This window comes from uncultured Draconibacterium sp., from assembly GCF_913060805.1.
Taxonomy (GTDB): domain Bacteria; phylum Bacteroidota; class Bacteroidia; order Bacteroidales; family Prolixibacteraceae; genus Draconibacterium.
The window spans coordinates 1-57,671 of record NZ_CAJXTC010000032.1 but is presented as its reverse complement, the minus strand read 5'-3'; the positions used below and the strand labels follow the sequence as shown (position 1 = coordinate 57,671).

Sequence of the window (57,671 nt, the reverse complement as noted above, 5' to 3'; positions counted from 1 at the left end):
GTTATTAAGCGAGGAGAATTCGAATATCAGATTTCTGCTGATTTTGAGCAAAGATATTATTTCCCAACACCTATTGACAATTTAAACAAAATAAGGATTGAATTAGAAGAACTGACTAATTCATTACAAGCGATGTTTGACAATTTTATAAAAAAAGAATAAAACGCCAGTGCCTAATCGAGTAGGTAGCCGATAGGCTGTAAAGCCTACCGGAGAACCTCTCACACCACCGTACGTACGGGTCTCGTATATGGCGGTTCGCTAAGTCATAGGAAACAACAGTGATTTTGGTTTCACCTCGTTGTAAAGATCCAGCAAAGGAACGTAACCCCGCATTTTCAACCGATCAACAGTAATTGTAGTACCAAGAATTGGGCTTTGGGCAATAGCCCAGCCACCCATTCGCGATCGGCTCCATTGATAGGCTTTTTCCGGATCAACGCCTAAACGAATCAGGTTTTTCCTTTTCCGTTCTGGCTTCTTCCAGTGATGCCAAATACAGTAACGGAGACGGTTGCGAAGCCACCCGTCAAGGGCAGCGAGTTTGATCTGTATGCTTGCCATACGGAAAGCATTGATCCAGCCGCGCTGAACCTCGACCAGTTTTTCGATACGCTCGTCGAAACTCATCGGGGTGGTTTTGCGGGTGATGGATTTAAGTTTGTACTTTAAACTGCTCCAGCTCTTTTCTGATACTACCAGTTGATACTTTCCGCGTTCACCTTTCCGGTAGGTTGGCACAAAGCCAAAACCGAGAATGGTAAAATGTACAGGGCGACGGATGCCGCTTTTCTCCCGGTTGATGGGCAACTTCAGTTTTCGTTTCAGAAAACGATAGATATTGTTGCCTACTTTTCGTGCAGATGTTTTAGTTTTTAGGTAAATACTAAAGTCATCAGCATAACGAACAAATCGAAAGCCTTGCCGTTCCAGTTCCCGGTCGAGTTCATGTAGCATGATGTTTGACAGTAGCGGACTTATTGGGCTTCCCTGTGGCACTCCTTTTCTGCGTTTGACCAGTTTCCCTTTAATTTGTATCGGGGAACGCAGCCATTTGCGGATCAGGAGCATCGTTTCGCGGCACTTGATTTTGCGGTAAAGCAGTTGCAGAAGGTAGCAGTGGTTTACTTCGTCGAAGAAAGTTTTCAGATCGATATCCACGATATGCTGAAACCCTTCGTTGATGTATCCCTGTGCTTTTTGCACTGCCTGTTGCACGCTCCGGTTGGGACGAAATCCAAAGCTGGAATCAGAAAACTCATACTCGAATCGTGCTGTGATCACTTGTAAGACTGCCTGTTGTAACAGGCGATCGGTAACAGTGGGAATCCCCAGTAAGCGGGTTTTCCCTTTTCCTTTCGGAATCTCTACTCCTAAAATGGCTTGTGGCAAATACTTCCCGCTTCGAACCCTGGCTGTCAGTTCTTCCTTGTCGATGGCAAGTAGCTCTGATAGCCGAGTTACCGGCATGTGGTCAACTCCTGCCGAACCGTGGTTCTGCTGGACTTTGTACATAGCCTGTAACAGGTTTTTCCGCGATAGAATTTGTTCAATCATTTTAATTCTCATTTGTTTCCCTGTCCCGCTTATTGTAAGGCTAGAATCTTTCGAAAAGCTTCCTTACAGCATTTGGGCCAACTCATGCGTTCAGCCCTTCAGTTCATCGGTGAGACCTCCGCCGTTTTCTGACGGCTCGTTTCCTGACCCTACTATGGCTTCTGCTGACTTCCTGACGGCCAGCCAGCTGGCGGACATCAGGATCTCCCCAGGTAAGAGCATCTTCCTTCCTCCAATTCCTGCGACATCTACTACCGAACATAACCGAAGTTTATAGGACGTTACAATGATGTGCTTGCTTGTCCATGTTTCAGTAGCCTCGTATGCCGTTCCTGTTCGTCAGTACCGGAGTTTGCCGGTTGGCTTCCTTCACTGCTGCAGTTACCCGCAACCAACTTGCCACTTGCTAATGCTTCCGGCCGCCAGCTGGCGGATGGCGCATAAGGGACTTACACCCTCTGGAATAATCTCATGCACACTTTAACGTTTAACAATAAAAATTTGTATTTTAAACATTTTTTCAGAGCTTACAGTAAAGTGTGCACATGCTCATGCTGGGCACACACAAAGTACATATTGCAGGGCGGGTTCGGTGGTACGCCAACTGCGGATTCTCGTTTCGCAATTCCGTGTCCTTCGGACAGGAACGCTCTCCGAAATCCGCCCCGACAACATGTACAAACCGTTAGCGTTCATTGTAAAAGAGACAAGTAATTAACCTTTTGACTAAAAAGATTGTTGATAAAACATAGAAAAATGAATAATCCAGCCCACAAAAGCAAGAGTATGGCTGCCCTTCCCTGCAATCGTACCTTCGCAGCCACACACATGCTTTCATGCCAACGCACCTGATTTTATCTGTGAATCATTTTTATACTTAATCCTTTTTGAGTTGACCAGCCTTCTTTATCCGTAAGACTGATGTAAAAATGATAATCGCCATCATCAAATTTGCCATTACCATTTCCGGTCGGAACAGAAATCGAATTGTTCGTTGTGTATTCTTTTAATTCGGATGGAATCGGATAATCGTCGATAAAAACAAAGGGATTAACAGGGTCTTTCTTCGGATTAAGGTTGCATTCTGTAACCTCAGTGCTGTGCGAATGATGGTCGAAATTATTATGGATATCAATACTAAATGACCCCAGTTCAATATTGTCTGAAAATTGTAGTTTTAACTCAAAAGTTTCACCAAAATAAATGGTGTCGCAATTTGTTGGAAATGCACCGACAAAACTTATGTCGATAGTTGGTTTTTCAGTATCAATACCGCTTTCATCGCTACAGGCAGTAGAAACCAAAATGAAAAAAGCGAATAATTGCAATAGATTAATTTTATTCATATTCACTGTGTTATAAAAGTCTGGCAGAATCAAACACCTGCCAGACTTTTGTTAATTAATGATACTACTCTTCGATAATTTTCAAATCAGCTTCCGCATCCGACTGGTTACCTTCCATATCGGTAACAATAAAATCAAAATGATAATCGCCCGGCTCGGCAGAGAGGTCAATTTCCAGGTGTTCATGAAAAGTTGTGTTTTTTAATCCTGAAAACTTTGTATAAGTAGTATCGATTTCCCATTCTTCATGTTCACCCTCCTCTTGATGTTCGCCCTCGGGGTGAACCCGTACCTGTATTTTATCGATTTTTCCCTCTGCAACAACCTCAACTTCCATGTGAAGGTCACCGCCAATTTTTGCAGTATGGTCATTGCCATGAGTATCGCCGTCACCAAGTTCTAATATGGTAATTACGGGTGGTGAAGGGTCTTTTTGACATGCTGCAAAGAAAATAACTGTAATTACTAAAAATGTAAAAAATGCTTTTGTTTTCATAACGATAATTTTTATTTTTTATGCATAATTATTGATGTTCAAATTTTCCTGAGAACGGGATGGAAATATTCACAATAAAATTCCTTCCCGGTTCAGGTACGTTTATCAGCCGGTAATAGCTGGTGTGATTAAAATACTTTGTGTTTAACAGGTTTTGCACCTGCATTGAAATGTTTACGTTTTGTTTTCCCATTGAAAAATCGCCACCAAAGCCAATATTTATTAATTGAAAACCATCTGTTGGTTCTTCGGGTGGGACAATATTGTTTTGAGAAGCTGTAATTCTGTAGTCGAAAGAAAAGTATGCGTTTTTAATAAACTCAAGTTTTCTTTTCTGGTATTTTACATTGAAAATGGCTGAAGCCGGTGGCGAAAAAGGTAAGGTGAAACCTTTTTTCTCGCCAGATAATTGTTCGGAATAAACATATTCGCCAATTATCCCAAGCTGAACATTTTTCAATAGTTCGTAGTGGGCGTGAATTTCGCCTCCATATCGAATAACCTCGCTTTCGGTGTAATAAAAAACCTGGTTCCCGTTACCGTAAAGCCTATCGTGCTCAGCAGTTGGATTTAAATAAGTGTAATTCGAAAAGTAGTTTACAAAAGGGGTTGCTCCAATTGCCAATTTCTTCGAATGGTATTCCAAACCCGCATCAAACTGATAGGATATTTCAGGCGAAAGTTCAGAATCGCCAACTTCGTAGCTAAAACTGTGATAATTAACACCATTTGCAGCCAACTCTTTGGCAATGGGCATTCTGAAACTTTTTCCGACATTGGCTTTAATCGACCAGTTTTCAGGGTTAAAATTGTAACCCACCGACCATGAAATATTTGAAAAATTACGGTTGATACTTTCTGCCCGTTGCAGGTATTCTTCTGGTTTATTACCATTTTCTTTTACTGGTGATGGAAACCAGTCATAATAATCAACAATTTTTATATTGCCATAGTCGTAACGCAAACCCAACTGAATCCCGCTTTTTAACGAAAAATTGTGCCGGGCAAAAACAAAACCACCCACTGTATACTGTTTGTAAGCCGGGATAATAAATCCTCGCCCATCAATCCGGTTGTTCTGGAATTCGCTGTTCATTCCAAAAACCAGTTTGGTTTTTTCGCTAAACTGATGATACAATTTTAAATTTCCTGAGTACACAAACTTATCAAACTCACGTTCGAGGTCGGAATCGAAATCAAGGGTATCGGGGAAAACTGGTGGCATATAACCATGGCTTACATATTGACTTCTCTCCTGACGGAAATTGCGTTGAAAACCCAAATCGAATTCCAGCTTCGATTTTTCCCACTGGTATTGTGTTGTATTGATTACCTTAAAATGATTCACCTTATGATACGGATAGTTAACATCGCGACTCGATTTATCGTGCAATTCGGTATCCACGTTCCGAGGCTCTAATCCATGTGCATTGGCAAAAAATCCACTTTTGCTGTTTACCGAGCTTACATAAAATCTACTTTGAAAACCGTTTTGAATTATTCCAAAATTTAAATGCACGTTTTTTTCGTATCCGGCAGTATTGCGCAAATGGTTTTTATATAAAGCCGCACGATAGGAGTAAATATCCACGCTATCGGTTGGCACTTTGTAATCGCCATAATCGATAAAGGTTGTCCTGAGATTGACAAAAAACCAATCCTTCCTACCGTACAATGAAAGCGAGGTTCCTAACAGGTCATTGTTTGATTTTCCTGTTAAATTAACAGCCCCACCAAACGAATTTTTTGTTGGCAAAATCCTGTTTTTCATGTCAATTACACCACCAATAGCATCGGAACCATACATCAAAGAAGACGGACCTTTAATAATTTCAACATTATCAACTGCATACTGGTCAATTTCAAGTCCGTGGTCAGAGCCCCATTGCTGTGCTTCGTGTTTTATGTTGTTTTCAACCACAACCACACGGTTAAAACCAAGCCCGCGAATTACTGGCTTAGACTGCCCTGAGCCAATGTCTAAAGTTGAAACACCGGGCAACCTCTCCAGCGAGTTCATCAAGCTACCACCAAGATTTTGTTTCAGGTAATTGTCGTTTACAATCTCAATGTTCAGCGATTCCTCCTTTTTTCTCTTTTCAACATAATTATCGGTAATTATCACCTCATGCAAGTTAAGATTTGCAACCTGAAGTTGGGCATTAAAAGTTTGATTACTAATTATTTCAAGTGAGTCGGTATAAGTATTGTAACCGATAAAAGATATTTCAATTACATAATTGTCAGCTTGTAATTCTGAAATGGTGAATTTGCCCAATTCATCAGTTACAGCACCTTTTTTTGAGGGATGCAATACCACTAAAGCACCAGCTAAAGCTTCGTTGTTTTCATCGACAACTACACCATTAAGCACATAGTAGTTTTGTCCGAACGTCAAATTATAAAAAATGCTAAAGCATAAAAAGAGCATGAAAAATTTGCTCATATAAAACTATTGAGATTAAACTTCCAAAAACTAAAATCTGATTGGTTTTAAGCAAGGACAGGTGGTGCTCTGGGGGATTTTATTGAAACAATCTGTCGAGAAGGAGGTCTAATTTTCAGTTCTACTAATGAGTTCTCAATATCTGCTTGGTTGCATTTGTAAAAGAAAACCTCCGGTACAACATTTAAAGGGAAATGATATTCGCAAATGGGGCAAGGTTCTTCCTTCTCCGGTGTAACATTTATGCCTTGGTTATTTTTGCAAACCTCTAATTCCGATGAATGCTCGTGATTTGAATAAGAGCAACCGTGGTTACAATGTGACTTTTGTGATTGATGTACAAACACATGCCATGGCTGGTATGCAATCGGAAAAAAGAAAATTCCAAACAAAAGTATTGCGATATGTTTTTTTAATCCAGGCATTTCTCATTCCTGATTTTCACAGCTTGGGCACGTTCCTTTTATTATTACTTCAGTTTCTTTGTTCGAATAGCCTTTCGGTAGCTGATAATTTTGTACAGGAACATCATCCAAGCACCTAACTGTATTGCATTTCCCACAATAAAAATGTGCATGCTCGTATTTGTTGGTAACCGAATTATCAAGTGCATATTTTACCAATTGGTTGTCCACTACAATTTTGTGAATAATGTGGTGCTCTTCAAGTGTTTTAAACGACCGGTAGAAAGTTGTTCTGTCATAGTTGCCAGCTAACCTTTCCCTTATTTCGTTTTCCGAGAGAGCTTGCCCGGCATTCATGACAATTTCAATAATTCCCTCGCGACAACTGGTTCTTTTTAATTTATTTGTAGTTAATATATCAATTGCTTTCATCGGTGCAAATATATTTCAAATGCAACAATGTTGCAAATGTAAAATGATTTATTAAAAAATAAGAAGAAAAGATTTATTAAAAGCGTCTCATACCCCCGCTAAAAGGCACATTGGTAAAACTCACAAAAGCCAACTCTGCATCCTAATTTTACCAAAGAGCCTTTCCACCCCTCCCACCAGGAGATGATAGTTAAAGATTTAATTTCAAAGCAAGTTGACTGAAAATAAACAACGAAACGCTAACAATTTGTATATTTAACTGTGGTTTTCGTGTAAATTCTCAAAGTCTCGGCTCGCATCAACGTTATGCTTAACTTGACAAGATAATAGCCCGTCCTCCACAGTATAAACATACAAGTGACCGTTATGCACAAAAATAAACTGACTCAAATACTGTAGAATAAATAAAGAATTATGAAACAAACTTTATCCATATTATTGGTAATTCTATCACTAAATGTTTTTGCATTAAAACCCCAAAAAGAATACAATGTTCGCCCTGAAAATTATGCATTAATTTACAAAGACTTAAATGTTATAACTAATGATGGATTAAAGTGCAGTTAAATGTATGCAAAGTATTGATTATCCAAAATTATTAACAACGGAGAAAGACGATGTTCGAGAAATATATTATCTCTAACGGACAATTAAAACTCCCACCAAAAGTCCCACCAAAAAGATTGAAATATTTTATATATTTGTCCTGAAAAACAGCGTATAACAAGCTTTGAATATCAGATAGGCGGGTTCGATTCCCGCCCCGGGTACTAACGAGGAGAAATCAGAATTTTTATCTGTTTTCTCCTTTTTTATTTTCCATAACTTATTAGAATACAGCCTGTATGATTTTTGAAGAAGTGGTTCGATGTTTTTAATCACTTTCTTTTATCCACTCCCTCCAGGCTTCAAAAATCATCACCATTGCAAGAGTGTCCAGTTCACAGTAGCGAAGTAATCCGTGTATTAATGCTTCGCGTTCTTCCTTTGTCATATTCGAGAACTGCATTTTCATATAGGCAGTCATTGCAGCACCGCCATCGGCTAAATAGGCACTATCAGTTAAAAAGTCCTCGGTACGCTCAACACCTTCGAAAAGTGCGGGTAGCAGCTTGTATGGATTTATTGTTTTTCCATTAGCATCTTTTTGAATCCAAATCCAATCGTCTTCAAAATTTAGACTTTTTATTGCTGAATTTTTACCATAAATCGCCTGGCTGTATTTGTCGTGAATGTAGTCTGAAGTTTGCAAAATGGTAGGCAGGACAACCTTTATGGAATTTGACCCTTTCATTAATGGGTCGTAGTAATATTCTTTAACCAATTGAAGCATATCCACCATTTTTCGGGGACCCTCCCATTGTTCTGCCAGTTGATTTGAAGAAGTGGTAATTTCCCGAATAAAAGATTTAAGTTCTTCCTTCTCAGTCGCAGATATAGAATCATCGTTTATGAGCTGGATATAAATCTGGTTAAGCACGGTGTTTTCATGAGCAGCATAGCGAAAAATAGTGCCTTCATCCTGTTCCAGTTCTTTTTTTAATGACCTTAAAAAATCGTAGTTGGGAAATTTGCCCTTTTCGGTAAAAAGAAACTGTCCGGCATGTTTTACATTTCCATCTGCATCCATTGTATGATGTGAAAACTGAAACGCGGTTTGTTCATAAGGTTTTCTGCCTGCATTAAAAGGAATGGCCACCATCGAGGTTTCAAAATCGATAAAATGCAACGGATAAGCAAACGAGTCCATTAAGTCTTTTAAACCAACTTTATCCAGGTAGGCAGTATTGTCTTTATTCACTGTTCTATTCACCTGTAACCACTGCCGTTCGGTGCGTGAAAGAGTTGTACCACCCGCACTATCTTTTAGGTCGTTTTCGCTGAGCTGGTGCATAAAAATTTTGCCATTCTCGAAAAGCTTCTTTTTACTGCGATTATCCCAAACTTCAATTACTGTAGGAAGCATAAATTGTGCATCGTTCCACCCCAATCTATTTTGCAAACACTCTTTAAAACCCGATTTTAAACCGCTGGCCTCTTCTTCCGGTGTACAAGTAAACTGGCATTTCCAGCAATCTGGTGTTATGGGTGAATCAATTTTAGTATCAGTTTCGTAGTTGGTGGCAAAATGAAGAATTGATTTTTCGAAAGAAATTGCCGGTGGAGTTTTAGAAGCGCTTCCGCTCCATATTTTCGAAACCAAATTATCGACGTTAATCGAAATCAGTAATTTTTCGCCAAGTGCCTGTAAACTCGTATCTCCTGTTACGTTTATCTCGGTTCTGCCTGTGTCGTTTTTAGTTAGCTGAAATTTCTGATTTAAACCGTTAGCAGTTGCCGTTTTGGTTTTATCGACCAACATGAGGTAAGAAAAAACCTGCATTTGCGGAAATGCCCGTGTTAAAACGTATTTCTGAAAAGCTACATCGTGTACATAAGGTTTCCACGCCGGTGCCAGAAATCCTTTTGTACTTAAAAAACCGGTTTCATCATCAAAGTCGCACGATTTGGCTTTTACTTCGTGCAGGTAAAATTTGTTCCCCTGTTTCACTAAAACATCGGCCCGGATAAACAGGTTTTTGTATCGAATTGCTGCCTCGTAAATAATAGCGTTTTCGTTGGTTAACAAGGCATTTGTTTGTTCCAAAACTTCGTTGTAATCCAATGATTTTATATCGATTCCTCCGGGAAAATAACATTTGGCCAGTTCTCCTACCTGGAAACCTCCTTCTGCAAGAGCTGCTAAAAAGGGGTCTTCGACACTTTTATCGGGATATTCCTTTTTGCGTGTATAGTAAAGTTTGGTGGGGCACTCTTCAGCCAACTTAAATCTCGATTTGGTAAGGTAGCGCATGATGTGTAAACGGTTTTTAAAGTTTTAAATGTAGCAAATACTTTACTTTGATTGAGAATGCAACCAATTATTTCAGCAAAATACGGAACGCAGCATATTGGAGACACTCCGTGTCGTACTAAAGCCTCATTTTTACACAACAAAAGCAATTTTAAAGATTATGAAAGAAAAAGAATTAAATGAAATTATTCAGGAGGTTGTAAAAGAACGCGAAATTACGACAGAACAAGTTGAAAGCGAACTGAAAATTTACCTCCAGGAAAAATACCTTATAACCCCACAGAAAATGCTAAAAGATGCGATAATCCAGCAAGCCAAGGAATTAATTGTATCGCAACTTTATAACAGCACCAATTGCGAAATAAGCGAAGGCTGGAACAATTACACCACCGTTCCTTCGTATAAATCGTTATTACATTCCATGCTTGCACCGGCACACCGCTTGTATTTCGACCAGATAATTGACGAATTATTGGAAGAAGAACTGATTTATACCAAAACCTACACAGGCGATAAAGAGCCTAAAGTTGTTGGGTTGACTGAAAAGGGGATATTGTTTAAGGCTGAGATGGATTTGAATCAACCGGTTAATTTTAGGGGAACAAATTTGTCTCTATAATTTCTTCCATTTGTCATTAACCAATGTATATTCGCTGAGGTTTAAACTTGAATATCCTTTTTGATTATTAAGGATTGAAGCAACGGTTCTTATAGTATGGTCTTCTATTCGTTCCAGAATATTTGCAAATTCTATTCGAATAATATCATATTTAAATAGGTCCCAATCTCCCGGCATATTTTGATGTTTTCTGCCAGGTTTCACTCTCGTACCTAAGTTTTTAGCTTTACCTATATACAATAACTTCTTTTCTGTATTAGCCAAATAATATATAACATTTACTGCATTTTGATGACTTGGAAAGTGTCTAACATCCATCCAATCTGTACTCCTCTGAATTAGATACTCTTTGTCATTTTTTTCAAATATCCAACCAAATACATTTTCGGTAATGAGTCGTTTAAACAACTCATTCCATTCGTTTTCAATTACAATAAACTCGTCCACTTTAACTATGTTGACACCTATTGGCGTAAAAACAATAACTTCTTGCTGACCACCTGCTAATTTTGTTCGAAAATGCTTCCCCTCTTTAGATGAATTTTTATCAAATAATTCTTTTTGAGATTTTAATACAATATAGCTTTGAACGAAAGTTGTTCTAAGTTTGCTAAGAAGCTCATTGTTTGAACTCCATTGAACGAGGTATTGTGGATTTTTTCCTTTTTTATGACGAATTTTAGCTGAATATTTTTTTCTATTCCATAACAATTCGATATCGCGGCTATCTCCAACGGCTAAAATTTGACCATTCAAAAAATCATTCACAAATTCCTTTGGAATAACAAAACCCCACTCCATTATTGAGCGGTCAATTTTTTTAAAATATCCCTTCATTTTAATTTGTTTTATAATAATGTTAATGAATACCTTATTAGATGTTATATGAATCTCGGTCTTTTATTATTTCTATATCCTTGTTATCTTTAATTGAATTGTATGATATATCACCCAAGCTGGAAAGTATCTCAATCATGTTATTTTGATTTTCTTCCTTTAAGGTATAAAGTGAAAATAAAAATTTTATTGTTTCATTCCCTGGGGAGTAAAATGTTATCTCCGATGGATAAGAAGACCAAAGTTCTCTAACTATTTCATAGAAATGTTCTTTAAACATTATTTTAAAATCAACAAATGATTTGTAAATATCAGGTTGATTCTTGGAAAGATTAAATAAAATTTCAGTAGCCGTTTTATATTTGGACAAACAAAACATAGTGAACATTTGAGCAATCCATTCACTAAACTCTTCATCACATATAGAACCTTCATAATTGCTTTTATTCATGCATGTGTAATGCCAATAATGACCTAACTCGTGGATAATAACAATTTTTAATAAGTTTTGATAAAGCTTCGAACTTTGAGGATTAGAACCTAACTTGGTGTGAACAAAGTTTATTCCCTGTAAATAAATTATTATTTTCTTTGTTCTAAGGCAATATTCTCCCAATAGTCCACATACAGGAAATTTTTCAATTTCATTATTTTTCCCTGCTAATAGTGGTGGTATTTCATCTGAAAAAACAATGGTGGGGCAATTTGATTCAAATTCAGAAAAAGTTGTAGAGACTTCATCTATTATTTCCAAGCTACGATTAAAACTAAAGTTTATTTCCATAAGTTAATTTGTTCAGTATTGTAGACATAAATATAGCCTTTTCATCTTGTTTTGGAATCAATGTTTCATCTGTTAAAAATTTTTTGTTTCTGAATGTTCAAAAAATTTGAAGACATTCAGGAACTCACATAAATTTTAATCATTCTTTTTTGTGAATTTAGAATGAAGAAAATTCATGTTCGTTTCATACTAAAAGAATCTTTTATTCTATCCTCTAAATAAAATCTCAAAAAAGCTCGTAGTTCATACCCGGTTTTGTCCAATCCTGTTTTCGTTTTATAGTAGTTGGTATATTTCCGGTAATGCTAAAAAAAAGCGAATCGGGAACCATGCTGGTGTAAGCTGCTGTAATAAAATGAATGGCTACAAATGAATACTCGCGGCAAATGCGGTAATAAAGAGCTGCACTAAAGGCATATTCTTTTATCGGCCAACCTGGCATTGGTTCTTCGTTATAATGGTTTACTTCAATACCGTTTTTTCTATAAAAATAGTCGGGCGAAAAGTTGCTAAAAAGTAAAACCTTCTTGTTTTTGTGTTTTTCCAGAGCTTCTAAAAACTTAGGAACGGTGAAAACAACCTCGTATTTTTCAACTCCCATAGTCTTTATCTTTTTAATAAACTTCTCGGTTTCGGCAATATTCATTCCACTGCTTTGGTTTATGCATACGTTAATTACTATCATATTTCTGTGTTTAATTGTATCGGTTTGGCAATGGTAAAAAAGTATGCAGGTTATCAAGCAGCAATGTGGTATTAATATTGGCAATGTCAACTTCGGCCAACTGCTGTTTGTAACTGTTTGTAACTTTACCTTTGGTCTCTTTCTTCAAAATGGTTTCTAAATTACTGAGTGTTTGTTCAACATATTCGCCGTTAATAATAAGTTCAATTTTTCGTAAGCCCGACAAAGTCCAATAATCTGCAATATCGGTGAGTGAGCTAATCATTAAACAATTTAAAGTTCGTATAAAGTGGAGAGGATTTAAGTTGTTAATCGGTGTGTTTTCCAGCATAAGCGTTTTTAATGGCAAACCAACCAGGTAACGCAGATATAAAGGGAATTGGTTATTAGGAATGGCCAGCGTTTGTAGTTTCTTCAGATTCTGAATACCTTTTAATGATTTTATGTTGCAGGCTTTTAAATGCAGCGATTCAATATTATAAAACCGGGAAAGAACAGAACAATCCTCGCCAATAGTAATGTCTTCGAAAAACACGGAATTTACCTTGACCGATAAATGATGAGGAATCATCTTTAACAGGCCTTTTATTTCTGGATAATCGTTTCCTTTAGCTTCAATATGAAGGTGTTTTAGCTTACTTAATTTGTTTAGTGGCGATAAATCGTATAAAACCCGGCTTGTAATATGGATTTCTGATAGAGTCTGGATTGCAGCAATATTTCTGTCCGAAAGTTTATCTGTTTGAAATATTGTTATCAGCTCAGGAAAAAAGCAACCATTGTCATTGTTAATCAACAGGTTACTCATCAACTCATTTTTCCAGTCATCGTTTAAACTCTTCCACCAACTTCTGTTCATAGGCAAAACATGTTAATATTATCTTGTGTACAAAGAAACTTCAGAAGAACGACACGAACTGTCTTTCTAAGTGAAGTCTGTGTCAGTTTTTATTGAAAGAAGAATTTTTTATAAGCTTATGGGGCACAACATCAGGATTCAGGTTGATAATATTGTTGTTCTGCAATTTCTCTGATATTTCGTGATGTAGTTGACGTTTGATACTTGTTCGCGTTGTTTTAATTACTTCGTAGGAAATGGCTAGCTTTAGAAACGGCAAATAAAATATGGCTGAATAATTAATCAGTCCGATTATCGATTTTACATTCAGAAATTCGAGACTTGTCATTTTTTCGATGACACTTAAATCTTTTACTGGTGTGTCTTGTAAATCTAAAAGTTCTAAGGATAAAGATGCTAAAGGTTGTAAATCGGAAAAATAGTTACCGGAAGCAGCTAAATGTTTCAGGTGTTTCAACTTCTCTAATCCGGTTAAGGAAGTAAAACCACAATTTCCGATGTATAGTTTTTCAAGATTCTCAAATTTTGATAAAAGCGTAAAATTAGCAGAGAAAGGAACTTTGTTTAAGTTTATAACTTTCACTTTCGGGCGAAGGTGACAGGGACATTTTGCTAACATTTTGTGCGCGTTTTGCTTACTTTTTTCATCAAAATCAATTTCAATTCTTTTAAGCTTTTTCAGGTTGTCTAATGGCGCTAAATCGTTCAGCCATTCTGAATTGATTCTTACTGTTTCGAGGCTTGCAATAAACGGCAAGTATTTGTTTGAATTTTCAACTAAGTGATATAAGCCCTCAATGTCAATTCCAAAGTCTTTGTACTCATCGGTGTCTAGTAGATTTGAAATAAGTCTAATTTTCCATTCTGTCGATAGTTCTTTCCACCATTCCCGATTCGGATCAGGAGCGTTGTTTTTAATCAGAATTTCGTCGAAGAATAGTGCTTCATTGTACTCTGTATATACAATAAGTTCTAGTTTGGGGATACTAAAAAAATTACGGTTATCGGGAATATCGAGGTCGAGGCCTTCTACATTAATCCATTCAATAGATGGGTGGCATATTAGCGGACTGGTATCTCTTACGTTTGTTCTGCTAATATTTAATTTCTGAATTTGGAGTCTTTTTAAAGGAGTTAAATCAGTAAAAGGGTTTTGTGATAGGTCAACACGTTTGAGTTTTGTTAATTTCTGAATTCCTTCTAGAGATTGGAGTTCGCAATTGACAAATACCAGATGTTCAAGGTTTACGAAATCATGTAAAATGGTTAAATCGTCACCCAGGTATGTGTCTTTTACTTCTAAAAAAAGTACTTTCTCACGCAGGTGTTTAGGATAGTGTTTAATGTCGTAGTCAAGCAACTCATCGTTATAGAAGAGTGGTTTGATTCGAAAATCATTAATGTTATTAAGGAAGTTTAGTGGTTTCAGGTTATCTACAACCTCTTCAGATACATGCACACAGGTTAAGTTTTCAATGTCCTCAATTATGGCATCCGATTCTTCGGCAAAATGTAGAATATCGTCTTTGTTTATGTTCTGACGCTGATATTTTTGGTTTTCCAGCAAATTTTCAATCAGTTCTCTTTTCCAGGAATTATTCAGGTTGTTCCACCAAATTCTGTTTTTATTCATAGGCATTTTCCTTTATAAATTATTATTGTGCAAAGGAAAAGGAACAGGCAGACAAACACTGTCTCTCTTTTTGGAAGCGTAAATTTTATTTTGAAAGGTGTAGTTTTATCCCAATCGTTTTACTGATTCTTTTCGACGGTTTTTTGTAGAAGCGTAATAAAATAACTTTTTACAGGCGCAGGAGATAGTATCTTGATGTGTGGAATATATTGTAAAAAGGTGTGCCAAAGTTCGTAGTTGGGACGGGCATAAATTGAAAACCGGATAGTATCCGGGTTGCCACTTTCGAGTATTTTTTGCGAAGGATGCATTTTTAAACTTTCGGCATGGTTGGCGATGGTACTGTCGATTTCAAAAACGATTTCAACAGGTTCGATGGTTTCGTGCTCTTTCGAAATAGTTACACCAATTGTGTTTTCGTAAATTTCTTTTCGGTTAAAATCGTCTGGTAGTTTAAAGTGTTCTCCGGTAAATTTAATTTCCGATGTTATCCTGTCCAAGCCGTAAATCCTAATTTCGCCGTTATCTTTAAATCCGGTAACATACCAGCGGTAATTGTATTCTTTAATTAAAAAGGGTTTAAGAATAACGTTTAATTCTTTGTTGTAATAGTAGCTTTTATAACTAAACCTTATGCAATTACTACTGGTAATGGCACTAAACAATTTATCGAAATAGTCGATTCCTCTGAATTCGTGGTGATGCTCAAAATCTACATAGTCGAGTAAGAACCGTTTGTTTTGGTCTTTTTCGTTTATAATGCTTAAAAGATGTGTCGATAAAAATTGGTTGTTTAGAATGTACTCGAAAAGTTCCAGGCTTTCGCTGTTATCGTAATCAATGCTATAGTATACAGGTCGGCCAAGCGACTGAATGGCTATACCAAAGCTTCGTAAATCGTTTACATAACGTTCAATGGTTTTTGTATTAGAACCCAACTTTTCAGCAAGTGTTGATTTCAATACACCATCTTTTGCGCCTTTTAAAACTGTTTTAAACGTTTCTAGTCGCTGGATTTTTATCTCATCAAACATATCGTATTCTTTAAAACAAAATTGTGAATCTATTTACACAAATTCAAATAAAACCATCATTAAAGACAGCGTGTGTCTTTCTGTTACAATAGTTTTGCCGGAAAGGAAAACAAATGAGCACAGTAAGCATTAAAGTATATAAGAAAAAATCAGCAATATTGTTATTACTGTTTCTGCTTTCAATAATAGCACTTTCACAAAATAGCACACAAGATTTCGAACCTTTGAATATTGAAAAAGTAAGTGCTGATATTGATACTATAAAACAGGAAATGGACAGTACCTTCCATTATATAAAAGCAACTTATGCAATCATTAAAGAAGAAACACGTCTGTTTGGTTGGAAGAAAACCATCCAAATAAACTCCAGCATATTTCTACCAATCGTCTTCTTTGTTGGTTTGTATTTGCTATGGCTTGCAAATAGAACGCTGAATAAGTAGTTACTCTCCGAAGCACACAAGGTTAATATTCAAAATCTTATGGTTTTTCTTAATCTCCACAGCAACTCCAAATCACGAAGAAATGGTTCGGAAAAAAGAACCGTTAGGGGTACAACAAAAGCCTGATATTCGACAAGAGTATCAGGCTTTTTTATTGTTTGTTTTTTAATCTTCTAAATAATAGTTCTTTTTAATTTCTCAATGCAGTCGGGGCATAGGCAGCCATCGAAACAAGCCATGATGTAATCGCGCACTTTTTCGGGCATATCTACTTGTGCACACCAGCAGTGATAGTTGCCGGTGCAGGTATGCAAGTTGCCACATTTTGCGCAGGCATGCGGTTCGTATTTCGGATTGTGTTCCATCATTTTCCGGACTTTAGGAATACAAAAATGAATATTTCTTACAACATTGCAATTTGAGTTGGAAAAAAGAATAATTGACAGTAAAACAAAAGCCTGATATTCGCAAAGATTATCAGGCTTTTATACTGTTTTTTATCCATTTTATTCTTCCTTCCCTTTTTCAAAAAAGTGGTGAAAGAATACACTTTGAAAAGCAATTGCGTTTTGCCAGTATTCCCAGGTATGTCCTCCGGGTCGTGTGGTAAAATCGTGTGGAATGTTTCGCTCTTGGAGTTTCTCGTGTAAGTCGCAATTAACGCCGTAAAAGAAATCGCTCACACCACAATCAATCGCAATTTGAAGTGATCCGGGTGTTAGCTTATAAACAAGATTTATTACCGAGTTCTCTTCCCAATTGTCTTTGTTTTCGGCATAAGTGCCCAATCTTTTCGAAATATCCCAGTTGTTTGGGAAGGGACGAATATCAACTCCTCCGCTCAAACTTCCTGCGGCACCATAAACATCCTGGTTTCTGAAAGCAAGATACAACGCACCGTGTCCGCCCATACTTAATCCTGTAATGGCACGTCCTTCGCGCGATGCAATTGTGCTAAAAGAGTCGTCAACCCAGTCAACCAATTCATGTGCTACGTAGGTTTCGTATTTTATGCTTTCGTCGATCGGGCTATCGAAATACCAGCTCGAAAAGGCGCCGTCGGGACAAACGATGATAAACTGATACAGATCGGCATAATCTTTAATTTCTGGCACGTTGTTTATCCAATCGTTTTGATTGCCACTATAACCGTGGAGCAGGTATAGAACCGGATACGAATTGTCTTCAGAATAACCTTCCGGAGTTATTACCACTGCTTCTATATCTTTATTCATCGATTGGCTGTGGGTTGATAAGTGTTGAACTTTGGCCGCCTCGGTTTTCAGTACTGTACCGGTAACCACAATCAGTGCAATGATTACCTTAAGGAAAAGTGTTCTTTTCATATTGTTTTATTGAATTTTTGAGCTGTTAAAATTAGCCACAAAAAACTTATGTTAGGCACTGTTTGCAATTTAATACTTTCACCTTTCATTTTTTGAGGGAGTATGATTTACGAAAAAGCCCGACGTTTCCGCCGGGCCATTCATCTAACCAAACTTTAAAACCTGAGTTCGACTTTAAAATAACTCACAGCTTTAGTTATTTTTAGTCAGAAACTTTCACCGGTTTTCGAAGTATTATCGGGATAATTCGAGAAAATTGGGGGAAGTTTATGGCAAAAAGAGCAAAGCCTGAAAGGAAAGTCCTTCTCACGCCATCTTTGCATTTAAAATTCTTTGAAATAACCCGCTATTCCTACAAAATTTTAAATGCAAATCTGACGCAATTATGACTTTCTGTGAAAATATTTTAAAATTGAACTCAGGTTTATCACTATGGTTATTAAATGGAATGAAATCTCGGAAATTTTGCCTTACGATTTAATTTATTCCATTTATCGAATTCAAACCTATTCCACCGCTTTCAGCATAAACACTGCACTGTCGTACTGATCGGCGATTTTTAGTTCCACACCAACGTTCATCAGGTATTCGGCCGAAAAAGTATGACCATTACCCCAAAAGCGGCTTTTGTCATTTTTATTGATCTCGGTGATTTGATATGTTTTATTCGCATCGAGTCCGTTCAATTTTATAGTGGGGTAAATACCTCGTAGATGCGGCTCTATGCTAAATGCATACAATACAGCTGATTCTTTTTCTTTGGAAACATACATTTGCGATGCCCATCCGCCTTCATCGTAAGGTGATTTTAAGCGGTATAGATCGCCGGTTGTTACCAATGGCCTAACAAACTGCTTGTAGTTTTTTATGGCTTCTTCAGCAAAAATGCGATCGTCACCCTGTATATCCTTCGGTTGCAGTTCCATTCCCAAACGGCCTGTCATTGCCACATCGAAACGAAATTTCAGTGGCGTCATACGTTGTGTTTGGTGGTTGGGGCTTGTTGAAACATGCGAAGCTGCTCCAACAGGCGGATAAATCAATGTGGTTCCGTATTGAATAAAAATCCGCGATAAAGGATCGGTGTTGTCCGAAGTCCAGTATTCGTTGTGATATTTCAGTGCGCCGTAATCCAAACGTCCGCCACCCGATGCACAATCCTGAATCACAAAATCGGGATATTTTGCGCGAATCCGGTCGTAAACAGCATACAAACCTTCGGTGTAAGCTACCCACAAATGCGTTTGTTCCGCGTCTGATAGATAAGTAGAACCGGCTTGTTCAACATGACGGTTGGCATCCCATTTAACGTACTCAATTCCGGGATGAGTTGTAAGCAAACTGTCGAAAACATTGAAGACAAAATCCTGCACTTTTGGATTCGACAAATCGAGCAACAACTGGTTTCGCCAGGTTATTTTCTCACGACCATTACTCTGAACGATCCACTCCGGATGATTTTCTGCCAGTTCGCTTTCCGGATTTACCATTTCCGGCTCAATCCACAGCCCAAATTTTAATCCTTTTGAATGGGCATAATCGATCAGATAATCAAGTCCGCGAGGTAATTTTTTTGTATTTGTTTGCCAGTCGCCTAATCCGGCATCGTCGTTATTTCGCGGATATTTATTTCCAAACCAGCCATCGTCCAGCACAAAGGTTTCGATGCCCATTTCGGCAGCATCGTCCATCATTCCGGTCAGTGTATTTTCATCAAATGTAAAGTAGGCACCTTCCCAGCTGTTGAGCACAATATCGTGGATTTCTTTTCCGCCTGTCATGCCGTATTCTCGGCCCCAATCGTGTAAATTCCGGGAAACCTGTCCGCGACCAGCGTTACTGAACGTATAGATCATTTCAGGAGTGGTAAAACTTTCGCCCGATTTCAGGTTCCACGCCGATAGAAATGGATTAATGCCTGTAACCACATTCAATGTTCGCCATTCATCCACCTGAAATGCCAGTCGGTAGTTGCCCGACCAGGCCAGCGCCCCACCGTAACAATCGCCGGAATTTTCCTGCGACGGATGATTCAAGCTCAGAATAAAAGAGGCATTTTCGGTTTGTGTAGTACGAACACCTTTTTTACATTCAATCGCTTTAATGCCATTCTCCAGCTTTTCTTCGGCTACACTCATTTCTCCAGCCCAGGCACCGTAAAAGTGTGTTAGATAATAACTTTCAGCTTTTAGTGGCAAAAACGATGACGCAAAATTATTCAGCTTTACCGTGCCATTTTCATTGTTCTTTATTACTGTCCACTGGATGATTACGTCTTCGTTGAAATACGCTTTTGTATGAAGTTCTACCGAAAAATCGAAAACACGGTCTTTTAAGTGAATTACAGTTTCCGAAAAATCGTCATTACTTTTGGTTTCAACAGTTTCAAAAGCCAGTTCTGTATTCAAACTTCCGTCGGCATGAATAACAGCCAAAGCCGGTTCATTTACATTGCCCAATCCAAAAGTTGGATACGCTTCGTATGAAAAATCGCGGTCGGTATCCGGTTTCGAATAGGTATGTTGCTGTTTGAAATTTTCGGTTGCTTCTACTTTCTTTCCGTAATACTGAAAGATGAGTCGGCCACTCTGATCAACCGCATAAACCAACGACGTTGATTTGGTATTTATTTCGATTACTTCCGAGTTTTGAGCTAGTGACGTGGAGCCGAGTAAAACGATCTGCAAAAGGCTGAAAAGTATTATTTTGATATAGTTATTCATGTCTTATATTTTACCAGATGGAATTTATATTGGCCATTTTGGCGCTTGTTAGCGTTATCGGTTGCCCTTCGGCAAAAACCTTCAGTTTACTGAAAGGTTGAGAATTGAAAAAGATCTCTGTCATTACCAGATCACCGCCGTCTACAAAAACTTCGGCAGATGCGGCATCCACAAAAATTTCAAGTTTTACAGTCGCTCCGATTTTGTATGGAGCAACCGAGATTCCTGAGAACTTATCTGAAAAGCTCATGTCTCCTGATTGTGTTCTATCGAACTGAAACTGCTCTGCCGATGCAGAATAACTTAGTGTTACATTCTCGCCCAATTCATTTTCAAGCAGAATTCCAAATGATTCAGGCAACGTTTCACCTATCTCCAACTCAAGCGACAAGCGACTTTGATTCAGTGTCAATCCCTGAATATCCAATTCTCTAACTCCTGAAATTTTCAGTACTTCGTCGATTTTTACCGTGGTTGAATTGTCCGCAATCAGCTCTGTCTCTTTTACAGGAGTCGATTTGAGCACATATTGATCATTCTTTTTAACCAGAGAAAGTGTGCGGGGTAAAGTCATGGCACTTCGCCATTCCTCAGTAGGTACAACATTTGCGTATGCCCAGTTACTCATCCAGCCCAGGAAAATCCGGCGGCCGTCTTCTTGTGGCACATCCGACCAGGTAACACCGGCGTAATTATCACGACCCCAGTCTACCCACTTGGTTTCTTTCGAGTCGGCAGTAAATTCATATCCATTAAAATCGCCCAAAAAGTATTGGGTTCCGGAGCCACCATTTGGCCCGCCGGGATTTATATTCACGATTAGCACCCATTTTGTTTCGTTTGTTCCTTCAACTTGCAACGGGAATAAATCTGGGCATTCCCAAACACCGTCGTGTGTTCCGGCATCGATACCAAAATCACTCTCATATTTCCAGCTTTTAAGGTCATCAGAAGTATAAATCTGAACATGATCGTACGCAGAAAGCACGAGGTTCCATTGCTGAATTTCCTCATTCCAAATCACATTCGGATCGCGAAAATCGCGGTTTCCATCGTTTGGAATCACCGGGTTTCCCTCATATTTTGTCCAGCTTCGACCTTTATCCAAACTGTAAGCAATGGCTTGCGATTCTACATCAACACCACCCGTTTCAACAATTTTAGGATCGTGGTACGTAAAAATTGCTACCAATGGCGGATTTCCAACTGAGCCAAATCCGGTGGTATTGTTCCAATCGACCACAGCGCTACCGGAGAAAATAAATCCCAAACTGTCGGGATACAAGGCGATGGGCATGTGTTGCCAGTGCACCAAATCAGTACTTATGGCGTGTCCCCAGTGCATCGGTCCCCAAATCGTGCTGTCGGGATAATATTGATAGAATAAATGGTATTCGCCATCGTAATAAACCATTCCGTTAGGGTCATTCATCCAGGCAGAATCCGGAGAAAAATGAAATTGCGGACGATACTTTTCGGTGTATGGTTTCGTGGCATCCCCAGTGTCGTCTGTTTTTTGAGGACCTGAAGAACAGGCCACGGCAAAAAACAGTGCTATTATAGCCAGAAAATTAAAATTGTTGTGGTTCATTTGTATATGTTTAAATGGTTTATTATTCGTTTAAAATTGTGTGATTGATCCTTCCTGTAAATTAACTTTTCCTTGCTCGCCAAATAATTGAAGTTGCACGGAATTGTCCTTAAAATCGAATTTCCTTGATACCGAAATCAGTCCGTTCATGGCAAATAATTCGGCTGAATTCTGGTCGATAATCAATGTCATATCCAGCTCCGGTTCATTGGTTACATAAGGCGCGTAGTAGAATCCATCCCAGCTATCGGGAAAATCGCGCTGTATCGATGGATCAGCTATGTAAAAATAACGTCGTTCGGCCTGGTAGCCCAAAATCAACTCCTTGCCTTCCTTTGTTTTAATATTGACGCCAAAAGATTCCGCCATACCCAGATATAATCGACTATTAACATCAAAAGTCAGGTCGATTCGGATTGGCAGATTAAGGTTCTTTTCTATTGATTTGCCGTCAGTTAATTCAGTTTCGTTAATTGTTTCTTTTGTTGTTTTTGCGGTGGCTTGTACGGGCTCTGCGATTAAATAATAATCGTAAAATTTTTCTTTTAAGGTCAATTGGCGGGCAAGCGAAAATTCTGTTGAGGAATTATTTGGGATGCTGAATTTTTCGTAGATGGAATTGTATAAAGTTCCTATCAAAAAAGGCTTTTTGTTGACAATCCGGTAATCGGATAAAACAACAGCCTGGTAAAGATCGCTTCCATGATCGATCCATTTTGGTTTATTGTGCGACGCCTGGTAAACATAGCTATCGAAACTGCCAACAAAATACTGAACGCCACTGCCTTCGTTGGGCGATCCACTGTCGGCACTAATAAAAAGTACCCACTTTGTTTCATTGGTCTCAGCCATTTCCATCGGGAAAAAATCGATGCTTGTCCATTGCCCCGATTTCAAGGCAACATCATCACCAAATTGACTTAAGTACTCCCAGTTTTTCAGGTCGGGCGATGAATAAAAACGCACTTCATAACCTGAAAGCGTTAACATGATCCATGTCTGTGCTTCGTCGTTCCAAAACACTTTCAGGTCCTGGATGGGCTCATAAAAATCGGCAAGAACAACTGTGTTTTCGGTGTCCTGTTGCCACGTTGAGCCATTATCAACACTATATAAAACTGTCAATTCTCCGGGTTGATTGGTAACTGTTGCGAAAGCGATTAATGCTGAGGTTTCTGCACTGTATTCAGTTGTTTGATTCCAATCAACTACAACGGTTTTTATATTCTGATTTCCAGCTTCTTCCGACTCAAATTTTGTTGGTTTATCGCTCCAATTTACCAAGTCCTTGCTTTCAGCCAGTCCACACTTTTTTTGCCCGTCAACAGTGTAGTCGAAAAACAATTGATAACTGTTTTCGGAGTAGATCAAAGCAATCGGATTCTGTAGTTCCGAATCTTCAAGACTGAAATGCAGAGAATCAGCAGCTTCCTGTTTGCATCCCCAGAAAACAAGCAATATCAGCAATAAAATTGTGGCCGGACTTTTCATGTTATTTATGTTTTGTTCGAAAATAAAAACAGATCATGGCGGGGAGAATGTCTCCCAACCATGATCTTGAGTTATTTATTAATAACCAACATTTTGTTCGTACAAACCTTTGGTAAAGTCTATTTCACGCTGCGGAATCGGGAAATATTCATCTCTTCCGGCAGTAAAATGTGCTTCGTTCAGGAAGTCTTTTCTGGTTTTCTCTTTTTCCAGGTAAGCATTTAAAACAGGCTCTGCAATTCCCCAGCGAACCAGGTCAAAGAAACGCGGACTTTCCAAAGCAAATTCCAAACGACGTTCCCATTGTAAAGCTTTACGTGCGTTATCCTGTGTCCATGCTAAATTCAATCCGTCGTATTCCGAAATCATGTAATTTGATGGTGCTGTACCATCGGCAAAACGAGTTTTGTCGGTACTTTCCGATGCACGTTTACGTACCTGGTTGATCAGCGGACGGGCCATATCTTGCTGTCCCAGTTCGATGTATGCTTCAGCCTGCATCAACAGTACATCGGCATAACGAATGATATCGATGTTTTTTGAAACGCCCATAAACGGACCTTCTTTTTTGTAGCACGAACAATCGGCAGCCTGTTGCTCTTTCATACTTTGGAAATAGCCGTAAACACCCGGATCGCGCACCCAGCTGTTGCTGAAAATATAAGCATCTTCGTTACGGTATTTGTACGGGTGACCGTCGATACCAACAGTATGGTCGATACGCGGATCAACAGTTACACCATCAGGAGTAATATCTGCTGCACTCAATTCAACATCGTTAAAAGTTTCGAATTTTGGTAAACCGCTGGCGTCGGTGGCAAAAGCGTTCACCATGTTTTGGCTTGGCTGGTGGAATCCGCAACATCCATATTGTGGTGCACCGTGTGGGTAGTTCAAACCGGTCTCAAAGTTCAGACGGCCGGAAGTAGTTCCGTCGCTAATCGAAAACTGGATGGCAAAAACAGACTCAGGACCATTATCATATCCGCCTGTAAAGTTCTCGCCAAAATCGGCTTGCAAACTGTATTGACCTGATGAAATTACCATTTCGCAAAGGTCAACCACTTCCTGCAAACGGCTTTGATTAATATTTACAACCTGGTTGTTCTCATCCTGTTCGTAGGCCTGATACAATCTCAGTTTTGCCAGGTAGGCAGCGGCAGCATATTTATTTGCTCTACCAACCTGCGATTGAGATTCCGGCAGATTATTCATTGCAAATTCAAAGTCTTCTGCGATTTTGTTCCACAATTCGTCGTTTGAATATTCGCGGTTTGAAGTTTGAAGGATCTCTTCGTTGCTCAGATTTTCGTCGATATATGGAACGTATTTGAACAATACTTTCAGCATAAAATGCGAATGTCCTCTAAGGAAACGAGCTTCAGCAATTCTTGTCTGACGCAGGTCAAAGTCTTCATCAGTCAATTCATTTAGTGTACGCAATGCCGAATTGGCACGCGAAATTGCACGGTAATAATTTTCCCAGGTGTAAGGCAAACCAGCCAACCAACTTTGGAAAGGTTGCGTAAGGTTGTATTGCTCGTAAAAGTTGTAAGGCTCAACGTCCGAAACACCACCGCCTCCTTTGTAAGCATCGTCAGAACGTACACTACCGTAAACCCACATGCTGGCAATAGGGCCAATCATATCGTTATTACCAATTCCAGCATACGCCGCGGTAACCAAACCTTCAGCGCCTTCGGCCGTTGGGCTTCCGGCAGAGATAAATCCTTGCGGCTCAGTCTCCAGGTAATTATCGCACGAAACAGCGAACAGCGTTATCAGTGCAATTATATATGTTTTAATATTTTTCAATTTCATGATATTTTAAGTTTTATTGATTAGAATGAAACATTTACACCAACGGAGAAAGTTCTCGGAATTGGTATTGCATTTACGTCGGTACGCTCCGGATCCGGTCCCTGAAATTCATTGGTTTTAATCCAGAAAAGGTTTTCAGCCATTACGTAAAAGCGCAGTTTGTCCATATGAATTCTTTCCGTTACGTTTGATGGCAGTGAGTAACCTAACTGCACATTACGCAATTTGAAATAAGAAGCATTTACGTTCAAATAGCTTGAAGTACGTGTTTCGTTGTTGCTGTCAGACAATGTTAAAGCCGGTACGTTTGAATCCGGATTTTGTGAAGTCCAGGCGTCGAAAACACCGGGTCCAACGTTGTCGCGGCCACGAATAAAGTCGTTGTAGAAAGTATAAGGATCGTAACCGGTTTTTCCGGCAACACCCGAACCAAATATCGAAAGATCGAAATCTTTGTAATTCATATCAACGCGCATGCTATACTCCAATTTTGGAAGTAATGTTCCCAGAAATTTCTGGTCGAGCGAGTTAATTTCACCGTCATCATTCAAATCGGCCCAGCGAATACGCCCCGCAGCAGCACCAACCTGGCTGGCGTGTGCATCAACTTCCGACTGGCTTTTGAAAATACCGTCGGCAACATATCCGAAAATTGAAAGCTCAGAATGACCAAGAACGGTTTGTTCCGAGTTACCCGGATAAGCGGTTCTAACTTCTTCAGGAAGTTCAGTGATCTTATCGGCAAAGTGGCTGGCACTACCTGCAACTTCGTAAGAGAAATCGCTGTTCACTTGTTTTCTGTAACTCAACGCAAATTCCCATCCTGTATTTTTCTTGGTGGCTCCGTTCAGGAACTGTAATTGTCCTTCACCTAAAGCCGAAGCTACCGGTGGCTGAATCAAAATATCGGTTGTTTTACGTGTATACCAATCGAATGCTCCTACCAACTGACTATCGAAAAATCCGAAATCGATACCCAGGTTCAATTCATCTGTTGTTTCCCATCTCAAGGCAGGGTTTCCGGCTTGCACAGAAACAAAACCAGAAGGCAGGTTTCCTGAATCCTGACCATCTAAAGCATAAGCTGAACCAACATTCCAGTAGTCATCAAAAAAGTCGTTGTGGAATATACCATCAACCTGGCTGGCCACTGCTCCGTAACGAGGTTCAAACAATCCAAGACTGGCAAAATCACCAACATCCTGGTTACCAACACGACCAACACCGGCACGGAATTTCAGGTTCGAAAGCTTTTCCATGTCTGCCATAAATGATTCCTGGCTCAAACGCCATCCGAAAGTAGCTGCAGGGAAGAAGCCGTAACGGTTATCAGCTCCGAATCGTGAAGAACCATCGCGACGTAATGTCAAGGAGGCTAAAAAGCGCTCGTCGTAGTTGTAATCGATTTTACCGAATTGAGAGAATAAACGACTGCTGGTGGCAGTTCCAAAGCTGTTACCATTGCTGGTTCCGGCGCTCAGCACAAAGAAGTCTTCTGTTTGTGTTGAAAAACCTTCTTTGTAACCTCTAAAGTCCTGGAAATTGTCGCTAACAGCTTCAATACCAAACAGGAAGTTAAACTTGCTTTTGTCCAGATTAAGTTGATATTGCGCTGTATTCGACCAGGTTACGCTGGTAAAATCGCTGTTATAGATACTTAAATTGTTAACCGATCGTGCAATAAAACCATTGGTAAATGCAGGCTCGATATCCTTGTCTTTCACCATGGAATAATCGATACCTAAAGTCGTGCGTAAAACCAGGTTCTTAACAGGTTCAACCTGTGCAAAAACACTTCCGAACAAGTATCGTCTGTTGGTATTGTCCTACCGGTTGATATCCTGCATCATAACCGGGTTATTACGGTCGGAATAACCTGATCCGAGAGGGCCACCATAATTGCCGTTTGAATCGTACAACGGAATTGTTGGCGCCAAAGTAATCGCCAGTCCCGGAGTTGGTGAACTACCCAAGTCGGGAGTTTCCAAAGTTTCGTTCGACGATACCACCTGTGTGTTGATACCAAATTTCACTTTGTCATCCAGCATGCTGGTTTGTCCGTTAATACGGGCTGTAACACGGTCGTAATTGGTATACTTCAGCATACCCGTATTTTTGATGTAACCCACATTCATCAATACCGATGATTTTTCGGTACCACCGGAAACGGTAAGATCGTTGCTGATAACGAAACCAGTTTCGTAAGTTGCATCCTGCCAATCGGTGTCACCGGCCGGCATGTTCATGTCTCCGCCAACATAAGGCTGAACAGTTACGCCGTTCAGAACAGGATTGTTGTAATCGCCGTTCCAGTCGAAGTTGTAAATTTCGCCGTATCCGCTGGTCGGGTCTATACCATCGTTTACCGATGCCTGCCACAAAGCACGTCCGCGATCAACAGCATTTAGCATATCATAACGCTGTGGTTTTTCGCTTTGAACCGAAAAGTTCGAGTTAAATTGAACTTTCACTTCGCCTTTTCTGTCCGAACCGTTTTTGGTGGTAACAATTACAACACCGTTTGATGCACGCGCTCCATAAATAGAAGAAGCCGAAGCATCTTTCAGCACCTGAACAGAAACGATTGATCCGGCACTCAGTCCCTGGAAAACTTCGGGGCGTTTGGTTGGAACACCATCGATGATATACAAGGGATTATTGTCGCCCAGCGTATTTACACCACGAATCAGGATTCGGCTACTGGTGGCACTCGGCGTACCTGTTTTTTCAATATAAAGTCCCGGAACATGTCCCTGCAAAGCCTGCATAGGGTTACCCGAACTTAAACTCACGTTTTCAATAGCGTCCATCTGAACCACTTCAACGGCACCCGTTAAATCGGCTTTTTTCTGAACACTATAACCTACGGCTACCACTTCGGCCAAACCGATGGTTTCATCCTCCATGCTAATGTTAATGGTGGTTTGTCCGCCCACTACAATTTCCTGCGATTTCATCCCGATAAAAGAAATCTGCAGCACTGCATCGGCACCAGATACTGTAATCTCGTACACACCATCAATGTCGGTAATGGTACCGTTTGTTGTTCCTTTTTCAACAATCGTTACTCCGGGCAAAGCCATGCCGGCAGCGTCGTTCACAGTACCCGAAACACTTACCTGTTGGGCAAATGCTGCGGGGGTGATCATTACACAGAGGACGATCAGAATCCCCTGAATTACATTTCTAAATTTGAATTGTTTTACCATAATTAGATAGTTTAATTAATTAAAGAGTATTTTTCTCTATAGGCTGTTGGTCAGCCGATAAGATCTTTTCAATCTCGTCCATGTCGTATTTTGGGGTAGCACCTGCTTTCGATGCCACAAAAGCGCCGGTTGCACAGGCAAATGCCAATGCGTCGGCAGGTTTCTTTTTATTTAATAGTGAAGCAATTAGTCCGGCAAGAAAAGCGTCGCCGGCACCAACGGTATCAACGGCATTTACTTTAAATCCGGGGTGCTCGTAGAATTGTCCATTGCAGTACAACAATGCTCCTTTTTCGCCTTTGGTTACACACAGCATTTCAATATTGTAATGTTTTACAAACCATTCTACAAGGCTGTGTTCATCGGTGTTTGAAAGATTGTGCCATTCTGCAAAAACCTCCAATTCGTCATCGTTCAATTTTACGATATCTGATTTTTCCAGTAATGGTTCAACTACTTTCTGCGAATCGTAAGGTTTGCGAAAGTTTACATCTATTAGTTTTACGCCATCGTAATCCAACAGGCTCAATAATGTTTCACGGGTTAGTGGGTTGCGAGACGCCAGTGATCCGTAAATAAACAATCCGGCCTGTTTGGCTTTCTTCATAAGCGAATCGGTTAAACGAATATCATCCCAGGCAACCGGTTCGCAGATTTCGTAGGTAGCATTGTTGTTTTCGTCCAAATGAACCAGTACTTCGCTGGTTGGCAGTTCTTCATCGGTTTGCACCAACGAGGTTGACATTCCCGCATCTTCGAGGAATTTTTTTAGTTCTGCTCCCGGCTCGTCGTTTCCAACACTGCTGGCAATGGTAGCATCCAAACCGATAGCATTTAGATGAAGCGCCACGTTCATTGGTGCACCACCGGCTTTTGCTCCGGATGGTAAACGGTCCCAAAGCACCTCGCCAAAACACAGTATTTCGTTGTTTTTAATTTCCATGTTTGTTCAGTTTTATTTGATTCGTTTTTTGATCTCCTCTTGAATATCCTCCAGCGATTTACCTTTGGTTTCGGGCAATACTTTCCAGGCAAAGAAGAAGTGCAGTACCATCATCGCTGCGAAAAAGCCAAAGGAGATTCCGCCGCCAACGGTGTTGTTCAATATCGGGAAACCCCAGATGAGAGCGGCTGCAAAAATCCAGTGTGTAAATGTTCCGAGGGCCTGACCTTTTGAGCGTACTTTGTTGGGGAAGATTTCAGAAATAACCACCCATAGCACGGCTCCCTGCGAAAAGGCAAAAAAGGCGATGAATCCCATGAGGTAGATCATTACGCCATAGCCGCCCAGGTCGCTGTAATTCTGAGTGAAAAACGATTTTGAAAGCATGCCCAGGAAAAAGACCATACCAACCGATCCGGCCATTAATAAAGTGCGGCGACCGTATTTGTCGATCAGAAACAGCGCAACAAAAGTGAAAAGAAGGTTTGTGGCACCCACCGAAATGGATTGCAACAGTGAAGCGTTGGTTCCAAAACCCGCCATCTCGAAAACGCGTGGTGCATAAATCATTATGGCGTTAATTCCGGCCAACTGGTTAAAGGCAGCAATTAAAATGGCTATCATTACCGGAAAGCGATTTTCTCGAACGAATAACTTTCCGTGTTCAATAGCTTCTTCTTGCTCAACAGCTACTTTTACAATGCGTACTTCTTCCTCCGGATTTTCTGCTTTTATGCGTTGAAAAACGGCCAGTGCTTCTTCGGTTCGTCCTTTGTTGATCAGCCAACGGGGACTTTCAGGAACCAAATTCAGCAACAGAAAAAAGATCGTGGCCGGAATGGCTTCAACACCGATCATCCAACGCCACGATCCGCTTTCGAAAATATTAGCTAAAAGGTAATTAACTGCGAAAGCCAGAAAAATGGCGGTAACCACAAAAAACTGGTTGAGCAATACCAACTGACCGCGCTTTTTAGCCGGCGAAATTTCGGCAATAAACATGGGCGTTACCACCGTAACACATCCCAGCAGAATACCGGTAACAAAACGGAAAAAAAGCAACATTCCCCAGCTTAGTGCAAATGCACTTCCCAGTGTAGAAACCGCAAACAGGCCCGATAAAAGGATCAGCGATTTTTTGCGGCCAAATTTTTCGGCGGGCTTACCTATAATAATAGTACCCACTATGGTACCGATTATGGCAACGGCAGTGGTAAATCCCAGCCAAAAACTATTTAAATTATAAAGTGATTCAAGTTGTGTGGTGGTTCCCGACATCATCGCAATGTCGTAGCCAAAAAGAAAACCTCCGAGGGCTATAATAATGGCTATCAGAAGAACATTTTGTCGTCTCATTTAGATTCAGAATTATTGGTTTAAAACTCTGAATCAAAAGTAGGGGGCAACAGAATCTTTAGCTTTTAGACATGATACAGATTCTCAAAATCATGTAACATTATCGGGCTGATAATGAATCGGTTTGCAACTATGTTACATGCCTGTAAACTATGATACAACCTACAAATTAAATTCTGTTTTATTTTCACTTTCGCAGATGTTTTGAGTGATTGATCGTTTGAAATTGCTTAATTTCACAACAACATTACTATCGGACTGAACTATATGACGAAGAAACGAACCATCCTTTTTCTTTTCCTCCTCTTCATTTCCATCTGTGGTCTTTCTGCAAAAGAAAAATACATTATTGGTTTTTCGCAATGCGGGCAAAGAGATGACTGGCGGCTAAAAATGGAGGCCGAAATGGAGCGGGAACTGTTGTTTCACCCCGATTTGTCGATCGTTATAAAACAAGCTTTAGACGATAGTGAAACGCAAATTAAACAGATCGATGAACTCATGAATATGGGCATTGACCTGTTGATTGTTTCACCCAATGAAATCAATCCCATACAACAGGCTATTGAGAAGGTTTACCAGCAGGGAATTCCGGTTATTCTTATTGACCGGCGAATTGATTCGGAAAATTTTACGGCCTATGTTGGTGGCGACAATTACGAAATTGGACAATTTGCTGCAGAATATATTGGTGGAAAACTGAACTACAAAGGCAATGTGCTCGAAATTCAGGGGGCGCAAACTATATCGGCAGCGGCAGAACGGAGCAGAGGTTTTAATGATGCGCTGGCCCGATATCCCAACCTCAATAATGTGTATAAAATCCACTCTTTTTGGAGTGCCAATATTGTTGCCGACAGTTTACCGTCAGGAATATCAAAACATCCTGATATAAAAGCAATATTTGCTTTTAACGACGGTTTGGCGGAGGATGCAGTTGAAGTGCTGATTGCAAATAACCTTCCGACTGACCTTGTTGTGGTTGGCGTTGACGGGCTTCCAACACCGGGCGGAGGAATTGAAATGGTTGAGAACGGAATGTTAACCGCAACCATTATTTACCCAACAGGCGGAAAGGAGTCGATTCAACTGGCAGCGAAAATCCTTAATGGTGAGCCTTTTGAAAAATACAATTCACTTTTTTCTACCGTTGTCGATGAATCGAATGTACGGATCACCCGGCATCAATTTCAAAATATTTCGGAGCTGCAGTTAGACATCAATAAATCGATGGACATGCTGAAAATACTTAATGGAAGGTATCATGTACAGCAAATTCTTCTGTTTGTATTGTTGGTGCTGTTTACGGTAATGATCATTTTCCTTGTGATGTACCTTTCTGCAAACAAAAAATTGAAGCAGTCGAATATTGATTTAGGAAAACAGAAAAATGAGATATCGTCGCAAAATGAAGAGTTGGTGCGGTTAAGCAACGAGCTGGAGGAAGCCACAAAAGCTAAACTTCGCTTTTTTACCAATATGTCGCACGAGTTCCGAACTCCGTTAACACTTATCGTTGGTCCGCTGGAGAATATGATCGACTCGGCCGACATACCCGAGCGTTTTAAAATGCAGGTTTCGCTGATGCACAAAAATGCCTTGCGCTTGCTGCATCTCATCAATCAGTTAATGGATTTCAGAAAGATAGAGAACAATAAAATGCAGTTGCAGGCGGCGCAATACGATGTTGTTGGTTTTCTGAATGAAGTGATAACGCCCTTTTATCATTTGGCTGAAAAGAAAAGGATTTCGCTATTGTTCGAACCTGAAAAGCGAAGTATAAATGTCTGGTTCGATTTGGATAAGCTGGATAAGGTGATTTTTAATCTGCTTTCGAATGCCATTAAGTTTACGCCCGAAAATGGCCGCATTAAAATCTCTTGTACCACGTCAAAATCGGTGGTAAATAAAATTTGGGATGAAGAGCTCGAAATAAAAGTTGCTGATACCGGAAACGGAATTCCTCCCAATGAGGTCACGCATATTTTCGATCGTTTTTACCAGGCCGAAAGTTCGCACGGATTTTTGGGAACCGGCCTTGGGCTCTCGCTTTCGAAAGAATTTGTCGATCTGCATCACGGACAAATTGAAGTGAAAAGCGAAGTTGGCAAAGGCACAACGTTTAGCATTCGTTTGCCGTTGGGTGATGCACATTTAAGCGATGCTGAAAAAACAGAATCGCCGGTGAGCCACCCGGCTGATCAGCAAATAAAAAGGAGTAAAGAAATTCATATCGATCCGAATACTGACATGGACGAAAAAGCGCTTGCTTTGGATTTTGATGAGAAGCCGACCGTTCTGTTGGTTGAAGATGAAAAGGATGTGCGAGAATACATAAAAGACAGTCTGCGAGATTATTACCGCATTTTGGAGGCGGAAAACGGAAGAGTGGCTCTGGAAATAATCCGCGATGAAGAACCGGATCTGATTGTGAGCGATATTATGATGCCGGAAATGGATGGGCTGGAACTGACCCGCACGCTTAAAACCGATTTAAAAACCTGCCACATTCCAATTATTCTGCTTACTGCAAAAACTTCGCAAGAGCAAAAGTTTGAAGGTTTGGAAGAAGGTGCCGATTCATACATTCCGAAACCGTTTAACAGCAAACATTTGCAAATCAGGGTGAAGAAATTACTCGAACTCCGGAAGAAAATGCAGGAGCGTTATAAAGGGCAGTTAATTATTAATGAAGATGATAAGGATCTGTCGCGTCTCGACCGGAAATTCCTGAATAAAATTTCGCAGTTGGTTGAAGAGCACCGCGAAAAAGAAGAATTTACGGTTGAAGAGTTGAGCCAGATGTTGGGCCTGTCGCGCGTACATGTATACCGAAAGATTAAAAAACTAACGGGAATGTCGGTTAGTGAATTTGTGAGATCGGTAAAATTGAAACTCTCGTTAAACCTGATAAAGACAAGCGGAAAAACAATGGCTGAAATTGCTTACGAAGTTGGATTTTCATCGCCATCATATTTTACCAAATGTTTCAAAGATCAGTTTGGGATGTCACCCAGCGAGTATGCAAAACGTTAGCGTATAACACCTAAGTTTAACTGCTTTGCTGTTTGCTCGCAAACTCAGTTGGCGACATGCCGTAATAACTTTTAAACGAGTTGCTAAAGTGCGACAGGTTGCTATAACCCAACGAAAAAGCCACCTCGCTAACGGTTAACTTTTTATTGGTGAGCAGGTAAGTGGCTTGTTTCATGCGGATGTTGCGGATAAAATCGCGCGCCGACTGGTTAGTCAGTTCTTTTAATTTGCGGTGCATGTGCACACGACTGATACCAACTCCTTCAGCCAGCATTTCCACATTCAGTTTTTCGTTCGAAATGTTGTCTTTAATGATGGTCATTACTTTTTCCATCAGAATTTCGTCGTGAGATTTCAGCTCAATTTGCTCCACATCAAATTGCCCGCTTTCGGCTTGTAATTGCTCAATAATTTTCTTGCGGTTCTCCAGAATATTGGCGATGATTTTTTTCAGGAATTCGCTGCTAAACGGCTTTACAATGTACATGTCGGCACCGGTTTCAATACCTTCGGCACGGTTTTCGTCTCTCGACAATGCCGTTAACAACACCACCGGAATATGACTGGTTTGAACATTCCCTTTTATCTTTTTGCAAAGGGTAATTCCGTCCATTTCGGGCATCATAATATCGCTGATTACGAGGCTTGGTTTTTCCTCCATCAGCAGTTCAAAGGCCTCTTTTCCGTCGGCGGCACTAATTACTGTGTACTTCTCGGAAAGTTCGCTGATGAGGTAATCCCTGATTTCCTGCTCATCGTCGACCACAAGAATCTTGCAGATTTTTTTGCCACCTTTTTTATCTTTTGATATCGTTTCGGAACTATTTGGGAAGAACTGGCGGTGAATGCGGTGCAAAGGTGCCGGCGATGAGCTTTCGCTGGTTATCAGGTCGTCGGCCGGTAAGTGTGCATTGCCCAATGGCAGTTCGATGATAAACCGCGAGCCGGAGCCATCGCTTCTGTTTTCGGCATTTAACGCGCCATTGTGCAGGTTTACGAGCGCCCGCGACAAGTGCAGTCCAACGCCGGTTCCACCGCGGTGCGACGGATCTTTCGATTCCACCTGGTAAAAGCGGTTGAAAATACGTTCGATCTCCGTTTCTTTAATCCCAACTCCGGTGTCGCTAACTACAATTTTAACGGCATCAACATGTTTTTTATCGTCGGTTTTCATCACCGTACGCGAGATGTTCAATTCAATACTTCCTTCGGCAGGCGTAAATTTAAAGGCGTTCGAGAGCAGGTTGAGGATCACCTTTTCGAAATTCAGAGGATCGATCCAAACCTCAATCGATTCATCGGGTGCATGAATACTAAAATTGATGTTCTTTTCGGTAGCCAGAATTTCGTACGATTGCGCAATTTCGCGGATAAAATTGTAAAGGTTCGTCTTTTGGAATTTCACTAAAATCACCCCTTTATCAATCCGTCGAACATCCATCAGCTGGTTTACCAAACGCGATATCCGGTTGGCATTCTGATCGATAATATGGTACAAACGCGAAGTTTTCGGGTCGGTTTTTTGCAGCATCAGCTTCTCAATCGGATCGATAATTAAGGTAAGTGGTGTTTTAATTTCGTGCGAAATATTGATGAAAAACTGCATTTTCATTTCGTTCATTTTCTCCAAATGACGGCGCTGAATCATCTCCTGATAAAGCCGCACAACGCCGAAAAACAGCGTACCCAAAAGCAAGGTCCACAGTATTTTTGCCCAAACGGTTTTGTACCAACGCGGGTAAATAATAATGGTGAGTTCACGGGGGGTTGAGTACAATCCTTTATCCACGCCGCGCACCTTAAAAATGTAAGTTCCGTAATGCAGGTTGGTGTAAGCGGCGCGTCGGTTTTGTGCGGTGGTACTGATCCAGTTTTCATCGAAACCTTCCATCATGTACTCATAACTTATCCGCGACTGGCTGGCCAGCTCGCCCGATGTAAAACCGATGGAAAAAACATTGTCGCGCTCGTGCAACTGAATGGTGTCGGCCAGTACGATCGATTTTTTCAGAATAACATGTTTCCCCGACTTGTCGCCAATTTCAACGGGTTGGTTAAAGCGGTTAAATCCGGTTAACAGCACGTCGCGTATTCTTCGCGAATAATCGAGGTAATTACGTTTGATCTCCGTCATTCCGTTAATTCCGCCAAAAAACAATTCGTTCTTTTCGCTTCGGTAAGTGGCATTTTTATAAAATTCGTTGGCCTGAATTCCATCGTAAGCGTAGTAGTTGGTAAATGTGTTGTTATCCGGATCAAAACGCGAAAGCCCGTTGTGTGTACTTACCCATATTTTGCCAAATTCGTCTTCGTTAATGGCACTTATAACGTTGTTGCATAAACCGTCTTCGGTACTGTAATAGCGGGTTTTCGAGTTGTTGACATCGATTTTGATCAGGCCGCTGTACGAACCGGCCCAGATATTCCCAAAACGATCGTCCTGAATGGCGATAACAGTATTATTTTGCAAGGTGCCATTGGCGGTGTTAAAGTGCCGGAGTTCTTGTTTTTGGATGTCGTAATAAAGCAACCCAACATAAGTGCCGAGCCACAGGTTTTGTTTCCGGTCGATAAAAATGCTGTTTATCCACATGGGGAGCTGGCTGTTCAGCTTCTCGTTGTTGGTTAAGCCCGGCCAAAAGGTTTCGGTTTTGGGGTTGAAACGGCAAATTCCGCCGCCTAAAGTTCCCAGCCAAAGCATGCCCGAGCGGTCTTCGGCAATACAGGTGATATTGTCGTTGCTAAGGCTGTTCGCATTTTCGGGGTCGTGTTTATAGTTCTTGATCTCGCCGGTTTTTTTGTTGTAGCGAATCAGGCCGTTAAAGTAGGTTCCCAGCCACACGTAATTGTCTTTCCCGTTGTGGATGGTAAGAATATTATTCGGATCTCCTTCCTGGTTGGCGCTGTTTAAAAGAACATGTTTAATGTTGTTGTTTTGGCGGTTAATCTGGTACACACCATCGCCGTCGGTGCCCACCCAAAGTTTTCCGTCAATACCGGCAATCGAGGTTACACAGCTCGATCCGATACTGTTTTCGCCAAAAGCGTGATAGCCGTAATGTTGGAAAATTTCCGGTGTTTCGGGAAAAAGGTACAGGCCTTTCTGAAAAACGCTTGCCCAAATATTTCCGCCGTTATCTTCTATTAAGGAGTGGATTTTGCTTTTTGAAAAATCGAATGGCGAAGTGTTTGGCGAGTAGCTTTCCAATAGCTGATTTGCCGGATTATAGCGTTTCAACCCAAAACCATCGATACCTACCCACAAACGTTTTTTCGAGTCGAAAAGCAAACTCTTTACAGGTAGCACAGTTTCATCTTTTTTATCCGAGTGAATTTGAACGATTTTACCGCTGTTCTTCTGAATCTGAACCAAACCACCTTTTAAACTTCCGACGTAAATATTGCCGAGGTCATCTTCGCAAATCGACGAGATGTTGTTGCTGGGCAGGGTTTTTCCGTCCTCTGATGTTTCGGTATAAACCTGAACTTCTCCGCTGATGGGATCGTAAGTATTCAGTCCGTCGTTTTCTGAACCGATCCACAAAACACCGTCCGAATCCTGAAACACGATCCTCAGGTTTTGACTGCAAAGTTGTTTATTCAGCGTTTCGTTGTAATCAACATTGCCCGTTTCATGCTCAATCCTGATCAATCCGTACCCGGAAGTCGTCATCCAGATATCGCTATTGATATCCATAATTATCGAGCTGATGTAAAGGTGAATGCGTTCGTCGGAAATATAAAGCGGTATTTCGGTGAACGACTCACTCTCGGGATGATAAATCTGCAAACCGTTGATTTGACCAACAAGCAGATTGCCGTTGCTGTCTTCGTTAAGTGCGGTTACAAAATTATTTTTTAGCGAATTGTCGTCGTTTGGAGTTGCAAAGAATGTTTTAAAATGAATCCCGTCAAAACGGTTCAAACCATCTTCGGTAGCCACCCAGATAAAACCTTTTTTATCCTGGTGCATGGCGTTTATCAAACTGTTTGATAAACCTTCCCGGTAGTCGAAAAAATTATTGCTTTGCGCGTGTGTAAGGCACGGCACAATGATCAAACCAACCAATGCAACGATGAAATTTCTAACGTTCATAAGTACCACTTCTGAAGAGTTGCTAAGGTAGCAAAATAGTTTAAAAATAAGGGGGATGTAACCATTGCGCAACTATTTGTAACCAACAGAAAACTGATGTTACAATGGCTAAAAACCCCGTAACCGACGGATAAATGTGTTGGCTACTCTCTGTTGTAATTTTACAAAAGAATTTTTGTCGGCTCCCGATCGAAATTTTTAAACCAAACTGAAGAGAACTTAACTGATGAGACTAAATTTAAAACGAACTGTGGTTTTGGCGTTGTTTTTTGCCGTGGCCAATTTTGTAATGGCAGCCAATTCTGCGGATGGATCAAAACTGTGGTTCACCAATTTCACTTTACCATCAAACTACAACGGACCGAAAATATCATCGGTGGTAATTTCTGAAAAGTCTCCAACATTCGATTTAATTCACAACGAACTTACAGGCAGTTTGGACAACTTGTTTAGCCAGAAAACCAAAAGCAAAGCAAAAGCTGTTGCCGGAAGTGTTTACGTTGGCACTTTTAACGATGAGTTTATTGCCCAAGCTATTTCGGCCGAAAACATAAAAAACAGTGGCAGCGAAGGTTTTGTTATAAAGTACCTGGCCAATGAGGAAATAACTATAATTGCCGCCCAAACCGACAAAGGTTGTTTGTACGGAACTTATCATTTTTTGCGTGCGTTGCGCACAAATCCACAGGCAATTACTTCGTCGGAAATTGTAGAAAACCCGTCTTACGACCGCCGAATTCTGAACCATTGGGATAATCTCGACGGAACAGTTGAAAGAGGTTATGCCGGTCATTCCATCTGGCTTTGGGACGAGCTTCCCGAAAAACTAAATCCGCGAATAATAGAGTACGCGCGCGCAAATGCGTCGATAGGAATTAACGGAACGGTATTGAATAATGTAAATGCCAGCCCCAATATTTTAAAAGCTGAATACCTGCAAAAAGTTAAGGTTGTTGCCGATGCGCTTCGTCCGTATGGAATCCAGGTGTACTTGTCGGTGAATTTTTCGTCGCCAAAAATACTGGGCGGATTGCCGGATTCCGATCCGCTAAAACCAGCAGTAAAAAGCTGGTGGGAAAACAAAGTGGCAGAGATCTACCAAATCATTCCCGATTTTGGTGGCTTTTTGGTTAAAGCTAATTCCGAGGGCCAGCCCGGTCCGCAGGATTATGGCCGAACGCATGCCGACGGTGCAAACATGCTCGCCGATGCTTTGAATCCGTACAAAGGAATAGTAATGTGGCGCGCATTCGTGTACAATCCTTCAGGTGGCGATCGTGCCAAGCAAGCCTACAAAGAGTTTAAACCACTCGATGGACAATTCCGCAAAAATGTGATGATCCAGGTGAAAAACGGTCCGGTTGATTTTCAGCCGCGCGAACCCATTAGCCCGCTGTTTGGCGCCATGGAACACACTACTTTGATACCCGAACTTCAGATTACAAAAGAATATCTGGGATTTTCCGATCACTGGGCTTATCTGGGCACATTGTTTCAGGAATTCCTGCAAACAGATACTTACCAAAAAGGCAGAAACACCACTGTGGCGCGTGTTACCGACGGTCAGATTTTTAATGACTCGATTACCTGCATTGCCGGTGTGGCAAACATTGGACAGGATATTAACTGGTGCGGAAGTCATTCGGCACAAGCCAACTGGTATGTTTTTGGTCGTTTGGCCTGGAATCCGGATTTGCACGCCAAAGAAATTGCTAACGAATGGCTGGAGCAAACGTTTTCGCACAATACAACTTTTATTGATGAAATGAGCCGCGTGATGATGGAATCGCGCGAAGCGGTGGTGAATTACATGACGCCGCTTGGTTTGCATCATCTTATGGGTTGGAGTCACCACTACGGACCCGAGCCGTGGTGCGAAATTCCGGGTGCACGCCCCGACTGGTTACCAACTTATTACCACAAAGCCGATTCGTTTGGCATTGGTTTTAACCGCTCGTCGACCGGAAGTAATGCCGTTGAGCAGTATGCCGAGCCTTTACAAAGTATGTTCGACGATCCGCAGCTGTGTCCCGAGAAATTTCTGCTGTGGTTTCATCACCTGCCGTGGGATTACACCATGAGCAATGGCCGCGAACTGTGGGACGAACTCTGCTACAAATACAGCGAAGGCGTAACACAGGCCGAACGTTTCAGGGCCACCTGGCAAAACATGGAAGAATATGTTGACGAACGCCGATTCCGAGAAACAAGCGAGAAGCTGGATACACAGGTAAAAGAAGCCATTTGGTGGCGCGATGCCTGTTTGCTCTATTTCCAAACCTTTTCGAAACGCGAAATTCCGGCCGAACTGGATAAACCGGTTCATAAGCTGGACGAACTCAAACGTTTAAAATTTGATATGACACACCACAACTAATAGAAACTAAATGACACTTCTCTTTTGATAAGAAAGTAACTAATAATCAAATTTAATAACTATGAAGAAAATCTGTTTTTTTACTAAAGAGATAGCAATAATGCTAATGCTCTTTTTACTTGTACATTCTGTGGCAATAGCCCAAAATGTTACAGTTAGTGGTACCGTTACAGATGAAGACGGAGAGCCGCTTCCTGGCGTTACGGTTGCTGTTGTAGGTCAAACTGCAGTAGGAACAGTAACCAACTTTGACGGTATTTACGAACTGGAAGTTGCCGGCGACGCACAGCTGAGCTTTCGATTTGTTGGTTTCACACAACAAACCATCGACGTGGGTGGCCGAACTACCATCGACGTTACCTTAAAACCCGATTTGGTTGGGCTGGATGAGGTAGTGGTTATTGGCTATGGTACACAACGAAAAGAAGCTGTAACAGGATCTGTTGCTTCGGTGGGTGGCGAGCAAATGCGCGAAGTTCCGTCATCGGATATGACACAGGCTTTACAAGGTCGTGTTGCCGGTGTTGAAATGTCGCAAACATCTACAAAACCTGGTGCTACCATGCAAATTCGTATTCGTGGTACACGTTCGTTAAATGCAAGTAACGACCCGCTGGTGGTGCTCGATGGAATTCCATTTGCAGGTTCGATCAGCGATATCAGCCCAAGCGATATTAAAAGTATCGATATTCTGAAAGATGCTTCGGCCACAGCTATTTACGGATCGCGTGGTGCAAACGGTGTTATTCTGGTAACTACAAATAAAGGTTACAAAGGTCAAAAAGCAACGTTTAGCTTTAACAGCTACTACGGTATAAAAGATGCTATAAAGTTCCCGATGATGAACGGAGCTGAGTTTGCAGCGCTTAGAGAAGCTCGCGGACAATATGCCAACTCGCTTGAAGAATCAAACGATGTAGATACCGACTGGCAAGACTTAATGTACCGCACTGGTATTGTAACCAGCAGCGACTTTGGCGTTTCGGGTGGTACCGAAAAAGGTGCATACAGTTTTGGAATGGGATACTACAAAGATGAGGCAGTTTTGCCGGGTCAGGAATACGAGCGTATTTCGTTGCGTGGTAGCCTCGATCAGGAAATTGGAGAATACATTCGCGTAGGATTTTCTTCAAACAACAGTTTTTCTATTTCCGATGGTAACAACCTGGGCTTGTACAGCACTTTAAGTGCATCGCCTCTTGTTGATCCTTACAATGAAGATGGTACCTGGAAAAGAACCATTAAAATGCCTTCGGATGAGCAGTTTTTGTATTCACGAGAAATAATTGAAGGATTGGGCGATAAGTGGATCGACCAGGACAAAGCATACGGTACTTACAACAACGTTTATGGCGAAGTTAAAATACCCGGCGTTGAAGGACTGAAATACCGCGCAAACCTTGGTTTAAACCTGCGTACGGTAAACGGTGGTGCGTACCGTGGCGAAGGTGTATTTTCAATCAACCCTACTACCGAGTCAACAGCATCGATCAACAATTCGCTTCAGTTAAACTGGGCCATTGAGAATTTGCTGACTTACGACCGCGTTTTTGCCGATAAACACCATTTAAATGTGGTTGGTTTGTATTCGGCTGAGGAAACTTCTTACAACAGTTCGTACATTGCTGCAAGAGATATTCCTGCTGATCATTTTCAGTTTTATAATCTTGGACGCGCCGATGGCGAAATCACGATAAATCCCGATTACCAGGGATATTATAAAACCGGATTAAGTTCGTACATGGGACGTGTAATGTACTCGTACGACGATCGTTATATGATTACTGCAACTGTACGTTCCGACGGTTCTTCAAGATTGGCCGATGGCGAAAAATGGCACACTTATCCTGCAGTTTCGGTAGGTTGGAACATTGGTGAGGAAAGCTTTATGCAAGGCATTTCGGCCATTAACCAACTGAAAGTTCGTGCCGGTTACGGACAAACTTCAAACCAGTCGGTTAGCCCGTATGCAACATTGGGTCGTTTGGCAACAAGGCCATACAACTTTGGCGAAGAATTTGGAATAGGATATTACGTTTCGGAATTGCCAAACACTGATTTGGGTTGGGAATATTCGGAAACTGTAAACCTTGGTCTCGACTTTACTTTATTCGATGGACGTTTGTCGGGTACTGCCGAATATTACGTTACCAACACTAAAGACATTCTTTTACGTTTGAGCTTGCCACCAACATCGGGTGTGGGAAGTTACATGGGTAACATTGGCGAAACGCAAAACAAAGGTTTTGAATTGTCATTAAACGGCGTGATCATTGATGATTTGAACGGATTTACCTGGGAAGCCGGCGTAAACCTGTATGCTAACCGCAACAAACTGGTAGCACTGGCTTCGGGTCAGGAAAAAGACGAAGCAAACTGGTGGTTTGTTGGTTACCCGATCGATGTAATTTACGATTATAAATACGTTGGTTTGTGGCAGCTGGGCGACGCATACATGAATGAATACGAGCCGGGCGGAAACCCTGGAATGATTAAAGTGGAATATACCGGCGAATACAATGAAGACGGTTCTCCGGTACGATCGATTGGAGCTGCCGATCGTCAGCCAATGTCGCTTGAGCCTGATTTGCAGGGAGGTTTTAACTCGCGTTTTGCCTACAAAGGTTTCGACCTGAGTGTTGTTGGAGCTTTTAAAGTTGGCGGAAAACTGATCAGTACTTTGTACTCTTCAAACGGTTATTTAAACATGTTAACCGGTCGCCGTAACAACGTAAGTGTTGATTACTGGACACCTGAAAATTACGATGCACGATATCCTGCACCTGAAGGGCTCATCAGTAACGATAACCCAAAATACGGAAGTACACTGGGTTATTTCGATGCTTCGTATCTGAAAATACGTACCATTTCTTTAGGATATAATTTCGAAAATATCGACTGGTTAAAAGATAAAGGAATTAAAAAGCTACGTGTTTATGCCTCGGCACAAAATCCATTTGTATTCTTCTCGCCTTATAACGACGAATCGGGAATGGATCCTGAAACCAACTCGTTTGGCGACGAAAATGCCGCTGTAACAGAAACGTACAAATCGCGCTTGTTAACGATTGGTACAAATACACCTGCTACCAAAAATTATTTGATTGGCATAAACCTAACATTCTAATTTGAACCTTAAAGAAGATACTAAAATGAAAAGAAAAATAATTACAAAAATAGGAGCAGCCTTTATGGCCCTGTTCTTGGTTGTTGGGTGTACCGATATCCTTGAAGAACATCCACGTAATATTTATGAGCCGGGGTTTTTCCAAACCGAAACCGGTGTAATGGGCGGGTTAACATCGTTGTATGCTCACCTGCGTTGGATCTATGGACAGGCATATTATTACAACTCGTGCGAAACAGGTACCGATGAGTATACCTGGGGACAGAGTGCCGATGCTAACTTTAAAGACCACGACCTTTCGGGCGAAGGCCAGTTAACGCCAAGTACCAGCCGTTCGGATGTAATATGGAATGCGCTGTTTACCAACATTAATACCGCCAGTGGTATTATCGAAAATGCTTCAGGTGTTGGCCTTTCTGATGCTTTAATTGGCGAAGCTACCTTCTTCCGTGCATTCGACTATTTCTTGCTGACACAGACTTTTGGTGGAGTTCCACTTGATCTGGGATCGGGCGAGTTGAAATTTAACGCAACTCCTGCCCGTGTATCGGTGCGTAACACCGTGCCCGAAGTATACACAAAATGTGTTTTCCCCGATTTGATTTATGCGGTGGAAAATCTTCCTACAGAACCACGTTTAACCGGTGCTGTAACCAAAACCACTGCCCGTCTGTTCCTGGCAAAAGCCTATTTAACTTACGGCTGGTGGTTAGAAAATCCGAATAACATTCCTACTTATCCGGCTGCCGACAGGGTTGATCCTGATGGACACAATCCACAATGGTATTTCCAGCAGGCTTACGATGTTGCAATGGCTGCCATTAACGATCCGGGTCCTTACGGACTGCAAGAGACATATTACGATGTAAACTTAGCAGAGAACGACCGCAACAGCGAGCATCTTTTATACGCCGACCGTACCGAAGAAAGCGAATATTACCTTGATGGTAGTTTGACTTACGCCAGTGCTGCTGCACCTGATAACTTTGCTGTATGGATGGTAACCTGTAACATTTATGTGATGAATGCACTGGATTCAAACGGCGACCAGGTACAAAGTGTTTGGCGTGAAGCTGCCCAGTCGTATGGTCGTCCATGGACGCGTATGGCTCCACCGATTGAAGTGTTTACCGAAACATTTGCCGATAAAACGCACGATTCGCGCTACGATGGTACTTTCGTTACCAGCTACCGTGGAAACTGGAACCTTGACGGTGCTGCACCCGATGTGGATGTAATGTACAATGCAAACGGATTGGAAGTTCAACCCGGCGATGCCATTCTTACTTTCCTTGATGACGACAGCCAAACTCCAAGTTACACTGGAACATTTAACAACGGCGGTAACATGGGTGGTGGCGAGCTGGCCGGCAGATCTGACTATGTAATAGCACCTAGCGGAATTAGTCGTCGTTCTTATCCTGGTTTGTGGAAACTGGGAACTTACCGCACCGACAACGATGGTGGTTTAGGAGAACCAAACGGTGCACTTACCCGCCCGTTCTATGTGGCTAAATTCTCTGAACTTTATCTTGTGGCAGCCGAAGCAGCAGTAAAAGGTGCTTCTGGTTCTATGTCGGCCAGAGAGTTGATCAATGTACTTCGTGCCCGTGCCGGAAAATGGCGCTGGGACAATGGCGCCAACGAAGAAAAAGTTGCCGATTACAGTGCCGAAATGGTTGCTGCAACTCCGCAAACTATCGATATCGACTATGTTTTGGAAGAGCGTTCGCGCGAATTGTTTGGCGAAGGTTACCGTTGGTACGATTTAATTCGTACACAAAAATGGGGCGAAGTTGCCGCTACATTTACCATTTGCGGTAGTGAAGTTAGCGACCATACACCGGTTGAATATTCGCGTGAAATTGCCGATTACCATTACCTGCGTCCTATTCCTCAGGGACAGCTTGATGCGCTGGAAATGACTGATGCCGAAAAAGCTGAATACCAAAACCCGGGATATAACTAGAAAGGATTGATAATAGAACGATTAAAGACAATAAAAATGAAAAATTATATAAAAATTCTTTTGCTGGGCACTTTGTCAATCTTTCTTTTAACAACAGCTTGTAAGGAAGATGAGGCATTCGCTCCTGTAAATATCACCGAAATGAGCGTTGACTCTGCCTATCCGCTCGATGTGATAACAATTTCCGGTTCAAACCTCGAAACAGTTCAGTCTGCATGGGTGGGAACCGAAGAAGCGATGTTTATGTACGATGGAACGGCTATTAGTTTAACCGTTCCTGAAGATGCAAAAATTGGTAGTTCGTTTATTACACTGGTTATTGATCCTGATTACCGCGTGGTAACCGGATTTGAAGTTCTGTTACGACCAACACCGCTTGTTCAGTCGCTTAATTCGTCGGCAGTGGCACCCGGATCGGAGCTAACGATTAAAGGTTTGTCATTTAATGCTGAATACGGCCCAACGGTTACAATTGGCGGCGTAACGGCAAATATTACATCGAATACCGACACCGAATTGAAAGTTACTGTTCCTGCTTTAGAGGCTTACGAAGAAGCAAAAGTTGAAGTAACAACCATGCACGGTACATCAAAATCAGAGTTCTTGTTCTATGCAGGCGAAAACCTGATTGTAAATGGTGGATTAGACCAGGGTAGCGGTAACGATTTCGACAACTGGACAAAACTGAACGGTGGCGACCAAATGACCGAAGTTAGCGGCGATGATGCCTACTACGGACGAGCAATTCATGTGGTTGGTGCAGCAAGTAATCCGTGGAATACACAGTTTGCCAGCGATCCTATTGAGCTGCTGGAAAACACCGAATATACTGTTGTTATTTTGGCAAAAGCCGAACTCGATGGAGCCATAATGAGGGTTTCAGCATCGCAATGGCCTGATGATTATTTCTATGGCGACGATGTTGAATTATCAACCGACTGGCAACAATATGCCTGGACGTTCACCGGACAGGAGCTGGAAAACGGAACCCGCATCGTACTGGATATGGGGCACACCGACGTTCCGTTTGTAGTAGACAATATTACTCTGATTCAAGGCGCTTCGGCACCTGTTGGAAGCTCTCCTGAGTTATTAGTTAATGGTGGTTTCGAAGAGGATCTTACCGGATGGGAAGTGCTGAACGGAGCCGACAATGCCGAAGTTACTGCTGCCGATTCGTACTGTGGAAGCAAATCGTTGAAAGTTGTTGGAGCCGGCGGTAATCCATGGGATGTACAAATTGCAGCCGATGCATTGGAACTGGAAGTTGGAATGATGTACGAACTGGGATTCTGGGCTAAAGCAGCCGGTGAAGAAGGTTTCTTCCGCGTGTCAGCATCGAAATACGATGGTCAGGGAAGCGATTTCCTGTATTCTCCTGATTTTGCTTTAACAACCGACTGGGCTTATTACTCGGTGGTTTTCGAAGCAAAAACAACCGCAACCGGCGATGTTAACATCGTTATTGATGCCGGAGCAACAACGCAAACCATGTTCATCGATGCAATGAGTCTGAAAGAATATCTGCCAAAAGCCAGTGAATATGCAAACGGTGGATTTGAAGAAGATCTTTCAGGTTGGGAAATCCTGAACGGTCCGGATAATGCTTCTGTTACAGCAGCCGAAGCTTACGAAGGCGATAAGTCGCTAAAAGTTGTTGGAGCCGGTGGTAACCCATGGGATGTACAAATTGCAACCGATGCAGTGGCGCTTACCGTTGGACAGCAGTACAAAGTTAGTTTCTGGGCAAAAGCAGCCGGCGAAGAAGGTTTCTTCAGAATCTCGGCTTCGCAATACGACGGTCAGGGTAGCGATTTCTTCTACTCGCCTGATTTTAACCTTACAACCGAATGGGCTTATTACTCAAAGGTTTTCGAGGCTAAAACCACAGCAACCGGAGATGTACGGGTGTTGATTGATGCGGGAGCTACTACGCAAACGATGTATATCGATAATCTTGTAATTGCCGAATACGACGGTGGATGTGAATAATTAAAACTGATGATAGATAAAGAATAACTGCCTTTACCGGCAGTTATTCTTTTCATCTTTGCAGCTAAACGAAGATTTAAACGCCGGAAACGCCTAAAGAATATTATGAAGAAGAATAAATTGAGCCCGGAAAAATGGATGCTGACCATCATTTTTGTATTATCCTTCGCCGCTGTAGTTTGCGGGCAGGACAACACAAAAGTCAAGGCAACAAACAGCCCTGTTTTTCTGGAAGCAACTTACCAGGGAAACGACAAAATTTATCAGGAGAACCCTTTGGAAACCGATGAGTTTTACAATCCGATTTTGCAGGGGTGTTACCCCGATCCGTCGATTACCCGAAAAGGTGACGATTATTTCCTGGTCACTTCTTCGTTTGTGATGTTTCCCGGTGTGCCTATTTTTCATTCAAAAGATTTAGTCAACTGGAAACAGATCGGTCATGTGTTGGAGAGCAAATCGCAGTTGCGCATAGCCAACCTCGGAATCAGCAGAGGTGTTTATGCTCCTGCAATCCGCTACAATCCGCACAACGATACGTTTTATATGATTACGACCCAGGTTGCCGGCGATTTGGGAAATATGGTAGTTAAAACGAAAGATCCGTTTAAAGGTTGGAGCGAACCTTACAAGTTGAACTTCAACGGTATCGATCCGTCTTTGTTTTTCGACGACGATGGAAAAGCTTACGTGGTGCACAACGATGCTCCCGACCCGGGAAAAGAATTGTACGAAGGACACCGCGTTATAAAAATATGGGAATACGATTTGGAAAACGATCAGGTGATTGAAGGCACCGATAAAATTGTGGTTGACGGTGGTGTTGACATTACCAAAAAGCCGATCTGGATTGAAGCGCCGCACCTTTATAAAAAAGACGGACGTTACTACCTGATGTGCGCCGAAGGTGGTACAGGAGGCTGGCACAGCGAAGTAATTTTTGCGAGCGATAATCCTTACGGGCCATTTATTCCTGCCGAAAATAATCCGATACTCACGCAGCGCTATTTTCCTGCCGATCGTGCCAACAAAGTGGATTGGGCCGGCCATGCCGATTTGGTACTCGGGCCAAACGATCAGTATTACGGCGTATTTCTGGCGGTTCGTCCAAACGAAAAACAACGTGTAAATACCGGTCGCGAAACCTTTATTTTACCCGTCGACTGGTCGGGTGATTTCCCGGTTTTTGTAAACGGATTGATCCCGATGGAACCCAAATTAAAAATGCCGGAAGGTACTGAAAACCTTACCGGGAAGGACGGCTTTTTACCCAGCGGAAACTTTACGTTCACCGACCATTTCTCGTCAGAAAAACTCGATTACCGGTGGATTGGATTAAGAGGCCCGCGCGAAGATTTTATCGCTAAAACAGAAAACGGTCTGCAGATCAATCCTTTCGAGGTAAATATTACAGAGGTAAAACCTGCCTCAATACTTTTTTACCGGCAGCAGCACAATACTTTTTCATTCTCGACTGTCATGGATTATATTCCTGAATCGGAGAAAGATATGGCTGGGCTGGTTTGTCTGCAAAACGAAAAATCGAACTATGTATTTGGCATCACCAAAAAGGGCAGCGAGTATTATATTTTGCTCCAACGTAACGAGTGGCCCGGACGGGTTGGTGAACACAAATCGATGCATATTGCAAGCAAAAAAATTGAAATAAACGGTGCTGTAAAACTGCAGGTGAAAGCTGATGGCGATGATTATGAATTTGCCTATTCAACCAACGGGACTGACTATGTGAATTTGGGTGGTACCGTTTCGGGCGATATACTTTCAACCGATGTTGCCGGTGGATTTACCGGGGCATTAATCGGTTTATATGCCACCACTGCAAATGATTTACAGCCTTAAAATATTTATACCAAAAAATCAAGAACATGAAGCACATTTTTACCTTAATACTGATTACTACATTTTTTAATTACACCGGCCTTGCTCAGGACAGCGATGCGGGAGCAAAACCCGTTATTATTGAAGCTGAATCCGGTACGGTGGGAAGCAATTATTCGGTGCTTACCGATGGCGATGTGTCGTATGTAACAACCGATGTTAACTACACCGGCTCGTCGTATCCCGGAGGCAGCGAAAGTGTAATAATTTACCAGGTTGATTTTCAAAGTGCGGGCACCTATCAATTGTTTGTAAGAATGCGTGTAGGTGCCAACGAATTCGAGGATGACAGTTACTTTAGTGCCTCAGGATTTGGCGAAAAAAGCCTGACTGACGCTGCCGATTGGGTAATGATAAACGGATTGGCCGATGGCGGATTTACAGGTGATAAGAATGTGGTTTACGATGCAGGTGGTGCCGGATCCGAAATTTGGAAATGGGTAAATATCACCAATAACTTTTATGGAAATTTTCCGGATGCTTTTGTGGTTGAAGAAGGCAATCTAAGCCTTACTTTTCAGATCGGAAGCCGCGAAGACGGCCTTGAGTTTGATAAAATAGCTTTTGGAAAAGCAGATCTATTTTATACGGTTGAAGCGCTGGATAATGAACTCGCAGGATCAGTAGACTGGCCAGAAGATCCGGTATATCCGGGGCCTCCTCTTGCCGAAGGAAAGCCTAAATTTCTTGGAAACGTGAAAGCTTCAGGCGACTATTCATTTGTAAATATCTGGAATCAGCTAACGCCCGGAAATGAAGGGAAATGGGCAAGCATTGCCAACAACATCGATACCACAACCTGGGATTGGTCGGCACTTGATGAGTTATACGCTTATGCAAAAGAGAATGATATTTTATTCAAGGAGCATACTCTGATTTGGGGATCACAGCAGCCGTACTGGATTTCGGGTCTCGATCAGGCTAAACAGCTGGAATACATCGAGTACTGGATTCGTAAATGCGCCGAGCGCTATCCGGAGACCGATATAGTTGATGTGGTAAATGAGCCGCTGGCAAGCCACAATCCGCCCGATGGTGAAAACGGAAGAGCCAATTACAAAGAGGCGCTGGGCGGCGACGGCGAAACCGGCTGGGACTGGGTGATAAAAGCATTCGAAATGGCCCGAAAATATTACCCAAATGCCGAATTGTTACTCAACGATTACGGGATTATAAACAGCACTTCGGCAACCAACACTTACATTGAAATTATCAAGCTGTTAAACGATCGTGGACTGATTGACGGAATTGGTGTGCAAGGTCACCGCTTTGCCTTGGAAAGTACGCCAAATTCAATGCTGAATTTTAATATAAACCGGCTGGCTGCAATAGGTTTGCCAATTTATATAACTGAGCTTGACCTTGGAAACATCGATAATGAGGGAACGCCTGACGATGATGAGCAGCTGGAATTGTATCAACGAATTTTCCCGCTTCTTTGGGAACATCCGGCCATTCAGGGCATCACTTTGTGGGGTTACTACGAAAACGATATGTGGCAGGAAACCTGTTACCTGGTAAGGTCCGACGGAACCTTGCGACCTGCATTTACATGGCTTGCCGAGTATGTACAAGAAACCGTATTGACTACGGCAACCGAAGATATACTTTATCGGGATGCTGTTCGAATAAAGAGTTTCCCGAATCCGTTCAGTTCTTCTACAAAAATTCAGTTCGATTTAAAACGAAGCGAACATGTAAGCATAAAAATTTTGGATGCTGCCGGCAGGGAAGTCACTGCTTTAGTGGACGAAAACCTTGATGCCGGAACGCACATAGTTACCTGGAACGCGGCGAATAACACCGGAAATAAATTGAATCGCGGAGTTTATATCTGTCGGTTTGTTGCCGGCGATCGCATTGAAACAATGAAACTTCTTCTTATTGATTAAAACTTCAATAATGAACGAGCCAAAAATAGAAATCAAAGATTAATACATAAAAAACCAAATCAAATGGATACGAACTCACAGAAAGTTTCTGTAATAGAAAAAATTGGATACAGCCTCGGCGACCTGGCTGCCAACCTGGTGTTTCAAACCCTGGTTACTTTCCTGGCGTTTTTCTATACTGACATTTATGGATTGCAGAACGAACACGCATCAGTAATTATGCTGGTGGTAGGACTGGTAGCAGCTTTTGCTTTTAACCCGATTATTGGTGCTTTGGCCGACCGAACGCATTCGCGCTGGGGAAAATTTCGCCCCTGGATTTTGTTTACGGCCATTCCGCTGGGTGTAATTGCTTTGCTGGCATTTACAACACCCGATTTTTCGTACAAAGGAAAGCTGATTTACGCCGCCGGAACTTACACTTTGTTGCTGCTGGCTTACGCGGCAAGTAACCTGCCTTATTCGGCATTAAGTGGCGTGCTAACCGGCGACATGTCGGAGCGAAACAGCCTTTCGTCGTACCGTTTTGCGGCGGTAATGTTTGCACAGTTTTTTGTGCAGGTATTTATGTTGCCGATCATTTTACACGTGGGAAATGGCGATAAAGCGGCCGGAATTGAATCGGTAATGACCTGGATGGCCATCATTGGTACCGTACTTTTGCTGATCACTTTTCTGACCACAAAAGAGCGCGTGGTTCCTCGTCCCGAGCAACAAGCAAGTTTAAAAGAAGATTTGAGAGATTTATTTAAAAACCGTCCGTGGATCATCATGTTAACGCTAACAATTCTTGTGTTTGTTACGCTTGCCATGAAAGGCGGATCGTACGTTTATTATTTTAATAACTACGTTGACGAGGCGGCATTGCAAAGTTTTATCCAGCCAATTTTAGATTCGCTTTCGGCAATTGGGTTGAACTTTTTTGAGTCGGATGTAGCATCAGCAGGCTTTGGATTATTCAACGCCGGAGGAATCATTTTTTCGATGATCGGTATTGCGGTGTCAAGAAAACTGGCGGATAAATTCGGAAAACGAGATGTGTTCGGAATTACTTTATTTATTGCCACCCTGTTTATTGCTTCTTTCATTTTTTACAATCCTGAAGATGTGCGATTGATGTTTATAGCGCAGGCATTGCATATGTTTTTCTATGGTGTAACCACACCAATTCTTTGGGCGATGATCGCCGATGTGGCCGACTATTCGGAGTGGATTAACAACCGCCGCGCAACAGCTATAATCTTCTCGGCAATGATGGTGGGACTGAAAGCCGGACTGGCTATTGGAGGTGCCATTGTTACCTGGATTCTTGGTTTGTACGGCTACGTTTCGAAAGACGCAGTGGCAGCCGGTCAGGAACTGGTTCAGCCCGAAAGTGTGGCTCAGGGAGCAAAAATGCTGGTAAGTATTTACCCGTCTATTCCGTTTTTAATCGGCGTTGCATTGCTGTTCTTCTACGAAATCAATAAAAGCAAAGAAGTTCAGATTCAGAAAGACCTTTTATCAAAAAGAGTATAAACTTGATTTTATATAAAAACCTAAAAAATAATCACATGCGAAACAGCAGAATATTCATTGCATTGATAGCGCTTGCGGCAGTTACCTTTGCTTGCAGCACATCAAAAAAGAAAACCCCGGAAACTTTAAAAGATGCTTTTCAAGGCAAGTTTTATATCGGAACGGCCATGAACGAATGGCAAATCACCGGGGAGGATTCGGCGGCTGTTGGTGTGATTAAAAGTCAGTTTGATGCCATTGTTCCCGAAAACTGTATGAAAAGCGAGGAAATCCAGCCGCAAGAGGGCGAATTTGATTTTTCTCTGGCCGATCAGTTTGTGGATTTTGGCGAGGCCAACAACAAATTTATCACCGGCCATTGTTTGATCTGGCATTCGCAGGCACCAAAATGGTTTTTCACCGATGCCGAAGGAAACGACGTTTCGCGCGAAGTGATGATCGAACGTATGAAAAACCATATTTACACGGTTGTTGGTCGTTATAAAGGCCGAATAAAAGGCTGGGATGTGGTTAACGAAGCGTTTTTGGAAGACGGCAGCTGGAGGGAAAGCAAGTTCTACCAGATTGTTGGAAAAGACTTTATAAAACTGGCGTTTCAGTTTGCCCACGAAGCCGATCCTGATGCCGAATTGTATTACAACGATTACAACGAATGGTACCCTGGAAGACGCGACGCCGTGGTTCAAATGGTGCGCGATTTAAAAGCCGAAGGAATCCGGATTGACGGCATTGGCATGCAGGGACACATTGGAATGGACGGCCCTTCGATTGACGAGTATGAAAAAGCGATTGAAGCATACGCCGGCGAAGGAATGAAAGTGATGATTACTGAGCTGGATATGTCGATTTTGCCACAGCCGCGCCAGGATGTTGGTGCCGATATTTCAACCAGTTTCGAGTACCAGCAACAACTGAATCCGTACACCGCCGGAGTTCCGCATAACGAAATGGAATTGTGGGATAACCGCATGCTCGATTTCTTTCAGTTGTTTCTGAAACACTCTGATGTAATCTCGCGTGTAACGCTTTGGGGCGTTTCGGATGCTACCTCGTGGAAAAACGATTTTCCGGTGCACGGACGTACCGATTACCCGCTGTTGTTCGATCGCGATTACCAGCCAAAAAGTATTGTGGCAAAGTTGATTAATGAGGCCAACCAGCCTGAAAATATAAATTAGTTTAGTTAGGTAGTTAGTTTTTCCGGGGGGTGCACCATAGGGCAGCTCCCGGATATTTTATTTGAAATTCCCGAACGCAATAGAATTGAATGATTAGAAAGCAAAATTTATAGTAAAATGAAGAAAGCACGATACCTTGTAGATGACCTTTATACTGCCGATCCGGCAGCACATGTTTTTAACGGAAAAATCTACATTTACCCGTCGCACGATGTTGAGTCGGGTATTCCCGAAAACGATTTGGGCGACCATTTCGATATGCGCGATTATCATGTTTTTTCGATGGATGAAATTGACGGAGAAGTTACCGATCATGGCGTAGCGCTCGATGTGAAAGACATTCCGTGGTCGGGCCGCCAGCTGTGGGACAGCGACTGTGCTTATAAAAACGGAAAGTACTACCTCTATTTTCCGCTGAAAGACCAGACCGATATTTTCAGGATTGGTGTGGCCATCAGCGATAAACCTGAGGGGCCGTTCGTTCCGCAGGAAGCGCCGATGAAAGGAAGTTACTCCATCGATCCGTGTGTTTTTGAGGATGAGGATGGCAGCCATTACATGTATTTTGGCGGTTTGTGGGGTGGCCAGTTGCAGCGTTACCGCAACAACAAAGCCATTGAATGTGGTCAGGAACCGGGCGATGATGAGCAGGCATTGCCGGCACGAATTGCCAAACTCAGCGACGATATGCTGGAATTTGGCGAAGAACCAAAGGCGCTGGTTATTCTGGATGAAAACGGCAAGCCGATAAAAGCCGGCGACCACGACCGACGTTTTTTCGAAGCTTCGTGGATGCACAAATACAACGGTAAATATTACTTCTCGTATTCAACCGGAAACACGCACAAATTGTGCTACGCTATTGGCGACAATCCTTATGGTCCGTTTACTTACCAGGGCGTAATTTTAACGCCGGTTGTGGGCTGGACAACGCATCACTCAATTGTTGAATTCAAAGGAAAATGGTACCTGTTTCATCACGATTGTGTACCTTCAAATGGCAAAACCTGGCTGCGCAGCATGAAAGTTGTGGAACTGGAATATGATGCCGAAGGAAAAATTATTACGATAGAAGGAACAGCAGAATAAATTTAATAAGTAAAGAAATGTTTAGTTTAAAAGATAAAGTTGCCATCGTTACAGGCGGTGGCGGCGTTTTGGGCGGAAGTATCGCCCGCAGTTTAATCGAGGCCGGCGTTAAAGTGGCCATTCTCGATATTCGCGAAGAGAACGTAAATAACCGTGTTGAAGAGTTGAAACAATTTGGGGGCGAGGTCGTTGGTTTTGTGTCGAGTGTATTGGATATGAGCGAGTTAAAACAAACGCGCGAAACGATCCTCGAAACATGGGGGCAGATCGATATCCTGATAAACGCTGCCGGAGGAAATCTTCCGGGTGCAACATTAACCGAGGAACAAACGGTTTTCGATATGAAAATCGAGGACTTCGAACGCGTTAACGATTTGAATATGAACGGAACCGTTTACCCAAGTCTGGTGTTTGGCGAGGCCATGGCAAACCGTGGCGAGGGAAGTATCATCACTATTTCGTCGATGGCTACTTACTCGGCCATTACAAGGGTTTTGGGTTATTCAACAGCCAAAACTGCCATTAATATTTTTACGCAGTGGATGGCCATGGAAATGGCGACCAAATTCAGCGAAAAGGTGCGAGTGAACTCGATTGCTCCGGGCTTTTTTATTGGCGACCAAAACCGAAATGTGTTGATCAATCCGGATGGATCGTACACCGAACGAAGCAAAAAAGTACTGGCCCGCACACCAATGGGGCGCTTTGGCGACATTAAAGAGCTGAACGGCGCGGTGCAGTTTTTATGCTCCGATGCGGCATCATTTATAACAGGTGTAATTCTTCCTGTTGACGGTGGTTTCAGCTCGTTTAGCGGTGTGTAAATTTGAACACGACCATAATTAATTTGTTTTAAGAATAGATAAAAGAAAGTGGTGTGCCTGTGCTGGGTATCGCCACTTTCGTTATTCAAAAAGTTGGTAAAAGAAGGAAAATGGCATTAGAAAAAACGTGGCGTTGGTTTGGCGAAAAAGACATGGTAACGCTTGATGATTTGCAGCAAATGGGAGTTGAAGGAGTGGTTACCGCCCTGCATCATATTCCGAATGGCGAAGTGTGGCCGGTTGAAGAGATTTTGAAGGTGAAAACAGCCATCGAAAAGCGTGGAATGCGCTGGAGTGTTGTGGAGAGTCTTCCGGTTTCGGAAGGCATCAAAATCTGCTCGAACGACCGCGAACGACTTGTTGCCAATTACCAGCAGTCGGTACGAAACCTTGGCGAGTGTGGTATCGATACGATCTGCTACAATTTTATGCCGGTGTTGGATTGGGCACGCACCGATCTGCATTTTAAGATGAAAAATGGCGGAGAATCGATGTACTTTGATTTCCCCACTTTTGTGGCTTTCGATGCTTTTATACTAAAACGCCCGGGCGCCGAAGCTGATTATCCGGCGGAAATCGTTGAAAAGGCAAAAGCCGTTTTTGAGAAGATGACAGAGCAGGAAGCCGAAGAGTTGGCCTACAATATTATTGTGGTTACCCAAGGTTTTATCGATGGTGTGATTGACGGTTCCGTTTCGGATCCGAAAGGCCTTTTCCTGGAGTTTATCGACCGTTACAAGAGCATCGGGAAAGAACAACTGCGCAACAACTTAAAAGCCTTTCTCGAGGATGTAATCCCGGTTGCTGAGGAAGCCGGAGTAAAGCTGGCCATCCATCCCGACGATCCACCGTTTCCGGTGTTGGGATTACCACGTATCATTGGTCAACTGGAGGATTACGAGTGGCTTTTTGAAGCGAATACTTCGCCCAACAACGGTGTAACTTTTTGTGCCGGATCGCTCTCAGCACGCAAAGAAAACAATTTGCTGGAAGTGATTGAAAAAACCCGCGACCGCATTCATTTTGTGCATTTGCGAAATACGCTTTTGCTTGAAGACGGCAGTTTCTACGAATCGGGGCATTTAAACGGTTCGCAGGATATGATGAAAATAATGTTCGCCCTGATAAAAGAACAGAAACGCAGAATTCAATCGGGCAGAAGCGATGTGAAAATGCCGGTTCGCCCCGATCATGGCATCCGGATTATGGACGATTACAAACACGATTACAATCCGGGGTATCCGTTAATCGGGCGATTAAAAGGTTTGGCTGAGCTGGACGGATTGATGCATGGAATTGAATTTATGCTGGCGAAGCAAGTATAACTACATACTTCTAAGCCACAATAACCAGGATGCCGGGGGACTCCATCTTTTTTTAGAGATAGAATCCCTTTTTTTTGCCACAAAAAAAGCACCCAACCCGAAGGAAGGATGCCTTTGTTCTCCACAAATCAAACACGTTATACTTCTTCGCCCGAAGTTGGAGGAATAGGTTCCGCTTCTTCAGGCTCACTGTCGGTACGTCCCTGGCGTGCAGCCAGCTCATTTTCGTAATCGGTTATCTGGTTGTTTGTTAATTGAATAAAATTATCAATTTCCGGAGTACTCATTTCCAGTTCAACCAGCGCATTAATTCGCGATACAATTTTTTCGTAAGCTGTATCAACAGCCTCGCGCAACAATTTATATTCTTCGTTGTCCTGGTCTACTTTTTCCTGACGACGTTGTTCCGTTAGGTCTTGCACCGTTAGGTTTTCAGTTTT

At 41.9% G+C, this 57,671-nt stretch carries 38 protein-coding genes and 1 pseudogene (1 of these 39 running past the window's edge); 15 read left to right on the top strand and 24 right to left on the bottom strand.

Translation table 11 applies throughout. From position 1 onward, the window contains the following. Positions 1-162 carry the final stretch of a hypothetical protein gene (locus QZ576_RS17355; RefSeq protein ID WP_297099339.1) on the top strand. The gene continues 504 nt to the left of window position 1, outside the view, so only the last 162 of its 666 coding nucleotides appear in the window; its start codon lies beyond the left edge, outside the window; the stop codon is at positions 160-162. A gap of 99 nt (positions 163-261) precedes the next feature. On the opposite strand, the gene ltrA is transcribed toward QZ576_RS17355, so the two are convergent. The 6 genes from ltrA to QZ576_RS17325 all read right to left on the bottom strand — a co-directional run bounded on the left by ltrA (position 262) and on the right by QZ576_RS17325 (position 9,535). Further along, the gene (gene ltrA / locus QZ576_RS17350; RefSeq protein ID WP_297099337.1) at positions 262-1,557 is read right to left on the bottom strand and encodes a group II intron reverse transcriptase/maturase; all 1,296 of its coding nucleotides are present in this window, start codon (positions 1,555-1,557) and stop codon (positions 262-264) included. Between the two features lie 854 nt (positions 1,558-2,411). After that, positions 2,412-2,903, bottom strand: coding sequence for a DUF4625 domain-containing protein (locus QZ576_RS17345; RefSeq protein WP_297099335.1), 492 nt, complete (start codon positions 2,901-2,903; stop codon positions 2,412-2,414). 64 nt (positions 2,904-2,967) lie between these two features. Next, a complete protein-coding gene (locus QZ576_RS17340; protein ID WP_297099333.1) occupies positions 2,968-3,399 on the bottom strand; it encodes a DUF4625 domain-containing protein in 432 nt (143 codons plus the stop codon). A 28-nt stretch (positions 3,400-3,427) separates the two neighbouring features. Continuing rightward, positions 3,428-5,845, bottom strand: a complete 2,418-nt coding sequence (locus tag QZ576_RS17335; RefSeq protein ID WP_297099331.1) for a TonB-dependent receptor — start codon at positions 5,843-5,845, stop codon at positions 3,428-3,430. Between the two features lie 428 nt (positions 5,846-6,273). Further along, on the bottom strand, positions 6,274-6,681 hold the full coding sequence (locus QZ576_RS17330) for a Fur family transcriptional regulator (RefSeq protein WP_297099330.1): 408 nt from the start codon (positions 6,679-6,681) through the stop codon (positions 6,274-6,276). Positions 6,682-7,555: 874 nt separating this feature from the next. Then, positions 7,556-9,535 carry a DUF2779 domain-containing protein gene (locus QZ576_RS17325; protein ID WP_297099327.1) on the bottom strand — a complete coding sequence of 660 codons (1,980 nt, stop codon included), beginning with the start codon at positions 9,533-9,535 and terminating at the stop codon, positions 7,556-7,558. A gap of 160 nt (positions 9,536-9,695) precedes the next feature. Between QZ576_RS17325 and QZ576_RS17320 the strand changes: the two genes are divergently transcribed. Further along, positions 9,696-10,154: a hypothetical protein gene (locus QZ576_RS17320; RefSeq protein WP_297099325.1), complete on the top strand. Its 459-nt coding sequence runs from the start codon at positions 9,696-9,698 to the stop codon at positions 10,152-10,154. Here the strand turns inward: QZ576_RS17320 and QZ576_RS17315 are convergent. From QZ576_RS17315 to QZ576_RS17290, 6 genes are all read right to left on the bottom strand, one after another. Continuing rightward, positions 10,149-10,991 carry a GIY-YIG nuclease family protein gene (locus QZ576_RS17315; protein WP_297099323.1) on the bottom strand — a complete coding sequence of 281 codons (843 nt, stop codon included), beginning with the start codon at positions 10,989-10,991 and terminating at the stop codon, positions 10,149-10,151. The genes QZ576_RS17320 and QZ576_RS17315 overlap by 6 nt on opposite strands. 37 nt (positions 10,992-11,028) lie before the next feature. Continuing rightward, positions 11,029-11,775 carry a hypothetical protein gene (locus QZ576_RS17310; protein ID WP_297099321.1) on the bottom strand — a complete coding sequence of 249 codons (747 nt, stop codon included), beginning with the start codon at positions 11,773-11,775 and terminating at the stop codon, positions 11,029-11,031. A gap of 226 nt (positions 11,776-12,001) precedes the next feature. Next, on the bottom strand, positions 12,002-12,460 hold the full coding sequence (locus QZ576_RS17305; RefSeq protein WP_297099319.1) for a hypothetical protein: 459 nt from the start codon (positions 12,458-12,460) through the stop codon (positions 12,002-12,004). Positions 12,461-12,470: 10 nt separating this feature from the next. Then, on the bottom strand, positions 12,471-13,319 hold the full coding sequence (locus tag QZ576_RS17300; protein WP_297099317.1) for a hypothetical protein: 849 nt from the start codon (positions 13,317-13,319) through the stop codon (positions 12,471-12,473). Between the two features lie 82 nt (positions 13,320-13,401). After that, positions 13,402-14,952: a leucine-rich repeat domain-containing protein gene (locus tag QZ576_RS17295; protein WP_297099314.1), complete on the bottom strand. Its 1,551-nt coding sequence runs from the start codon at positions 14,950-14,952 to the stop codon at positions 13,402-13,404. A gap of 119 nt (positions 14,953-15,071) precedes the next feature. Beyond that, entirely contained in the window at positions 15,072-15,986 is a 915-nt protein-coding gene (locus QZ576_RS17290; RefSeq protein ID WP_297099312.1) for a WYL domain-containing protein, read from the bottom strand. 113 nt (positions 15,987-16,099) lie between these two features. Here QZ576_RS17290 and QZ576_RS17285 point away from each other — a divergent pair, with 113 nt between their 5' ends. Further along, complete coding sequence (locus QZ576_RS17285) at positions 16,100-16,429, top strand: hypothetical protein (RefSeq protein ID WP_297099311.1); 330 nt, start codon at positions 16,100-16,102, stop codon at positions 16,427-16,429. Positions 16,430-16,602: 173 nt separating this feature from the next. Here QZ576_RS17285 and QZ576_RS17280 read toward each other — a convergent pair whose 3' ends face one another. From QZ576_RS17280 to QZ576_RS17235, 10 genes and pseudogenes are all read right to left on the bottom strand, one after another. After that, positions 16,603-16,797: a cysteine-rich CWC family protein gene (locus QZ576_RS17280; protein ID WP_297099309.1), complete on the bottom strand. Its 195-nt coding sequence runs from the start codon at positions 16,795-16,797 to the stop codon at positions 16,603-16,605. Positions 16,798-16,935: 138 nt separating this feature from the next. Beyond that, positions 16,936-17,775 (bottom strand): alpha/beta hydrolase family protein, encoded by an 840-nt coding sequence (locus QZ576_RS17275; RefSeq protein ID WP_297099307.1) that lies wholly within the window; start codon positions 17,773-17,775, stop codon positions 16,936-16,938. Positions 17,776-18,281: 506 nt separating this feature from the next. Continuing rightward, positions 18,282-20,498: an alpha-galactosidase gene (locus tag QZ576_RS17270; RefSeq protein WP_297099305.1), complete on the bottom strand. Its 2,217-nt coding sequence runs from the start codon at positions 20,496-20,498 to the stop codon at positions 18,282-18,284. 10 nt (positions 20,499-20,508) lie between these two features. After that, positions 20,509-22,089, bottom strand: coding sequence for a glycoside hydrolase family 32 protein (locus QZ576_RS17265; protein WP_297099303.1), 1,581 nt, complete (start codon positions 22,087-22,089; stop codon positions 20,509-20,511). A 30-nt stretch (positions 22,090-22,119) separates the two neighbouring features. Further along, positions 22,120-23,580 (bottom strand): glycoside hydrolase family 32 protein, encoded by a 1,461-nt coding sequence (locus QZ576_RS17260; protein ID WP_297099301.1) that lies wholly within the window; start codon positions 23,578-23,580, stop codon positions 22,120-22,122. A gap of 78 nt (positions 23,581-23,658) precedes the next feature. Further along, positions 23,659-25,401 carry a RagB/SusD family nutrient uptake outer membrane protein gene (locus QZ576_RS17255; RefSeq protein WP_297099299.1) on the bottom strand — a complete coding sequence of 581 codons (1,743 nt, stop codon included), beginning with the start codon at positions 25,399-25,401 and terminating at the stop codon, positions 23,659-23,661. Positions 25,402-25,421: 20 nt separating this feature from the next. After that, a pseudogene (locus QZ576_RS17250) lies at positions 25,422-27,212 on the bottom strand (SusC/RagA family TonB-linked outer membrane protein); the annotation flags it as partial. Between the two features lie 15 nt (positions 27,213-27,227). Next, on the bottom strand, positions 27,228-28,610 hold the full coding sequence (locus tag QZ576_RS17245) for a carboxypeptidase-like regulatory domain-containing protein (RefSeq protein ID WP_297099297.1): 1,383 nt from the start codon (positions 28,608-28,610) through the stop codon (positions 27,228-27,230). 19 nt (positions 28,611-28,629) lie between these two features. Next, a complete protein-coding gene (locus tag QZ576_RS17240) occupies positions 28,630-29,553 on the bottom strand; it encodes a carbohydrate kinase (RefSeq protein ID WP_297099295.1) in 924 nt (307 codons plus the stop codon). A 12-nt stretch (positions 29,554-29,565) separates the two neighbouring features. Beyond that, a complete protein-coding gene (locus QZ576_RS17235) occupies positions 29,566-30,909 on the bottom strand; it encodes a sugar porter family MFS transporter (protein WP_297099293.1) in 1,344 nt (447 codons plus the stop codon). 267 nt (positions 30,910-31,176) lie between these two features. On the opposite strand from QZ576_RS17235, the gene QZ576_RS17230 reads away from it, so the two are divergent. Beyond that, positions 31,177-33,945: a substrate-binding domain-containing protein gene (locus tag QZ576_RS17230; RefSeq protein ID WP_297099291.1), complete on the top strand. Its 2,769-nt coding sequence runs from the start codon at positions 31,177-31,179 to the stop codon at positions 33,943-33,945. 16 nt (positions 33,946-33,961) lie between these two features. Here QZ576_RS17230 and QZ576_RS17225 read toward each other — a convergent pair whose 3' ends face one another. Beyond that, positions 33,962-38,041 (bottom strand): two-component regulator propeller domain-containing protein, encoded by a 4,080-nt coding sequence (locus QZ576_RS17225; protein ID WP_297099290.1) that lies wholly within the window; start codon positions 38,039-38,041, stop codon positions 33,962-33,964. 226 nt (positions 38,042-38,267) lie between these two features. On the opposite strand from QZ576_RS17225, the gene QZ576_RS17220 reads away from it, so the two are divergent. The 11 genes from QZ576_RS17220 (at position 38,268) to uxuA (ending at position 57,231) form a co-directional block, all read left to right on the top strand. Beyond that, positions 38,268-40,418 carry an alpha-glucuronidase family glycosyl hydrolase gene (locus QZ576_RS17220; protein WP_297099288.1) on the top strand — a complete coding sequence of 717 codons (2,151 nt, stop codon included), beginning with the start codon at positions 38,268-38,270 and terminating at the stop codon, positions 40,416-40,418. A gap of 61 nt (positions 40,419-40,479) precedes the next feature. Beyond that, positions 40,480-43,545 (top strand): TonB-dependent receptor, encoded by a 3,066-nt coding sequence (locus QZ576_RS17215; RefSeq protein ID WP_297099286.1) that lies wholly within the window; start codon positions 40,480-40,482, stop codon positions 43,543-43,545. A 25-nt stretch (positions 43,546-43,570) separates the two neighbouring features. After that, positions 43,571-45,514, top strand: a complete 1,944-nt coding sequence (locus QZ576_RS17210) for a RagB/SusD family nutrient uptake outer membrane protein (protein ID WP_297099284.1) — start codon at positions 43,571-43,573, stop codon at positions 45,512-45,514. Positions 45,515-45,550: 36 nt separating this feature from the next. Further along, on the top strand, positions 45,551-47,506 hold the full coding sequence (locus QZ576_RS17205; RefSeq protein WP_297099282.1) for a carbohydrate binding domain-containing protein: 1,956 nt from the start codon (positions 45,551-45,553) through the stop codon (positions 47,504-47,506). A 105-nt stretch (positions 47,507-47,611) separates the two neighbouring features. Then, the gene (locus QZ576_RS17200; RefSeq protein WP_297099280.1) at positions 47,612-49,366 is read left to right on the top strand and encodes a glycoside hydrolase family 43 protein; all 1,755 of its coding nucleotides are present in this window, start codon (positions 47,612-47,614) and stop codon (positions 49,364-49,366) included. A 26-nt stretch (positions 49,367-49,392) separates the two neighbouring features. Further along, positions 49,393-51,297, top strand: coding sequence for an endo-1,4-beta-xylanase (locus tag QZ576_RS17195; protein ID WP_297099278.1), 1,905 nt, complete (start codon positions 49,393-49,395; stop codon positions 51,295-51,297). Between the two features lie 63 nt (positions 51,298-51,360). Next, positions 51,361-52,815 carry an MFS transporter gene (locus QZ576_RS17190; protein WP_297099276.1) on the top strand — a complete coding sequence of 485 codons (1,455 nt, stop codon included), beginning with the start codon at positions 51,361-51,363 and terminating at the stop codon, positions 52,813-52,815. A gap of 35 nt (positions 52,816-52,850) precedes the next feature. After that, positions 52,851-53,993, top strand: coding sequence for an endo-1,4-beta-xylanase (locus QZ576_RS17185; RefSeq protein ID WP_297099274.1), 1,143 nt, complete (start codon positions 52,851-52,853; stop codon positions 53,991-53,993). Between the two features lie 117 nt (positions 53,994-54,110). After that, on the top strand, positions 54,111-55,082 hold the full coding sequence (locus tag QZ576_RS17180; RefSeq protein ID WP_297099271.1) for a glycoside hydrolase family 43 protein: 972 nt from the start codon (positions 54,111-54,113) through the stop codon (positions 55,080-55,082). A gap of 17 nt (positions 55,083-55,099) precedes the next feature. Further along, positions 55,100-55,906 carry an SDR family oxidoreductase gene (locus QZ576_RS17175; RefSeq protein ID WP_297099269.1) on the top strand — a complete coding sequence of 269 codons (807 nt, stop codon included), beginning with the start codon at positions 55,100-55,102 and terminating at the stop codon, positions 55,904-55,906. A 110-nt stretch (positions 55,907-56,016) separates the two neighbouring features. Further along, complete coding sequence (gene uxuA / locus QZ576_RS17170) at positions 56,017-57,231, top strand: mannonate dehydratase (RefSeq protein ID WP_297099266.1); 1,215 nt, start codon at positions 56,017-56,019, stop codon at positions 57,229-57,231. Between the two features lie 137 nt (positions 57,232-57,368). On the opposite strand, the gene QZ576_RS17165 is transcribed toward uxuA, so the two are convergent. Continuing rightward, positions 57,369-57,671, bottom strand: a 303-nt coding sequence (locus tag QZ576_RS17165; RefSeq protein ID WP_297099264.1) for a DUF6261 family protein, incomplete at its 5' end; no start/stop codon positions are given.

Coding starts and splice junctions, on each gene's coding strand:
- QZ576_RS17240 (WP_297099295.1), bottom strand. CDS start 29,553: ATGGAAATTAAAAACAACGAAATACTGTGTTTTGGCGAGGTGCTTTGG.
- QZ576_RS17205 (WP_297099282.1), top strand. CDS start 45,551: ATGAAAAATTATATAAAAATTCTTTTGCTGGGCACTTTGTCAATCTTT.
- QZ576_RS17280 (WP_297099309.1), bottom strand. CDS start 16,797: ATGATGGAACACAATCCGAAATACGAACCGCATGCCTGCGCAAAATGT.
- QZ576_RS17305 (WP_297099319.1), bottom strand. CDS start 12,460: ATGATAGTAATTAACGTATGCATAAACCAAAGCAGTGGAATGAATATT.
- QZ576_RS17320 (WP_297099325.1), top strand. CDS start 9,696: ATGAAAGAAAAAGAATTAAATGAAATTATTCAGGAGGTTGTAAAAGAA.
- QZ576_RS17325 (WP_297099327.1), bottom strand. CDS start 9,535: ATGCGCTACCTTACCAAATCGAGATTTAAGTTGGCTGAAGAGTGCCCC.
- QZ576_RS17265 (WP_297099303.1), bottom strand. CDS start 22,089: ATGAACCACAACAATTTTAATTTTCTGGCTATAATAGCACTGTTTTTT.
- QZ576_RS17230 (WP_297099291.1), top strand. CDS start 31,177: ATGACGAAGAAACGAACCATCCTTTTTCTTTTCCTCCTCTTCATTTCC.
- QZ576_RS17330 (WP_297099330.1), bottom strand. CDS start 6,681: ATGAAAGCAATTGATATATTAACTACAAATAAATTAAAAAGAACCAGT.
- ltrA (WP_297099337.1), bottom strand. CDS start 1,557: ATGATTGAACAAATTCTATCGCGGAAAAACCTGTTACAGGCTATGTAC.
- QZ576_RS17190 (WP_297099276.1), top strand. CDS start 51,361: ATGGATACGAACTCACAGAAAGTTTCTGTAATAGAAAAAATTGGATAC.
- QZ576_RS17215 (WP_297099286.1), top strand. CDS start 40,480: ATGAAGAAAATCTGTTTTTTTACTAAAGAGATAGCAATAATGCTAATG.
- QZ576_RS17255 (WP_297099299.1), bottom strand. CDS start 25,401: ATGAAATTGAAAAATATTAAAACATATATAATTGCACTGATAACGCTG.
- QZ576_RS17295 (WP_297099314.1), bottom strand. CDS start 14,952: ATGAATAAAAACAGAATTTGGTGGAACAACCTGAATAATTCCTGGAAA.
- QZ576_RS17175 (WP_297099269.1), top strand. CDS start 55,100: ATGTTTAGTTTAAAAGATAAAGTTGCCATCGTTACAGGCGGTGGCGGC.
- QZ576_RS17315 (WP_297099323.1), bottom strand. CDS start 10,991: ATGAAGGGATATTTTAAAAAAATTGACCGCTCAATAATGGAGTGGGGT.
- QZ576_RS17345 (WP_297099335.1), bottom strand. CDS start 2,903: ATGAATAAAATTAATCTATTGCAATTATTCGCTTTTTTCATTTTGGTT.
- QZ576_RS17260 (WP_297099301.1), bottom strand. CDS start 23,580: ATGAAAAGTCCGGCCACAATTTTATTGCTGATATTGCTTGTTTTCTGG.
- QZ576_RS17185 (WP_297099274.1), top strand. CDS start 52,851: ATGCGAAACAGCAGAATATTCATTGCATTGATAGCGCTTGCGGCAGTT.
- QZ576_RS17340 (WP_297099333.1), bottom strand. CDS start 3,399: ATGAAAACAAAAGCATTTTTTACATTTTTAGTAATTACAGTTATTTTC.
- QZ576_RS17200 (WP_297099280.1), top strand. CDS start 47,612: ATGAAGAAGAATAAATTGAGCCCGGAAAAATGGATGCTGACCATCATT.
- QZ576_RS17220 (WP_297099288.1), top strand. CDS start 38,268: ATGAGACTAAATTTAAAACGAACTGTGGTTTTGGCGTTGTTTTTTGCC.
- QZ576_RS17210 (WP_297099284.1), top strand. CDS start 43,571: ATGAAAAGAAAAATAATTACAAAAATAGGAGCAGCCTTTATGGCCCTG.
- QZ576_RS17180 (WP_297099271.1), top strand. CDS start 54,111: ATGAAGAAAGCACGATACCTTGTAGATGACCTTTATACTGCCGATCCG.
- QZ576_RS17235 (WP_297099293.1), bottom strand. CDS start 30,909: ATGAGACGACAAAATGTTCTTCTGATAGCCATTATTATAGCCCTCGGA.
- QZ576_RS17195 (WP_297099278.1), top strand. CDS start 49,393: ATGAAGCACATTTTTACCTTAATACTGATTACTACATTTTTTAATTAC.
- QZ576_RS17275 (WP_297099307.1), bottom strand. CDS start 17,775: ATGAAAAGAACACTTTTCCTTAAGGTAATCATTGCACTGATTGTGGTT.
- QZ576_RS17290 (WP_297099312.1), bottom strand. CDS start 15,986: ATGTTTGATGAGATAAAAATCCAGCGACTAGAAACGTTTAAAACAGTT.
- uxuA (WP_297099266.1), top strand. CDS start 56,017: ATGGCATTAGAAAAAACGTGGCGTTGGTTTGGCGAAAAAGACATGGTA.
- QZ576_RS17335 (WP_297099331.1), bottom strand. CDS start 5,845: ATGAGCAAATTTTTCATGCTCTTTTTATGCTTTAGCATTTTTTATAAT.
- QZ576_RS17300 (WP_297099317.1), bottom strand. CDS start 13,319: ATGAACAGAAGTTGGTGGAAGAGTTTAAACGATGACTGGAAAAATGAG.
- QZ576_RS17310 (WP_297099321.1), bottom strand. CDS start 11,775: ATGGAAATAAACTTTAGTTTTAATCGTAGCTTGGAAATAATAGATGAA.
- QZ576_RS17285 (WP_297099311.1), top strand. CDS start 16,100: ATGAGCACAGTAAGCATTAAAGTATATAAGAAAAAATCAGCAATATTG.
- QZ576_RS17225 (WP_297099290.1), bottom strand. CDS start 38,041: ATGAACGTTAGAAATTTCATCGTTGCATTGGTTGGTTTGATCATTGTG.
- QZ576_RS17270 (WP_297099305.1), bottom strand. CDS start 20,498: ATGAATAACTATATCAAAATAATACTTTTCAGCCTTTTGCAGATCGTT.
- QZ576_RS17245 (WP_297099297.1), bottom strand. CDS start 28,610: ATGGTAAAACAATTCAAATTTAGAAATGTAATTCAGGGGATTCTGATC.